The 57,671-nt window shown below is 69.0% G+C and carries 41 protein-coding genes (1 of these 41 running past the window's edge); 24 read left to right on the top strand and 17 right to left on the bottom strand.

Annotated elements, in window-relative coordinates; genetic code table 11:
* The 4 genes in view from KBX46_RS20875 to KBX46_RS20860 are tightly spaced (at most 2 nt apart) and all read left to right on the top strand, a layout consistent with a single transcriptional unit that may run on beyond the window.
* Positions 1 to 537, top strand: partial view of a hydantoinase/oxoprolinase family protein gene (locus tag KBX46_RS20875; protein WP_247667900.1) — the end only. It extends 1,539 nt beyond the left edge of the window; the window shows 537 of its 2,076 coding nt (coding positions 1,540-2,076); its start codon lies beyond the left edge, outside the window; it ends in the stop codon at positions 535 to 537.
* A gap of 2 nt (positions 538 to 539) precedes the next feature.
* Entirely contained in the window at positions 540 to 2,411 is a 1,872-nt protein-coding gene (locus tag KBX46_RS20870; RefSeq protein ID WP_210793745.1) for a hydantoinase B/oxoprolinase family protein, read from the top strand.
* Entirely contained in the window at positions 2,408 to 3,034 is a 627-nt protein-coding gene (locus KBX46_RS20865) for an isochorismatase family protein (protein WP_210793744.1), read from the top strand. Before KBX46_RS20870 ends, KBX46_RS20865 begins: the two co-directional genes overlap by 4 nt.
* Positions 3,031 to 3,930 carry a hydroxymethylglutaryl-CoA lyase gene (locus KBX46_RS20860; RefSeq protein ID WP_088949055.1) on the top strand — a complete coding sequence of 300 codons (900 nt, stop codon included), beginning with the start codon at positions 3,031 to 3,033 and terminating at the stop codon, positions 3,928 to 3,930. The genes KBX46_RS20865 and KBX46_RS20860 overlap by 4 nt, the downstream gene beginning before the upstream one ends.
* A 79-nt stretch (positions 3,931 to 4,009) precedes the next feature.
* Here KBX46_RS20860 and KBX46_RS20855 read toward each other — a convergent pair whose 3' ends face one another.
* The gene (locus KBX46_RS20855; RefSeq protein ID WP_210793743.1) at positions 4,010 to 5,371 is read right to left on the bottom strand and encodes a hypothetical protein; all 1,362 of its coding nucleotides are present in this window, start codon (positions 5,369 to 5,371) and stop codon (positions 4,010 to 4,012) included.
* 361 nt (positions 5,372 to 5,732) lie between these two features.
* Between KBX46_RS20855 and KBX46_RS20850 the strand changes: the two genes are divergently transcribed.
* From KBX46_RS20850 to KBX46_RS20815, 8 genes are read left to right on the top strand one after another with little or no spacing between them, the layout of a single operon-like run.
* Entirely contained in the window at positions 5,733 to 6,779 is a 1,047-nt protein-coding gene (locus KBX46_RS20850) for a LacI family DNA-binding transcriptional regulator (RefSeq protein ID WP_210793742.1), read from the top strand.
* A gap of 39 nt (positions 6,780 to 6,818) precedes the next feature.
* A complete protein-coding gene (locus KBX46_RS20845; RefSeq protein ID WP_210793741.1) occupies positions 6,819 to 8,414 on the top strand; it encodes an FAD-dependent oxidoreductase in 1,596 nt (531 codons plus the stop codon).
* Between the two features lie 24 nt (positions 8,415 to 8,438).
* Positions 8,439 to 9,722, top strand: coding sequence for a sugar ABC transporter substrate-binding protein (locus tag KBX46_RS20840; protein ID WP_308159643.1), 1,284 nt, complete (start codon positions 8,439 to 8,441; stop codon positions 9,720 to 9,722).
* A gap of 11 nt (positions 9,723 to 9,733) precedes the next feature.
* Positions 9,734 to 10,681, top strand: a complete 948-nt coding sequence (locus KBX46_RS20835) for a carbohydrate ABC transporter permease (protein ID WP_088949059.1) — start codon at positions 9,734 to 9,736, stop codon at positions 10,679 to 10,681.
* Entirely contained in the window at positions 10,671 to 11,513 is an 843-nt protein-coding gene (locus tag KBX46_RS20830; protein WP_088949060.1) for a carbohydrate ABC transporter permease, read from the top strand. The genes KBX46_RS20835 and KBX46_RS20830 overlap by 11 nt, the downstream gene beginning before the upstream one ends.
* Entirely contained in the window at positions 11,510 to 12,397 is an 888-nt protein-coding gene (locus tag KBX46_RS20825; protein WP_210793740.1) for an ROK family protein, read from the top strand. The genes KBX46_RS20830 and KBX46_RS20825 overlap by 4 nt, the downstream gene beginning before the upstream one ends.
* Positions 12,398 to 12,420: 23 nt before the next feature.
* A complete protein-coding gene (locus tag KBX46_RS20820; protein WP_210793739.1) occupies positions 12,421 to 13,119 on the top strand; it encodes an N-acetylmannosamine-6-phosphate 2-epimerase in 699 nt (232 codons plus the stop codon).
* Between the two features lie 10 nt (positions 13,120 to 13,129).
* Entirely contained in the window at positions 13,130 to 14,770 is a 1,641-nt protein-coding gene (locus KBX46_RS20815; protein WP_210793738.1) for a DUF4127 family protein, read from the top strand.
* Between the two features lie 38 nt (positions 14,771 to 14,808).
* On the opposite strand, the gene KBX46_RS32920 is transcribed toward KBX46_RS20815, so the two are convergent.
* Complete coding sequence (locus tag KBX46_RS32920; protein ID WP_255508959.1) at positions 14,809 to 14,934, bottom strand: hypothetical protein; 126 nt, start codon at positions 14,932 to 14,934, stop codon at positions 14,809 to 14,811.
* A 169-nt stretch (positions 14,935 to 15,103) separates the two neighbouring features.
* On the opposite strand from KBX46_RS32920, the gene KBX46_RS20810 reads away from it, so the two are divergent.
* Together KBX46_RS20810 and KBX46_RS20805 are read left to right on the top strand one after the other, a co-directional pair.
* A complete protein-coding gene (locus KBX46_RS20810) occupies positions 15,104 to 15,697 on the top strand; it encodes a hypothetical protein (protein WP_210793737.1) in 594 nt (197 codons plus the stop codon).
* On the top strand, positions 15,681 to 16,295 hold the full coding sequence (locus KBX46_RS20805; protein WP_157744032.1) for an OmpA family protein: 615 nt from the start codon (positions 15,681 to 15,683) through the stop codon (positions 16,293 to 16,295). Before KBX46_RS20810 ends, KBX46_RS20805 begins: the two co-directional genes overlap by 17 nt.
* An 85-nt stretch (positions 16,296 to 16,380) precedes the next feature.
* Here KBX46_RS20805 and KBX46_RS20800 read toward each other — a convergent pair whose 3' ends face one another.
* The 5 genes from KBX46_RS20800 to KBX46_RS20780 all read right to left on the bottom strand — a co-directional run bounded on the left by KBX46_RS20800 (position 16,381) and on the right by KBX46_RS20780 (position 22,005).
* The gene (locus KBX46_RS20800; RefSeq protein WP_099855170.1) at positions 16,381 to 17,523 is read right to left on the bottom strand and encodes an ABC transporter ATP-binding protein; all 1,143 of its coding nucleotides are present in this window, start codon (positions 17,521 to 17,523) and stop codon (positions 16,381 to 16,383) included.
* Positions 17,520 to 19,274 carry an iron ABC transporter permease gene (locus KBX46_RS20795; RefSeq protein ID WP_210793736.1) on the bottom strand — a complete coding sequence of 585 codons (1,755 nt, stop codon included), beginning with the start codon at positions 19,272 to 19,274 and terminating at the stop codon, positions 17,520 to 17,522. The genes KBX46_RS20800 and KBX46_RS20795 overlap by 4 nt, the downstream gene beginning before the upstream one ends.
* On the bottom strand, positions 19,271 to 20,338 hold the full coding sequence (locus KBX46_RS20790; protein WP_210793735.1) for an ABC transporter substrate-binding protein: 1,068 nt from the start codon (positions 20,336 to 20,338) through the stop codon (positions 19,271 to 19,273). Before KBX46_RS20790 ends, KBX46_RS20795 begins: the two co-directional genes overlap by 4 nt.
* A gap of 114 nt (positions 20,339 to 20,452) precedes the next feature.
* Positions 20,453 to 21,202 (bottom strand): response regulator transcription factor, encoded by a 750-nt coding sequence (locus tag KBX46_RS20785; protein WP_199177160.1) that lies wholly within the window; start codon positions 21,200 to 21,202, stop codon positions 20,453 to 20,455.
* The gene (locus tag KBX46_RS20780) at positions 21,199 to 22,005 is read right to left on the bottom strand and encodes a sensor histidine kinase KdpD (RefSeq protein WP_185755338.1); all 807 of its coding nucleotides are present in this window, start codon (positions 22,003 to 22,005) and stop codon (positions 21,199 to 21,201) included. Before KBX46_RS20780 ends, KBX46_RS20785 begins: the two co-directional genes overlap by 4 nt.
* 467 nt (positions 22,006 to 22,472) lie before the next feature.
* Here KBX46_RS20780 and KBX46_RS20775 point away from each other — a divergent pair, with 467 nt between their 5' ends.
* The 6 genes from KBX46_RS20775 to KBX46_RS20750 all read left to right on the top strand — a co-directional run bounded on the left by KBX46_RS20775 (position 22,473) and on the right by KBX46_RS20750 (position 29,991).
* The gene (locus tag KBX46_RS20775; RefSeq protein WP_141910134.1) at positions 22,473 to 23,066 is read left to right on the top strand and encodes a sigma-70 family RNA polymerase sigma factor; all 594 of its coding nucleotides are present in this window, start codon (positions 22,473 to 22,475) and stop codon (positions 23,064 to 23,066) included.
* Positions 23,067 to 23,135: 69 nt separating this feature from the next.
* Positions 23,136 to 24,791 carry an RICIN domain-containing protein gene (locus KBX46_RS20770; protein ID WP_210793734.1) on the top strand — a complete coding sequence of 552 codons (1,656 nt, stop codon included), beginning with the start codon at positions 23,136 to 23,138 and terminating at the stop codon, positions 24,789 to 24,791.
* A gap of 37 nt (positions 24,792 to 24,828) precedes the next feature.
* Positions 24,829 to 25,578: a zf-HC2 domain-containing protein gene (locus KBX46_RS20765; protein ID WP_210793733.1), complete on the top strand. Its 750-nt coding sequence runs from the start codon at positions 24,829 to 24,831 to the stop codon at positions 25,576 to 25,578.
* A 155-nt stretch (positions 25,579 to 25,733) separates the two neighbouring features.
* Entirely contained in the window at positions 25,734 to 27,539 is a 1,806-nt protein-coding gene (locus KBX46_RS20760) for a S8 family serine peptidase (protein WP_210793732.1), read from the top strand.
* Between the two features lie 181 nt (positions 27,540 to 27,720).
* A complete protein-coding gene (locus KBX46_RS20755) occupies positions 27,721 to 28,914 on the top strand; it encodes a zf-HC2 domain-containing protein (protein WP_210793731.1) in 1,194 nt (397 codons plus the stop codon).
* 48 nt (positions 28,915 to 28,962) lie between these two features.
* Positions 28,963 to 29,991: a CE1758 family FMN-dependent luciferase-like monooxygenase gene (locus KBX46_RS20750; protein WP_210793730.1), complete on the top strand. Its 1,029-nt coding sequence runs from the start codon at positions 28,963 to 28,965 to the stop codon at positions 29,989 to 29,991.
* 50 nt (positions 29,992 to 30,041) lie between these two features.
* On the opposite strand, the gene KBX46_RS20745 is transcribed toward KBX46_RS20750, so the two are convergent.
* Together KBX46_RS20745 and KBX46_RS20740 are read right to left on the bottom strand one after the other, a co-directional pair.
* Complete coding sequence (locus KBX46_RS20745) at positions 30,042 to 39,044, bottom strand: hypothetical protein (RefSeq protein ID WP_210793729.1); 9,003 nt, start codon at positions 39,042 to 39,044, stop codon at positions 30,042 to 30,044.
* Entirely contained in the window at positions 39,044 to 41,314 is a 2,271-nt protein-coding gene (locus KBX46_RS20740; RefSeq protein WP_210793728.1) for a hypothetical protein, read from the bottom strand. The genes KBX46_RS20745 and KBX46_RS20740 overlap by 1 nt, the downstream gene beginning before the upstream one ends.
* A gap of 139 nt (positions 41,315 to 41,453) precedes the next feature.
* Here KBX46_RS20740 and KBX46_RS20735 point away from each other — a divergent pair, with 139 nt between their 5' ends.
* Positions 41,454 to 41,768 (top strand): sigma factor-like helix-turn-helix DNA-binding protein, encoded by a 315-nt coding sequence (locus KBX46_RS20735; RefSeq protein ID WP_210793727.1) that lies wholly within the window; start codon positions 41,454 to 41,456, stop codon positions 41,766 to 41,768.
* 168 nt (positions 41,769 to 41,936) lie between these two features.
* On the opposite strand, the gene KBX46_RS20730 is transcribed toward KBX46_RS20735, so the two are convergent.
* Positions 41,937 to 42,563 (bottom strand): response regulator transcription factor, encoded by a 627-nt coding sequence (locus tag KBX46_RS20730; protein ID WP_210793726.1) that lies wholly within the window; start codon positions 42,561 to 42,563, stop codon positions 41,937 to 41,939.
* 270 nt (positions 42,564 to 42,833) lie between these two features.
* Here KBX46_RS20730 and KBX46_RS33025 point away from each other — a divergent pair, with 270 nt between their 5' ends.
* Positions 42,834 to 44,084, top strand: coding sequence for a zf-HC2 domain-containing protein (locus KBX46_RS33025; protein ID WP_210793725.1), 1,251 nt, complete (start codon positions 42,834 to 42,836; stop codon positions 44,082 to 44,084).
* A 3-nt stretch (positions 44,085 to 44,087) separates the two neighbouring features.
* Here the strand turns inward: KBX46_RS33025 and KBX46_RS20720 are convergent, their stop codons facing one another.
* A complete protein-coding gene (locus KBX46_RS20720; protein ID WP_210793724.1) occupies positions 44,088 to 44,732 on the bottom strand; it encodes a hypothetical protein in 645 nt (214 codons plus the stop codon).
* Between the two features lie 181 nt (positions 44,733 to 44,913).
* A complete protein-coding gene (locus KBX46_RS20715; protein WP_210793723.1) occupies positions 44,914 to 45,564 on the bottom strand; it encodes a hypothetical protein in 651 nt (216 codons plus the stop codon).
* A 142-nt stretch (positions 45,565 to 45,706) separates the two neighbouring features.
* On the opposite strand from KBX46_RS20715, the gene KBX46_RS20710 reads away from it, so the two are divergent.
* A complete protein-coding gene (locus KBX46_RS20710; protein WP_210793722.1) occupies positions 45,707 to 46,195 on the top strand; it encodes a hypothetical protein in 489 nt (162 codons plus the stop codon).
* A gap of 9 nt (positions 46,196 to 46,204) precedes the next feature.
* Entirely contained in the window at positions 46,205 to 53,941 is a 7,737-nt protein-coding gene (locus tag KBX46_RS20705; protein WP_210793721.1) for a hypothetical protein, read from the top strand.
* 392 nt (positions 53,942 to 54,333) lie between these two features.
* On the opposite strand, the gene KBX46_RS20700 is transcribed toward KBX46_RS20705, so the two are convergent.
* From KBX46_RS20700 to KBX46_RS20680, 5 genes are all read right to left on the bottom strand, one after another.
* Positions 54,334 to 54,513 carry a hypothetical protein gene (locus KBX46_RS20700; protein ID WP_099855201.1) on the bottom strand — a complete coding sequence of 60 codons (180 nt, stop codon included), beginning with the start codon at positions 54,511 to 54,513 and terminating at the stop codon, positions 54,334 to 54,336.
* A gap of 370 nt (positions 54,514 to 54,883) precedes the next feature.
* Positions 54,884 to 55,192, bottom strand: coding sequence for a YbaB/EbfC family nucleoid-associated protein (locus KBX46_RS20695; RefSeq protein ID WP_158240942.1), 309 nt, complete (start codon positions 55,190 to 55,192; stop codon positions 54,884 to 54,886).
* Positions 55,193 to 55,203: 11 nt separating this feature from the next.
* Positions 55,204 to 55,518, bottom strand: a complete 315-nt coding sequence (locus KBX46_RS20690) for a WXG100 family type VII secretion target (RefSeq protein WP_210793720.1) — start codon at positions 55,516 to 55,518, stop codon at positions 55,204 to 55,206.
* Positions 55,519 to 55,545: 27 nt separating this feature from the next.
* Positions 55,546 to 55,866 carry a WXG100 family type VII secretion target gene (locus tag KBX46_RS20685; protein WP_099855207.1) on the bottom strand — a complete coding sequence of 107 codons (321 nt, stop codon included), beginning with the start codon at positions 55,864 to 55,866 and terminating at the stop codon, positions 55,546 to 55,548.
* Between the two features lie 113 nt (positions 55,867 to 55,979).
* A partial coding sequence (locus KBX46_RS20680; protein ID WP_210793719.1) for a hypothetical protein occupies positions 55,980 to 57,671 on the bottom strand: 1,692 nt, incomplete at its 5' end.

Genomic DNA, 57,671 nt, shown 5'->3' with positions numbered 1-57,671 from the left:
GCCGAACTCGCGGACAAGGCGTGCTCCACGCTCAGCGATCAGGGCGTACCCGAGGATGAGCAGCACGTCGTCTACTCCGCCGACCTGCGCTACCACGGACAGGGTTTCGAGATCCCGGTGGCAGTCGACATCGACGCCTTCGACGGGGCCGGCGGTGGGCTGGCCGCCCTGCGGTCGGCGTTCGACGCCGATCACCAGCGGCTGTTCTCCTTCGTTCTCGATGCCGAACACGAGCTGGTGACCGTCCGGGCCACCGCTCACGGTCCCCGGCCCCAGGTCGCCGCGCCCGAGCTGGAGCATGGTGACGCGGACCCGAGCCCCGCGATGCGGGCCCACCACCGCATCTGGGTCGAGGGCGCGGAAGTGGAAGCCGGCATCTACGACCGGGCCCTGCTGCGAGCGGGCAACGTCGTACCTGGTCCGGCGATCATCACCGAGATGGACTCCACCACCCTCGTGCTGCCCGGGCACACGGCTGCGGTGCACCCGAGCGGCAGCCTCCTCATCCGCCCCGCCGACACCCACCGGGAGAACTGACCATGGCACGCCTCATCGAGACCGCTACCGGACCGCTTCGCTCCGTGGATGTCGACCTGGTCACCATCGACCTGATCGAGAACGGGCTGCGCAACGCCCGCTACGAGATGGACGAGGTGCTCTTCCGGACCGCGCTGTCGCCGGGGATCCGTGAACAGCACGACGAGTTTCCGCTGATCGCCAACCCGGACGGCAAAATGATGGTGGGACAGTTCGGGCTGTCCATCCCCGACTTCCTGGAAAACTTCGACGGCGACATCGAGGAGGGCGACGTCCTGCTGACGTCCGACCCCTACTCCTGTGGTGCGGCGATCAGCCACGCGAACGACTGGCTCGTGGTGCTGCCCATCTTCTTCGAGGGCCGCATCGTGGGTTGGGCGGCGATGTTCGGGCACATGTCCGACGTCGGCGGCAAGACGCCGGCGTCGATGCCGACCGATGCCCGCACAATCTTCGAGGAGGGCGTGGTCATCCCGCCCTTCAAGCTGTACCGCAAGGGCGTGCTCGCCGAGGACCCCCTGCGGATCATCCTCAACCAGGTGCGGAAGCCCGACTGGAACCGCGCCGACCTCAACGGCATCGTCGCGGCGTGCCGGACCGCTTCCCGTCGGGTCCAGGAGATGTGCGCCCGGTTCGGGGTCGACACCTACAACTCCGCGCTCGACCAGCTCCTGGACCGCAACTACCGGGCGATGAAGGTCCTGCTCGGAGCGGTCTTCAAGGAGGGCGAGACGCTGTCGTTCACCGACTACATCTGCGACGACGGCCTCGGCTACGGCCCCTACGAGCTCAAGCTCAGCCTGACCCGCACCGGTGACAAGGTGCTGCTGGACTTCACCGGCAGCAGCCCGCAGGCGCAGGGTCCGATCAACTACTACATCAACGAGAACCTCGTCCGGATGTTCTTCGGCATCTACATGATCACCGTCGCCGACCCGCAGATCCTCTGGAACGACGGCTTCTACCCGCTGGTCGACGTCACGATCCCCGACGATTCGTTCTGGAAGCCCAAGTATCCTGCCGCCCTCAACGCGCGTAACCACGGGATCGGTCGCGTCTTCGACCTGTTCGGCGGCCTGCTCGGTCAGACGAACCCCGGGCTGCTCAACGCGGCCGGCTTCTCGTCATCGCCGCACTTCATGTATTCGGGCACCTATGGGCCGGGTGAGCGCAAGGGCGAGTGGTTCCAGCTGTACTCGATCGGATTCGGCGGGGTTCCCGGCCGGCCGGTGGGCGACGGCCCGGACGGCCACTCGCTGTGGCCGTCGTTCGTCAACATCCCGTGCGAATACCTGGAGTCCTACTATCCGCTGCGGATCGAACGCTGGGAGACCATCGCGGACACCGGTGGCGCCGGGCTCCATCGCGGCGGGAACGGCGTCGACGTGGCCTACCGGTTCCTGGAGGCCGGCACGATCGCGATCCACGACGACCGCTGGCTCACCTATCCGTGGGGAGTCAACGGTGGCGAGCCCGGTGCGCGCGGCCGCAAGTGGCTCGAACGCGCCGACGGCGGCACCGAGATCCTGGGCAGCAAGGTGCACGACGTGCCCGTAGCTCCCGGGGACGTGCTGCACTTCGTCACCTGGGGTGGCGGCGGGTGGGGCGACCCGCTCGCCCGCGACCCGGAACTCGTCGGCCTCGAGGTCCGCCGGGGCCTGGTCAGCCCCACGGGGGCCCGCCGCTTCGGCGTGGTCTGCGACGAGGCCGGCACCGTCGACGTCGCGGCCACCGAGGAGGTACGGGCCGAGCTGCGCCAGGGACGTCCGGACCCACTGCCCACGTTCGACATGGGACCGCCGATGGAGACCATCCTGGACCGGTGCCTGGAGGAGACCGGTCTTCCTGCTCCTCGGCCACCTGTCGCCCGATGAGCCCCGTGCCGGACAGCAGCGACGACGGATTCGGGGGCGCGCTCCTGCCCGGCGCCCGTCCCGCGGTGCTCGTCATCGACCTGATGCGGGCCTACTTCGACCCGGCCAGCCCACTGTGCCTGCCGTCCGCGGACTGCCTGCAGTCGGCTGGCCGGGTCATCGCCGCAGCCCGCGACCACTGGGTTCCCGTGCTGCACACCCGCGTCGCGTACGGGCCCGGCGGTGTCGACGGAGGCCTGTTCGTCCGGAAGGTCACCGCCCTTCAGCAGCTCTTCTCCGGCGGTGGCGCGATGGGTGAGCTGATGCCGCAGGTCTCCCCCGCCGAGGATGAACTGGTGCTGGTCAAGCAGTACGCCAGCGCCTTCTTCGGCACGTCGCTGGCCTCCACCCTGCGGGCGGAGCGCATCGACACCGTCGTGCTGGTCGGCGTGAGCACGAGCGGTTGTGTCCGTGCCACGGCGGTGGACGCGATCCAGCACGGCCTCGTCCCGCTGGTGGTCTCCGAAGCGGTGGCGGACCGCGCCCCCGGCCCGCACGAGGCGAGCCTGTACGACCTGCAAGCCAAGTACGCCGAGGTGATCAGCGAGGCCAGGGCCGTCGCGTACCTGTCGGAGGAGCGATGACAGTCATGGTCGACATCGTCGAGGTCTCGCCCCGTGACGGCCTGCAGAACGAGGCGACGCTACTCACCACCGCCGACAAGGTGGAACTCACCGAGCGGGCGGTACGCGCGGGAGCCCGGCGAGTGGAGGTGACCAGCTTCGTCAACCCCGCCCGCGTTCCGCAGATGGCGGACGCGGACGAGCTGATGGCCGCGCTCCCCCGCCACGACGGCGTCCGATACGCGGGCCTGGTGATGAACCGCCGCGGCCTGGACCGAGCTCTGGCCGCGGGGGTCGACGAGATCAACGTCGTCGTCGTGGCCACGGACACCTTCTGCGGCCGCAACCAGGGCATGACCACCGCCCAGGCCTGTGACACGGCCGCGGTGCTGGTGCAGGCGGCTCGCGAGGCAGGGGTGTTCACGACGGTGACGGTGGGTGCCTCGTTCGGATGCCCGTTCGAAGGCGAGGTCCCGCCGAACCGGCTGCGGGAGGTGCTCGCCCGGGTGCGGGACGTGGGTCCGGACGAACTGGCCCTCGCCGACACCATCGGAGTGGCCGTACCCTCCGACGTCACCGAACGGCTGACGCTCGCCCGGGAGATCACGCAGTCCCGCACACCGCTGCGGCTGCACCTGCACGACACCCGGCACACCGGCGTGGCCAACGCGGTCGCGGCAGTCCAGGCGGGCGTCACCACCCTCGACGCCAGCATCGGCGGAACAGGCGGGTGCCCGTTCGCACCTGCGGCGACCGGAAACGTCGCCACCGAGGATCTCGTCTACCTCTTCGACCGGATGGGGCGGCCCACCGGCCTGAATCTGGAGGAACTCACCTCGGCCGTCTCCTGGCTGCAACGGAGGCTCGGGAAGCAGCTCCCCGGCGCTCTGCTCCGGGCGGGCGGTTTTCCCGCCTGAGCCCGGCCCGGACGCTGGACAGCTGTCGCACGCCCGGCAGTGCGCCCCACCAGGTGGTGGGGCGCACTGCGGCGACGACCTACCGGTTGCCGCCCTGGTCGTGTGGGACGGTGACGGTGACGGTGCAGCCGACCGGCCGTCCGATCTCGTCATGGCCGGTGTACGTGAGGTGGTACACCCGGTCCCCCGCGTCGCCGGCTCGTTCGGCCCGTAGCCTGCCGCTCGTGTCCGGCGTGCCAATGGCGAATCCGCTGACGTCCGCGGCGTCACCCCCGGTCACGCTGGCCAGGGTGAACGCGTTCGGGCCGAGCACCCCGTCGTGCAGGTCCACGGTGACGTTGACGTCGACCAGCTTGTGGTTCGGCGGCCACAGGACCGGTCGGTCCGGCACACAATCGAGCTGCCGTACGGGTAGTGGGTTCGCCAGGGTTGCGGTGGCGTGTCCGATGGTCGCGGTGAGCCGGCCGCCGGCTTCGTAGTACATGTGCGCGGTACGCCCGTCGAAATAGAACGTCGGCGCGGCCGAGCGGCCGAGGTCGGGCGCGGCGGACATCGAGTCGTGCACGACGCCGAGGTGGATCTCCTGGTCGAAGTCCTGCCCGACGTCCACCGCGTGCATGTTGCCGTCGGCGGCGTGGTAGATCACCAGGTTGCGGTCGTCCCAGCGCAGGAAGAACGGTCCAGAGGCGTTCGGGCCTTCGATGCCCTGCGGAGTCACGATCGGTCCCGGCTGCATGGCCCAGGTCCGCGCGTCGTTGGAGACCGCCCAGCGGATCCGCCGCGACACTGGCCCGGTCGGTCCCGGCAGCGCAGCGGTCGGGTTGTCCATGAAGAGCATCAGGTACCGGGTGCCCAGGCGGGGCACGGACTGCTCGAACACCCGGGCGTACGAGGTCTCGCCGCCGGTCGTGTCGTCCCGGCTGACCGCCGTACCGCCGTAGCTGAAGTGGATGCCGTCGTCGGAGGTCGCGTACCGGGTGATGGAGTTCTCGCCGTGGAAGTAGAGGAAGAGCTTGCCCTCGCCCTCGATCCACACCGCGTGCGGCGAGGAGATGTGGCTGACCGTCGGGTAGTACGGCAGCCAGGTGTTGCCGATCAGGGGGTTGGCGACGTATTCGGTCCACGGACCGTTGATCGAGTCGGAGTACGCGAGGGCGATCCCACCGGGACGCTCGTGCGGTGCGTAGTACAGGTAGTAGGTGCCGAGCGGGTTGGGAAAGTAGTCGGCAGCCCGGATGACGCTCGGGAAGATGAACTCGTTCGTCGGGTTGTAGGCGAGGGTGCCCTTGTCGAACGCGGTGCCCTGGTAGGTGAACTGGGGGAAGTCGAGCGCGGCGTCGGCGGCTGCTGGCCGGGCGCCGGCCACGGCGGCGACGAGCAGGCCGGCACTGGCGGCCGCCAGGACAGCACGTCGGGACGACGGGGCGGATGGTCTCGTCATGCGGCTTCCTCTTTGGTCGGTCAGCTCGTCGGCACGAGTGGTGCGGCGTGACGCTGAGTAAGAACACAGGGGACACCGCTCGGTGGACACCTCTGGCATCACCGAGCTAATACGTATTAGCATCTATGTTTCTTGAATGCTGCGCGCTCGACCGCGTTTCTGTCAAGAGCCGGCTCGCCGCCCGCCCGGTCCGCCCGCGCCACCGCCAGCCGATCGGGAGCCCGGTCGCTAATGCGCATTAGTCCAGGGGGTTCATCTCCACGAAATGTTGCGGACACCCCTTGACACGTGCCGGCCCACCCACCAAGCTCCTTCCCAACGCCGAGGCTAATACGCATTAGCCCCACCGGAAGGACCCGACGTGACCGCTCCCCCTCGACGCGTCACCCAGCGTGACATCGCGCGGATGGCCGGTGTCAGTCAGGCGACCGTGTCGCTGGTGCTCAACAATCGGACCGACGCCGAGGTCCGCATCGCACCGGAGACCCGGGACCGGGTCTTGCGGGTCATCGCCGAGACCGGGTACGCCGCCGACCCCGTGGCCCGCCGCCTCGCCTCGCGGTACAACCGGATCATCGGCGTCTTCACGTACGAGCCCGCGTTCCCCAGCGGCAGCCGGGACTTCTTCCACCCGTTCCTGCTCGGCATCGAGGACTACGCCGAACGGTTCGGCTGCGACCTGCTGCTGTTCACCAGCGCGCCGGTGGTGGACGGCCGGCGACGAATCTTCCACCAGGACAACCGGCTACGTCTGGCCGACGGGTGCATCCTGCTCGGACGCGAGATCGACGGCGCGGAGCTGCACCGGCTCAACCGCGATGGATATCCGTACGTCGCCGTCGGGCGCCGGGACGACGCCGGCGGACCGGTCCCCTACGTCGGCGCCGACTACGCCTCGGCGGTGTCCCAACTCGTCGAGATCGCGCTGCGGCACGGTCACCGCCGCCTGACGTACGTGAGCGCGGGCACCACCGCGGAATCCTCCGAAGACCGGCGCCGCGGATTTCATGCCACCGCGGCGACCGCGGAGAGCGCGGGGCAGATGTCGGCGCTGGCCAGCGAGGCCGACGCCACCATCGACACCCTGCTGGCCGACGGGACCACCGTCGTCTTCGTCGAGGACTTCGCCACGGCGGTCGCGCTGCAGTCGGCAGCCCGTCGGCGCGGCCTGACCGTGCCCGGCGACCTGTCGATCGTGACCCTCGGCGACCCGACGGTCGCGGTCCCCACCGACATCACGTTCACCGGATTCCGCATCCCCCGCGAGGAGATGGGCCGGCAGTCGGTCGAGGTGCTGACGGGCGTCATCGACGGCAGCGCGGACGGCGTCCAGCAGCGACTTCTCCCCTGCGAACTCGTCGAGGGCATCACCCTCGGCACCCCTGATCCGGCGGTTGACCGGCGCTGAGCGGTCGATCGCGCAACTGGAAGGAAAAACGTGGTACTCATGCGTACGGACGTCCTCGTCGTCGGGGGCGGACTGGGCGGCGTCGCCGCGGCGCTCGCCGCGGCCCGGGCCGGCCGGTCCGTCATCCTGACCGAGGAGTTCGACTGGCTCGGCGGGCAGCTCACCAGCCAGGCCGTCCCCCCGGACGAGCACTCCTGGATCGAGCAGTTCGGCGCCACCGCCAGCTACCGGGAACTGCGTAACGGCATTCGCGACTACTACCGTCGTCACTACCCGTTGACCGAACGGTCCCGGGCCTGGACCGACCTCAACCCGGGTGCGGGTTGGGTGAGCCGGCTCTGCCACGAGCCGCGGGTGGCCGTCGCCGTCCTCGAACAGATGCTCGCGCCGCACCTCGGTTCGGGCCGTATTCGGGTGCTCCAGCCGTACCGGCCGGTGGCCGCGGAGACCGACGGGGACCGGGTGACCGGCGTTACCCTCGCGCACCGCGACCGGGACGAGCGGATCGACGTGGTCGCGCCGTACGTCCTGGACGCCACCGAGACCGGCGAGTTGCTGCCACTGACGGGCACCGAGTACGTCACCGGGTTCGAGTCGCAGGCGGAAACCGGTGAGCCGAGCGCCCCGGCCGAGGCTCAGCCGTTGAACATGCAGGCGGTGTCCGTCTGCTTCGCCCTGGACCACGTCGACGGCGACCACACCATCGACCGTCCCGCGGGGTACGACTTCTGGCGCGACTACAAGCCCGACTTCTGGGGTGACCGGCTGCTGTCCTGGAAGTCACCGCACCCGCGCACGCTGGAGATCGTCGAGCGCAGCTTCACCCCCAACCCGGACGACGACCCGTTGAGCGTCAACGCCGACCAACGCCTCAACCCCGGCGATGGCAACCTGTGGACGTTCCGCCGGATCGCCGCGCGGCGCAACTTCACCGACGGCGCGTACGGCAGCGACATCACCCTGGTCAACTGGCCGATGATCGACTACTTCGAGGGACCGGTCATCGACGTCCCGAACGCGTCGTGGCACCTGTCCAAGGCCCGCGAGCTGTCATACGCGGTGCTCTACTGGATGCAGACGGAGGCGCCCCGGCCCGACGGCGGCACCGGCTTCCCGGGCCTGCGGCTACGCGGCGACGTGACCGGCAGCGCGGACGGCCTGGCCCAGGCCCCGTACATCCGCGAGTCCCGCCGGATCCGCGCCGAGTACACAGTGGCCGAGCAGGACCTGTCCCTGGCGGTCCGGGGCGACCGCGGCGCGGTCAGCTACCCCGACGCGGTGGGCGTGGGCATGTACCGGATCGACCTGCACCCGTCGACCGGCGGGGACAACTACATCGACGTCGGCTCGTGCCCGTTCGAGATCCCGCTCGGTGCGCTGATCCCGCAGCGGATGGAGAACCTGCTGCCGGCCGGCAAGAACATCGGCACTACCCACATCACCAACGGCAGCTATCGGCTGCACCCCGTCGAGTGGAACGTCGGCGAGGTCGCCGGCCTGCTCGCCGACTTCTGTCTGGCGCAGGGCGAGTCCCCGCGTGCGGTCCGCAACACCCCCCGTCTGCTGGCTGACTTCCAGGACCGCCTCACCGCGGCCGGCGTGGAACAGCGCTGGCCACAGATCGCGGGCTACTGAACACACCCCCGTAAGGAGAACATTGTGAAAGCAGGAAAGGCCCTGCGCGGCGTCGCCGTCGCACTGGCCGGCACGCTCGCCCTGACCGCCTGCGGTGGCGGTGACGACGCCGACGACAGCGGCCCGGCGACACTGCGGATGACCGTCTGGTCGGCCAACGAGGCGCACCTCAAGTTGTTCAACGAGATCGCCGACGAGTACCGCAAGAGCCACCCGGACGTGACCGAGATCAAGTTCGATCCGCTGCCGTTCGACACGTACACCACGACCCTGACCACGCAGATCGCGGGCGGGAACGCACCGGACCTCGCGTGGGTGTTCGAGAATTCCGCCCCCGACTTCGTCACCTCGGGCGCGCTGCTGCCCCTGGACGACACCCTCAAGAAGGCCGAGGGCTACGAGTACGAGGACATCTCCCCCGCCACGCTCAAGCTCTGGCAGGACGACGGCAAGCTGTACGCGTACCCCTTCTCCACCTCGCCGTTCGGGGTGTTCGTCAACAACGACATGGTCAAGAAGGCCGGGCAGAAGACCCCGGCCGAGCTGATCGCGGCCGGCCAGTGGAACTGGGACAACGCCCTGGCAACCGCCGCGGCGGCGGCGGCGGACTCCGGCAAGGCCGGCATGGTCATCCGGGACTTCGACTACAAGGGCTGGGACAACCTGTCCACCTTCTGGACCGGATGGGGCGCCCAGGCGTGGAGCGAGGACGGCAAGTCCTGCGGCTTCAACAGCCCGGAGATGGTCGACGCGATGACCACCCTGCACAAGGCCACCTTCACCCAGAAGGCGCTGCCCGGTCCGGGCACGACCGCCGACTTCTTCGCCGGTGACTCGGCCATGACGGTCACCCAGATCTCTCGCGCCTCGCTGCTGAAGGACGGCGGATTCGGGTGGGACCTGGTGCCGCTGCCGGCCGGCCCGAAGGGGAACTACGCGGTGGTCGGCCAGGCGGGTGTCGGTGTCATGAAGAAGAGCCCGCACGCCAAGCAGGCGGCCGACTTTCTGGCCTTCTTCACCAACCCCACCAACTCGGCGAAGCTCGCCCAGTTCTTCCCGGCGCCCCGGCAGTCGCAGCTGACCGCCGAGACCCTCGCCAAGACGAACCCGAAGCTCAAGCCGGAGCAGCTGCAGAAGGTCGTCATCGACGGCATCACCAACGGCGTGGTCAAGCCCAGTCACTCCGGCCAGGCCGAGCTGAGCCAGCAGGTCCGCGCCGGGCTCGACCCGCTGTGGCAGCCGAACGCGGACGTCAAGGCCGTACTCGACGGCGTCTGCACCAAGATCCAGCCACTGCTGGCGAAGTAAGGCAAACGATCATGACCCAGACGGACACCAGGGTGGGCTCGGCTGCTGCCGGGCCCGCCCCGGGCCCGGCCCGGCCGTTCTGGACCAGCCGCCGCCGGGACCAGCTCGCCGGTTACGTGTTCATCGCCCCGCAAATGCTCGGCAGCATCGTCTTCGTGATCCTGCCGCTGATCCTCGTGCTCTGGTACAGCCTGCACGAGTGGAACGTGCTCGCCGGAACCTTCGACTTCGTCGGCACCGACAACTACAAGGCTCTCGCCGATGATCCCAACCTCGGCGAGGTGCTGCGCGCCACCGGGCTGTTCTCCGTCGGGCTGGTGGTGCTCAACCTCGGCCTGGCCCTGCTTCTGGCAGTCCTGCTGAACCAGAAGCTGCGGGGCACGATCGTGTTCCGCACGCTGTTCTTCTCCCCCGTGGTGGTCTCACTGGTGGCCTGGACCATCGTCTGGGGCTTCCTGCTTCAGGACAACGGCGGGATCAACGGCCTGCTCGACACCATTGGCGTGGACGGGCCGAACTGGCTGCGCGGCGAGGGCACCGCGATGGTGTCCGTGATCGTCGTGCAGGTGTTCAAGAACGTCGGCCTGAACATGGTGCTGTTCCTGGCCGCCCTTCAGGGTGTGCCGGGCGAGCTGTACGAGGCCGCCGAGGTGGACGGGGCGAGCCGGATGCGCCAGTTCTGGCGGATCACCGTACCGCTGATCAGCCCCACGATCCTGTTGACGTCGATCATCACCGTGGTCGGGTCGTTGCAGGTCTTCGCGCAGATCTCGGTGCTCACCCAGGGCGGCCCGGGCGCATCGACGACGGTCCTCGTCTACTACCTGTACCAGCAGGCCTTCCAATTCCATCACTTCGGCTACGGCGCCACGCTGTCGATCGTCCTGTTCGCCATCGTGCTCGCCCTCACCGTGCTGCAGTGGCAGATGCGCAAGAGGTGGGTCTTCCATGAGTCGTGACCTGTCCCGCCGGACCAAGCTGGTGCTCTACGGGGTGCTGCTGGTCCTGGCGATCCCGTTCGTCTTCCCGACCTGGTGGATGGTCACCTCGTCGCTGAAGCCGGTGGCGGACATCTTCGCCTTCCCGCCGAAGCTCCTGCCGACCAATCCCCGATTCGACGCCTATGAGCGGGTGTTCGAGTTGCAGCCCTTCGGGCAGCAGTACCTGAACAGCCTCTACATCGCGCTGGTTGTCACGGTCGGCACCATGGCCGTGGCGGCACTGGCCGGGTATGCCTTTGCGCGCATCCGGTTCCGGGGCCAGAACGTGTTGTTCCTGGTCGTCCTCGCGGGCCTGCTCATTCCGAGCGAGGTGACGATCGTGCCGCTGTTCCAGATGTTCTTCAAACTCGGCCTGGTCAACACCCACTGGCCGCTGATCCTGGTGCCGATCTTCGGCGCGCCGAGCGTCCTGGCGACGTTCATCATGCGGCAGTTCTTCATCAGCCTGCCTGGTGAGCTGGAGGAGGCGGCCCGGGTCGACGGGCTGGGCCGATTCGCCACCTTCTGGCGGATCGCCCTGCCGCTGTCGCGGCCGGCACTGGGCGCGGTGGCCATCTTCACCTTCCTGCACAGCTGGAACCTCTATCTGGAACCGATCGTGTTCCTCTCCTCTCCGGAGAAGTTCACCCTGCCCCAGGCGCTCACCCAGTTCGTCGACGCCTACGGCGGCCCCATGTGGGACGTCCAGATGGCCGCGGCGTCGATGACCGCCCTGCCCGTCCTGGTGGTGTTCGTCATCGCGCAGAAGCAGTTCGTCGAGGGCCTCGCGCACACCGGCCTCAAGGGATGACGACACCGGTTGTCGGTATCGACATCGGTGGCACCAAAACGGCAGTCGCGCTCGTCGACCGGGCCGGACGGGTGCTGGAGCGCCGCGAGGCGCCCACGCCCGCCCGGTCCGGGCCCGAGGCGGTGCTGGACGTCGCCGCCCGGCTGGCCACCGACCTGCTCGGCGCGACCGCCGGACCGGTGGGCGTGGGCACCGCCGGCACTGTCGACCCGGCGACCGGCAGCATCCGGTACGCCACCGACAGCCTGCCGGGCTGGACGGGCACCCCGGTCGCCGACGCGCTGGCCACCCGGCTGGGTCGAGGAGTGCGGGTCGTCAACGACGTGCACGCCGCCGCGCTCGGCGAAAGCTGGGCAGGCGCCGGACGGGACCGCGCTCATGTGCTGCTGGTGGCCGTCGGCACCGGGCTGGGCGGGGCGATCATCCGCAACGGCCGGGTCGAGGCCGGCGCCCGCGGGGCAGCCGGCGAGGTCGGGCACCTGCCCGCCCCGGGCGCCGAACGACTGCGGTGCGGGTGCGGCCGCCACGGGCACCTGGAGGCGATCGCCTCCGGCAGCGGGCTGGCCGCCGCGTACGCCATCGAGACCGGCACCCACGTCACCGGGCGGACAGTGGCCGAGCGCGCCGCGACCGGCGACGGGGCCGCCCAGCGGGTCGTGGAGCGGGCCGGAGCCGTCCTCGGCGCGACCCTCGCGGGGTTGGTGGCGCTGCTCGATCCGGACGCTGTCCTGGTCGCTGGCGGGGCCGTCGGCTCCCTGCTGCCCGCCGCGTCCGCCGCCTACTCGGCCGAGGTGCCCGCCGGCTGGGCCGACGTTCCACTGCTGCCCGCCACGCTGGGCGTCGACGCGGTCCTGGTCGGCGCCGCCCGACTGGCCATCGACTGACCCCACATCGAAGGGACCAACAGGTGAACGTGCTCGACGACCTGGCCGGCGGGCTGGTGGTGTCCTGCCAACCGCTGCCCGACGACCCGGACGATCCGATGCGGGATCCGTACGTCCAGGCCAGGGTGGCGGCCGCGGTGGTACGCGGCGGCGCCGTGGCGGTCCGGGTCAACGGGCCGGACGACATCCGGGCCGTACGGGCTGCCGTCGACGTCCCGGTGATCGGGCTGTACAAGCACGGCACCGCTGACGTCTTCATCACCCCGACCGCTGCCCACGCGCTCGAGGTGGCGCTGGCCGGAGCGGAGATCGTCGCGATCGACGCCACCGACCGCCCGCGACCGGACGGCCGCGCCTTCGCCGACACGGTCCGCGTGCTCCGCGAACGGACCGACGCACTGATCCTGGCAGACGTCTCCACCGCCGCCGAGGGCGTCGCAGCCGTCGAGGCCGGCGCGGACGCCGTCGCCACCACGCTGTCCGGCTACACACCGGCCAGCCCACCAACCGACGGGCCCGACCTCGGGCTCGTGGAGCGACTCGTCGCACTGCTGCCCGTGCCGGTGATCGCCGAAGGGCGGTACCGCAACACGGAACAGATCGGCCAGGCCTTCGAGGCAGGTGCCCACGCGGTGGTGATGGGCAACGCCGTCACCTCACCGCTCTGGATCACCCGCCGGCTCGTGCCGGCCACCCCCCTCGCGGCGAGCGCACCGAAATAGAGGAGTGAACATGAGAAGACGCACCCTTCTAGCCACCGGCATGGCCGGGCTGACCACCCTGACCGTGGGCCGGCCCGCATTCGCCGGGCCCGCCAAGCGGCAGCTGACCGTGGCGCTGGTCCCGTTGGACGACCGGCCCGTCAACACGTACGCGGCGCAGATGACCGCGGCCAGCGCCGGCGCCCAGGTGCAGCTGCCGCCACGGGAGTCGCTGGGCCGCTTCTTCACCCCCGGCGACGGCGCCGCCATCGCCCGCTGGCTCGGCACCACCAACGGCGTCGACGGGTACGTGATCTCGGTCAGCATGCTCGCGTACGGCGGCCTCATCGCCTCCCGCACCGCAGCCCCGACGCTGGCCGCCGCCCTGGCGAACCTGGCTGCGATTCGCACCCTGCGCTTCACCCGGCCGGAGGCGGTGATCGAGGTGCACGACACCATCCAGCGCCTCGCCATCACCAGCACGGGCACCGAGCTGGATCGGTACCGCGACCTGCTCGTCTCCTGGGCCAAGCTCTACGACCAGGTGACGAACCTCGGGCAGGAGGAGCTGCGAGCGCAACTCGACGCCGTCCGGGCACAGATCCCCGACCAGGTCGTCGAGGACTATCTCGCCGCGCGGGCCCGCAACCACCAGGTCAACCGGCTCATGGTCGAGTGGGTCGCCGACGGCACCATCAACCACCTCGTGCTCTCTGAGGACGACACCGCGCCGGTCGGCCTGGCCCGTGCCGAGCGGGTGGAACTGGAGGCGCTCGTCGACCAACTCGGCGTCGGCGACCGGGTGGAAATCTTCCCCGGTGCCGACGAGGTCAACGCGCTGCTGGTCGCGCGGGTGATCGCGGCCGGCACCGGCCCCACCTACCGCGTGGAGTACGCCGGCGTCTCCGGTGAGGCCTGGACCGCACAACTGGAGGGCATCCCGTTCGCGGAGAACATCCGGCGGCACGTCACCTCGGTTGGAGGACGGGTCGTCAGCGGCGACGCGGGCATCGTGCTCGCCGTGAACACCCCCTCATCGGCACCCGGGCAACGGGCCGCTGACCTGGACGCCTTCGTCGGGCGGATCGGCAAGCTGCTGGCCGCCGGCACTTCGGTCATCGTGGTCGACCCGCTCATCGTGAACAAGGCCGACCACGACCTGGTCGCGCGGATGGAGAACCACCTGGATCTCGCGGCGCTGCTGTCGTACTCGGGGTGGAACACCGGCGGCAACGCACTCGGCCTGGCGCTCAGCCACGGCACCGCCCGGTGGGCGTACCTCCGCGCCTCCGGCAGCGGGTTCGGCGTGCCCGACCTGCGCGCGCCGGGCCAGGCCCACGCCGAGTACCTGCTCTACCGGTTCGTCAAGGACGACCCGTGGAAGAACATCGTGCAGGTCGAGGCGTACGCGCACGCACGGGCGCAGGGCTGGGACCCGCTCGCTCTCACTCCCGAGCAGAAGACCTACTTCGACGGTTGGGTCAGGGAGCGGCTGGTACCCGTGACCGAGCGGTACTTCGCCGACCACTTCGCGGGGCACCGCATCGTGCTGGGACGGCGAGGCGCGAAGACGTTCACGGCGACGCTGGCTAGCTTCGAGTCAGCGCGTGTCGAGCTGCCGTGGGACCGGCTCTTCGAGGTGGTCCTCGAACCTCGGCTGCGACTGTCCTGACCGGTGACCGTCTGATGCTCCGATAGGACCGTGGAGCATCAGACGGTCAGGTCGGCGCGTACGAGCGCCTTCGCGACAGCGGTTCGCAGAATGTCGTTCGTGCCCTCGGCGACCTGGACGCCGTCGCGGCGAGCCGGAGTGCTCGACTGCGGGCTCGCACTCACTCCCGGACATCGCTGAATATCTTGCTTTCTCGCCTGGTCGCGTCCGTACTGATCGCTAAGAAACCCCACGACGACGAGTTCTCCGCCCCACCCTCGCCCAGTGGATGCCATCGACTACCGTGCCGGGAGTTGATCGCGCCCGCTCCGACCAGCCCACTAGGGAGTATTCGTGCGTCTGCGCACCACAGTCGCCGCTGGTTCGCTCGCACTGGTGATGGCCCTGGCCGTCAGCGGTTGCGACAGTCTCGGCGGCACCGACGACTCCGGCGGTGCCGCGAAGGGGACCACCGGCTCCGCGCCCGGTCAGCCCGACGAGATGGGCACGGTGATCGCGAGCCGGGACATCCAGATCAGCGAGAGCGGCAGTCTGTTCCGGGTGAAGGTGGAGCTGTACCAGCTGCGACGGGACAAGGGGTTCGTCAACCTCAACGTTCGGATGACCCGTACGGATCCGGCGGGCAGCCCGGGACGCTGGCAGATCGCCAGCGCCTTTCAAGGTGAGACCGTCTCGTTGGCCTTCTCCGGCGTGACGTTGGTCGACCGGAAGAACCGCAAGCGGCACCTGGTAGCCCGGGCCGGCGACTCGGATGCGAAACCCGGTCAGGTGACGTACCTCGCTTCGTCGGGCCTCGCCTCAGTCTTCGTCACTCCCGGTCAGTCAGTGGACCTGTACGCCATGTTCGGCGCCCCGCCGGACGACGTCACCGCCGTGGATGTCGTCATCCCTCGTGTCCCGGTGTTCGAGAATGTTCCGCTCGGTTAGCGGGCGTACGGCCCTGGCCGCGACCGCGTTGACCCTCCTGCTGGTCAGCGAACCGGTCGCCGCCTGGGCGGCGCCGACGCCGACACCCACCTCCGGGACCGCGGTCGTGCCCGGGCCCACGCTGGCGGCCGGCGCGCGGGTCGACGCCCCGATCATCGACATCCTGGCACCGACAGACGACATCTACCTGCGTACCGAGGATCTCGACGGCAACAGTCTGGAAGCCGAGTCCGGCGGACGAATCGAGCTGATCCTGGCGGCGGACGTGCTCTTCGCGTTCGGCAAGGCCGACCTCTCGCCGGCAGCCCGCACTCGGCTGGCCGAGATCGCGAGACGACTACGCGCCGAGGCCACCGGCACGGTGCAGATCTTCGGGCACACCGACGCGGTGGGCGACGACGCGCAGAACCTGGCGTTGTCCCTCCGGCGAGCCGAGGCGGTCCGAGCGGTGCTGTCCGCGGAAGGTGGCAGCCAGGTCACCTATGAGATCAAGGGCTTCGGAGAGACCCGGCCCGTCGCGCCGAACACCCTCGGCGGCAAGGACAACCCCAAGGGCCGGGCCAGCAACCGGCGCGTCGAGATCCGGTTCGACAAGTAAGACCGACGGGACCTCTTATACAGATGTTGTCGAGCGGTGGCGGCCCGCCGACACTGCGGGGGAGGCCGGCAGGGCCGCCACAGGCTCATTCCCGGTTCAGCAGGTAAGCCCGGTCCGCGTCGATGGCCACGTCCACGTTGGTTCCCTCGGCCACCGCATCCCGTGGGTCCTTGCCCGACTCGGTCACCGTGACGGTGCCGCCGGTCGTCTCCACCTCGTAGTCGATGCTCGGCCCGTGGAACGTCGACCGCAGCACCACGCCCAGGCCGGTCCCACCGTCGGTGACCGGCGACAACGTCACCGTCTCGGGACGGACCATGAGGTACGCGTCCCCCGATCCGGCCACCACCGTCGAGTGGGCGGGCACAGTCAGCCGCCGGCCGAGCACCGTCACCGTCGCCTTACCGTCGGCGATGCTCTCCGGCACCGTCTCGATGAAGTTGGCCCGACCGATGAAGTCCGCCACGAAGACACTGGCCGGGCGGGCGTAGATCTCGCCGGGCGTCGCCACCTGCTCGACCTTGCCCTTGTTCATCACCACGACCCGGTCGGACATGCTCATCGCTTCGTCCTGGTCGTGGGTGACGTAGATGCTGGTGATCCCGAACATCTTCTGGATGCGACGGATCTCGGTCCGCATGGCGTCGCGCAGCTTCGCGTCCAGGTTCGACAGCGGCTCGTCGAACAGGAGCACCTTCGGCTGCACCACCAGTGCCCGGGCCAACGCGACCCGCTGCTGCTGGCCGCCGGAGAGCTCGTGCGGGCTACGGTCCTCCAGGCCGACGAGGTTCATGCTGGTCACCGCCATCCGCATGCCCTCGGCGATGTCGGCCTTGGTGCGCCGCTGCAGCTTCAGCCCGTACGCGATGTTCTGCGCGACGGTCATGTGCGGGAACAGGGCGTAGCTCTGGAACACCATCGCCATCGGTCGGCGCTGCGGTGGCATGTCGTCGATGGCCTTGCCGTCGAGCAGGATGCTGCCGCTCGTGGCGTCCTCGAAACCCGCCACCATGCGCAGCGTGGTGGTCTTGCCGCAGCCCGACGGGCCCAGCAGGGTGATGAACTCCCCCGGCAGGACGTCGAGCGAAACGCTGTCGACCGCGGTGACGTCCTCGGGACGGCTCCGGAAACGCTTGGTCAGGGCCTCGAGTTGCAGGCGTCCGGTGCTGGCCTCACCACGTCCGGCGGGTGCGAGCGCAGCGGCCTCGGTGGGCGCGGCGACGGTCATCGTTTCGGCCTTTCAGACTTGGCGGTGCGGTGCAGTGCGGCGCCCCCGCCGACGAGCAGTCGGATGATCGCGAAGGCGACCAGGACGAGCACGGTCAGCACCGTGCAGTAGGCGAATGCCACCCCGTACCGGCCGGTGCTCGCGGCGCTGAGCACCTGCGATGTGATGATCTTCGTCTCCGGCGTGACCAGCAGGACAATGGTCGACACGGAGGTCATGCTGCGGGCGAAGCTGTAGCTCAACCCGGTGAGCAGGGCCGGCTTGATCAACGGCAGGGTCACCCAACGGAACGTCTGCAGCGAGTTGGCCCCAAGGTCGGTCGACGCCTGCTCGATCTGCGGATGCAACTGGGTCAGCGCACCGACCGCAGTCCGTTGCCCCGCCGGCACGCTACGGATCACGAACGCCAAGACGATGGCCATCGCGCCGGCGAAGACCGCGCTACCACCCACCAGGCTGGGGAACACCAGGTAGTCGCCGATGTACCGCTCGGGCCGGTAGGCGAGGACGAAGCCGATGCCCAGCACGGTGCCCGGCACGGCGACACCCAGCGTGCCGCCCAGGTCGAGCAGCCAGGCCGTACGTCGCAGGTGGCGAACCACCAGCCAGGCGATGAGCAGGCCGAGGAGGGCGGCGATCGGAGTGGCGATGACCGCGAACGTCAACGTGTCGAGGACGGCCTCCACTCCCACCCCGAGCAGTACCTCCTTGAGGTAATCGAGGGTGAAGGTGTTGTCCACGCCGAACACCTTGGTCACCGAGCCGAGGATGACAGTGCTGTAGATGCTCACGATGATCGCGGCGGCGAACAGCGCCAGGGCGTACACCGGCCACCGGCTCCAGCCGGTGATCAGGTGCACGGAGCCGGACGGTCGGCCGGTGATGGTGGTGCGCACCTTGCGGTTGAGCCACCACCGCTGGCCGAAGTACATCGCCAGGGACGGCACCAGCAGGATCACGCAGTAAACGGCGGCGCTGGTGGTGTCGTACTCACCGGTGACCGCCAGGTAGGCGCGGCTGGCCAGCACCGTGTAGTCGCCACCGAGCACCAGCGGGTTGGCCAGGTCGGCGATCGCCTCCACGAACAGCAGCAGGAACGGGGCGACGAGCCCGGGGGCCAGCAGCGGCAGGATCACGCGGCGCATGATCTGCCAGCGGCTGGCACCCATGTTCATCGCCGCCTCCTCCAGTGCCGGATCCAGGCCCCGCATCATGCCGAGCAGGCCCAGGTACGCCACCGGGAACAGCGACAGCGACAGCACGAACACCAGGCCGTCGAGGCCGTAGATGTCGTACTCCAGCCCGAACAAGCCGTTGCTGATCACGCCGCGCCGGCCGTAGAGCACCACCGTGGCGGTGGCCACCGCGAACGGCGGGCTGACGATCGGCATGAGGGCGATGAGGTGCAGGATCTTCTTGCCCGGCACGTCCAGTCGGGCCTGGACGAACGCGAACAGGAACCCCAGGGCGGTGCCGCACAACCCGACCAGCGCCCCGAGCACCAACGTGTTCCGCAGGATGCCGAGATCGACGGAGGAGCTGAAGAACTCGACGTACCGGGGCAGCGCGTCCGGAGCGAAGGCGGTGGCCAGCACCGCCACGAGCGGGATCGCCGCACCGATCACCACCACCGCCGCGCAGACCCCGACCAGGACCCGCAGCCCCGCGCCGAGGCGGCGGCGCCGCCGCGGCGCGACCGCCTCGGGTGGGGTTGGGGTGATCACCCCGGGATCGGACAACAACGTGGTCATGACTTCGGCGCCTGCGCGACCTCGGTGTCGAACCGCTTGTTGAGCGCCGACTTCGCCTTACCTGCCGCCACCGCGTCGTACTCCACCATCTTGATGCCGGAGAGCGGGACGACCTTGTCCGACACCTTCGCGTCCGGGTTCGTCGGGAACTGGTACGCCTTGACGCTCGGGCCGACCTCCTGCGCCTCGGTGGTGAGGGCCCAGTCGACGAACTTGCGGGCGCTGGTCGGGTTCTTGGCGTTCTTCACCAGGGCGACACCGCCGGTCTCGTAACCGGTGCCTTCCGCCGGGAAACTCAGCCTCAGGTCGGGGAAGCCGGCCTCCATGGTGGCCACGCAGTCGTGCGCGAAGATGACCCCTACCGCGACCTCACCGCGGGCGGTCATCTGGGCGGGCGCCGAGCCGGACTTGGTGTACTGCAGGACGTTCGGGTGCAGCTTGCGCATGTAGTCCAGCGCCTTGCCCTCGTCGCCGCCGGCCAGCTGTACCTGGGTCCAGAGGGTCGTGTACGCGGTGCCCGAGGTCGACGGGTGCGCGATGCCGATGTCCTTGGCGAGCTTCTGGTTGAGCAGGGCCGTCCACGAGTCGGGGAGCCCGATTCCCCGCTCCGTCAGCAGCTTGCTGTTGCTGCAGAAGCCCAGGGCGCCGACGTAGACGCCGGTCCAGGTGCCCTGCGGGTCCTTGTACTTGGCCGGGATGACACCCGCGTTCGGCGAGGTGTAGGCCTCCAGGAGCCCCTCGTCGCCGGCGGAGGCGTACCCGTCGGCGGGCCCCCCGTACCAGACGTCGAACTCCGCGTTGCCCTTGCCGGCCTTGATACGCGCCAGCGCCTCGCCGCTGGAGAGCCGCACGAAGTCGGCCTTCACCCCCGTGGACTCGGTGAACTTCTTCGTGGTCGCCGCGCACCAGTCCTCGGTGGCGCCGCACACCACGTGCACCACACCGCTGTCCTTGCTGGCCTCGGCGCCACCCTCGCGGGCGCAGCCAGCCCCACCGAGCAGCAGCGAGGCCGCCATCGCTGTCGCCAGCAGTGTGCGGTTGCCCCGTATCTTGTTCGTCGCCATGACGTGGTCTCCCCTACTAAGCCGCCCGAATCAATGCGAGTGGTGTGACGGCCACGTTAAAGGCGTGTGAACGGTGCCCCGGTGACGGCGGTGTAAGTAATGGTGACGCCGCCGTCACCTGGCCGCCGGGGAGGCGTCCCCGTCCTCGGCGGTCCCGGCGGCCATCTCGGGCATCAGGTAGCCGACCCCGCGCAGCGTGCGCACGTACGCCGATCCGTTCGGTGTCCCGGCGAGCCGGGAGCGCAGCCGGTACACCGCGGACTTCACCACGTCTCGTCCGCCGATCAGGTCCGTGGTGCCCCAGACCTCCCGCAGCAGGTCCTGCCACGACTGCGGCACGCCGCGGCGCACCGCCAGGTGGTGCAGCAGCTTGAACTCCGTGAACGGCAGGTCGAGCCGGTGCTGCGCCAACGTCGCGGTTTGCGTTGCCGGCTCGATGACCAGCTCACCGACCTGGACCGTGGTGCCCGACCCCCGGCGGCGACGCACCAGCGCCTGCGCCCGCAGCGCCACCTCCCGCGGGTGGAACGGCTTGGTGACGTAGTCGTCGGCACCGTGCTCCAGCCCAGCGATGATGTCGTCACGCTGGGCCAACGCGGTGAGGAACATGATGGGCGCCTCCGAGCGCGCGCGAATCCGCTGACACAGGGCCAGCCCGTCCATCGTGGGCATCATGACGTCCAGCACCACGAGGTCCACCGAATGCGTCCGCAGCAGGTGCAGGGCGGTAGCCCCGTCGTGGGCGGTGAGGACGGTGAAGCCCTGGGTCTGCAGAGCGAACTCCACGATGATCGTCATCTGCGGCTCGTCGTCGACCACCAGCGCGGTAGGCCCACTCCCGGGCTGCTCGCCGGCGCGCGTCACGGCCGGTCCGGCAGGGTCAGGAGGATGGTGGTCCCCCGGGTCGACGCAGTGTGCACCATGATTTCGCCTCCGTGCAGCTCCACGATCGTCTTCGTGATCACCAAGCCGAGGCCGGTGCCGTCGGCCAGCGGCCGACCCGTGGCGAAGCGGTGGAACAGGCGTTGCCGCTCCGCCTGACTCATGCCCGCACCGTCGTCGGATACGTACACCGCCACGCCAGTGTCGATCAGCATGACCCGCACGTCGAGATTCCCGCCGGTCGTGGTGAACCGGCTCGCGTTCGACAGCAGGTTGGTCAGCGCCTGGGTCAGCAGCATCGGGTCGGCCCGGATGCGCGGCATCACCTGGGGCATGTCGAGGCTGATGCGCTGCTGCCGCTGCGCACACAACGGTCGCATCGCGGTCACCACCTCGCGCACCACCACCGACACGTCCACCCTCTCCAGGTGTGGCGTGAACAACCCAGCCTCGATCTTGGCTTGGATCAGCAGGCTCTCGCACAGCCCGATGACCTGCGTACACTGCTGATCCAGGACCTGCAGGAAGCGGGCCTGCGCAGCGGTGAGCGGCCCCGGAGTGCCCTCCCGCAACAGATCGACCGCCCCCTTGATCATGCTCAGCGGGGTCCGCAGCTCATGGCTCAACGCGGTCACCTGCTCCGCCCGCCGCTCCACCAACTGTTCGAGGTGTGCCAGCTCGTTGCTCCTTGCGGCGGCCGTGCGACGCATGCTCAGCGCCATGATCGAAGCGCCGACGACACCGCCGACCACGGAGGCCACCGCCACCACCCAAGCGGTGTCCATGCTCGGCCCTCCTCCCATCGGTGGCCCGCCGAAACGGTCGCGGCCCGGCAGGGACGCGGCGGATGTCGGGACCGTGTTTACAGCCGAGTGAACAGTCGACGTTACCGCCGAGTGAACAGTGGACGTAGGTTAGCTTGCCCCAGGCAACGGCTTGCCGGGCGCGTGCCCCGGCACAGTTCACGCTGGTCAAATGCCGTCTCGGCCGTCTGCCGATCAACCGAACGCCCCGACATGGTCGTCACGCTCCGTGAATGATCGGCGGGCCGACGCCGCGCCACCGGACACCTCACCGCGATCGATGAACAGCCCAGACAGCAACCGGCCAGACTGTCACCGTCAGTGTCACTGAGTAGACAATCCGCAATCCCGGTGCAAGTCTTTGCCGCGTGCGACCCTCCCCAGAAGTCAGCGGCGCCAGCGGCACGGCAGCTGGCGCCCAGTCCCCAGCGGACGGTCCGGGTCAGGGCATGGACAGCCCCGAAGATGTAGCAGCCCTGCGGCATCTGCAGCAGGTCCACGCGCCCGTGCTGCTGAGCTTCCTGACCCGCCTGACCAGGGGTGACGTTCACCGAGCCGAAGACATCGTGCAGGAGACGGTGCTGCGGGCCTGGCGGAATCCAGAGGCGCGTAACGCCGAGGGAAACTGGAACCGAGCCTGGCTGTTCACCGTGGCCAAACGCATCCTGATCGACCAGATGCGCTCCGCCGACGTCCGTCCGGCGGAGCTGCCGGTCGACTATATCGACGATCATGCGCAGCCGGACGACGCCATCGAGCGCCTCCTCGACGCGCGTGAGGTCCGGGCCGCGCTCGACTCCCTGCCCGAGCGGCTACGCATCACGCTGGTCGAGATCTTCTTCCGGGAACGGTCGGTGTCCGAGGCCGCCGACGCGCTCGACGTCCCGGCCGGCACCGTCAAGTCACGCACCTTCTATGCACTGCGGGCCATGCGGGAGGCCCTCGTCAGCCGGGGCTTCGATTTCGGAACCGCAGGCGAGAGACGGCCGACCGGCAACGGCGATGCGGGCGAGGCACGCCCAAGAAAATCCGATCAGCTGTGAACCGGGGTAGCTGCCCGGCCGTCATGTGCACGACACGTGCCCACACCCACTGAGCGTAAGAGTGAGTCGATGAAAGCAACCGCAAGTGGCCAGCGCCGCCCGTGGCGACGGCTCATCTCGTCGACGCGTAAGCGCGTCGAGATCGTCGCCCTGGTCGGCGTCATCCTGGCGTCCGGGGCCGTCGGTTTCGAACTGGCCGCCACTGCGGACCCGGACAAGCTGGTCGGCGAGCCGGTTCCGGACGGTGACGTGCCCGCCATCGTGGAGGCAGCCCTGTCCTGCCCCGCCCTCAATCCGCCGAAGCTCGCCGCGCAGATCATGGCGGCGTCCGGCTTCAAGAGCAGCCCCGACATGATCGCCGGTCTCGACCAGGCGGCGTGGGAGAAGTGGCGGCCCTCGTCCGATGCCAGTCGCGCCGACCGGCGGGCAAACATCATCGCGCTGGGTCACCGGACCTGCGAGAACGTGGGCCATCTGCGCTCCGCCGACATCGATGGAGACCTCTGGCCGGCCGCCCTCGCCGCGGAGCAGACCGGAGTCAAGGCGGTGCTCGACGCCCGCGGCGTCCCGAAAGACGCCAAGCCCTACGTCGACAAGGTGAAGGCGTACGCGGCCTGGTACGCCGAGCAGCCGCAGTTCTCCGAGAAGGCGGTAACCCAGTCGGCCGCTTCCGGGACGGCCGGCGAGGTCAAGGTGCCCGACGCTCTGGTCCAACCGATCCAGGTCGCCGGAAAGGTCTGCCCGCAGATCACGCCGGCCCGGATCGCGGCACAGTTGCGGACACTGTCCGACTTCGACGTGAACAAGCGCACGTCGGACCGTCAGGGTGTCGCCCAGTTCACGCCCACGATGTGGGAGCAGTACCAGCCGGGCGAGGGAACGTCGGTGTGGCGGCCCGCGGACGCGATCCCCGCACTCGGTATCGCCATGTGCGACATGGCGCAGCAACTGTCCGAGCTCAACGGCGAGGACCCGTATCGACTGGCGCTGAGCGCGTACCAGTGGGGAATCGACCCGGTGCGGCGGGCGGCCGGCCTGCCCCGCGTCAACGTCACCCAGTTGGCCGACCAGGTTCCGGCGCACGTCGCCGAGTACGAGAAGGACAACCGGCTTTCCGTCCCCGTGACGAAGCCGAGCCCCACCGTGAAGCCGAGCCCCACGCCGTCGGCGAGCCGGACCGTCCAGGCCTCGCCGAGCACCAGGCCGTCCGCGAAGCCCAGTGAGAAGCCCCAGGGCCCGAAGCTGTTCGCGTACGAGGCGGGTGCCACGTACCGCCTGGACAGCCCGTGGGCCCAGTCGATCGTGGAGCTCCCTGGCATCAACCAGAACACGCAGCCCGGTAGCCGGGTCCAGCTGTGGAAGGACGAGGGGTACAAGGACCAGCGCTGGAAGCTCTACCCGGCGCCGGACAGGCGGCACGTCATCATCACGAGCGAGTGGAACAACATGGCCCTGTCCGTGCAGGACCGTTCCCTGCAGAAGGGGTCGAAGATGGCGGTGTACGAACGTGACGACAACGACGAGAATCAGCAGTGGCTGCTGGAGGACGTCGGCGCCGGGAACGTGGTCATGACCAACCGCCGCTCGGGCTTTGTGATGGAGCTGCTGGGCGTGGACATCGGGCCGACGAGGGACAACGGCACCACCTGGAACGGATACTGGATCCAACAGTTTGACCGTCAGGACACCCAGAGAGACCAGAAGTGGCGATTTGTAAAGCAGTGACGCCGGCCGGGCACGGCGAGCCGGGAAGCTGAGCGGCGTGCCGGACCTACCCGCCCTGGGCGACCATGTGACGGACCTGCTGGGTCCGCACTACATGGGTGTCCTCGATCGCGCCGACAGCGACGCCGTCGACCGGCACCTGCGCGACTGCGCGCAGTGTCGGGTGACGGCCCGCGAGGTGTGCGAAGTCGTCGCCGCCCTCGCGCTGCTCAGCGACGACGTGGCTGTCGAGGAGGCGTCGCCGGTCACCCGACCGGCGGCGCCCGCTGCCCGCCGTGGCGGCTCGGGCTCGGTTCGTCCGGCCGGCGGGCGTCCGATGTCCGTCGGGCCCGGGCGGCAGCCGCGCCCCCGGCGGCAGCGGCTCGCGCTGGTGCGGGCCGGTCTTGCGCTAGCGGTGGTGCTGTTCGTCGGCTTCGGCGCCCTCTTCGTTCTGGATCAGGTGAGTGACGAGGCCGGGCCGGAGGTGGTGACGGTCGCGGCGAGCGGGAGTGAGCCCCGCACCGGCGCGGCGGCCTCGGTGTTCGCGTCGGAGACCGACAGCGGAGTGCACGTGCGGGTCACGGTCACCGGCCTGCGCGCCGGCACCGGCTACCAGCTGTACGCGGTGACGCTCGACGGCCAGACGCGCGAAATCGCGTCATGGACCAGCACCGACACGGTGCAGGAGGTCTCCGGTGACCTGCCGGTGGCGCTGGGCGACCTGGTCTTCGTGACGATCAGCGTGGCGAACGGCGCGCCGTCGGTCACGGTGCACCTTCCCCGAGCCACGTCCACGACACCGCGCTGAGGCACGCCGCCTTCGCACCTGTTGAGCGCCGGAGGGCGGCGTGGCACGAAGGGATCGCGATGCCGCCGCAGATTGCCTCCGGCCGTGAACCACGATGCCGTCTCGGCCGTCGTGTGTGCAGATCCGCCCTGGGCGACGACAAAGGGAAGTAGAGAATGTTCTGGATCACCCGGTCGGCACGTGGTGCCTGCCTCGCGGTGTTCGTCATGGTGGCTCTGATCGTCGGAGCCGTGAGCCCGGCTTCGGCCGCCGACGAATACGTCAAGTTCTACGCCGTCACGTCGTCGTACCAGGGAGAACCGGAGAACCTCACCAGCATCGCCGCCCGGTTCCTCGGCGACGGGGCGCGGTCCGTCGAGATCCGCAACCTCAACACCGGCCGCCGGCAACCTGACGGCGCCACCCTCAAGGAACCGGGCCAGTTGCGAGCCGGGTGGCTGCTGGTGCTGCCCTGGGACGCCGTCGGCGAGGGCGTCAAGTACGGAGTGCTGCCCGACAAGGCGCCGGCCGCGCCGGTCAAACCGCTGCCCGGCAAGGCCAAGGCCACGCCCACCGCCAAGGCGCGGCCCACCATCCCGCCGGAGCGGGTCTCCGGCGCGGCTGCGGTCCCGAGCAAGGCACCGACGCAGCCCCGCGCGAAGGCGGGGCAGTGTGCGACCACGGCGGCGTCGAGCAGTCGCTCCGACTGGGCGAGCTTGCGCCTGGCCGCCGACCAGGCCTGGCCGCAGAGCCGCGGCAAGGGGCAGCTCGTGGCGATCGTCGACTCCGGTGTGGACGGCAGCCTGCCGACGCTCAGTGGTCACGTGGCCGTCGGCATGGACATCACCAGCGGCAGCGGCCGCGGCGACACGGACTGCCTCGGCTCGGGCACCGCGATGGCCGGTCTGGTGGTTGGGCAGTCCACCAACGGCAGTGACGTCAAGGGCGTCGCCCCCGACGCCACGGTGATGCCGGTCCGGGTCGTGGGCAACGACGCCAAGGCCCAGCCGGCCGACTCTGCTGCGGCCATCGAGGCCACCGTCGAGGCGGGCGCGACAGTCATCGCGCTGGGCAACTTCGTCGACACGAGCAAGCCCGAGGTGGCCAAGGCGATCATGGAGGCGGTGGCCCGGGACGTCGTCGTGGTGATCGGCGCTGCACGTGCTTCGGTACCGGTCAACCCGGGCGCGGAGATCGGCCCCGGTGTGCTGCGCGTGGGTGGTGTGGCAGTCGACGGCCAGCGAGCCGCCGACTATCGCGGTGGCGGCATCGACGTGGTCGCCCCGGGCGTCAACGTGAGCAGTGTCGGGATCACCGGGGTCGGCGCCGTCGCGGGTAGCGGCACCCAGTACGCGGTGGCCTTTGTCGCCGGCGCCGTCGCGCTGGTCCGGGCCGCGTACCCGGACCTGAGCCCGGAGCAGGTCGCCCATCGTCTCCAGGTGACGTCGGACAAGATGGGCGACGGCGCACAGCCCGACGGCCGGTACGGCTGGGGCATGATCAATGCCGCCGCTGCGGTCACGAAGGTGCTGCCCGAGGAGGCCGAGGTGGCCTCACCGGGGCGGGAATCGGGCGGACGGCTCACCTCCGGCAGCTCCGGCGGACGGTCGGCGTTGCTGGCCATCGTGGCGCTGGTCGCGCTCGCGGCAGCGGTGCTGCTCGTGTTCCGGATCCGCCGGCTGCTGCGCGACGACACTGAGAACGACGGTGACGACGACGGCCCCGGGCCGGTGACCGCCGCGCCGCCGGTTCGCGGCGGCGCTCTTCCTCCGGCCTCCACGCCACGGGCGCCGTCGGTCTCCCGGCGAACGGTCGGCGACCCACCGCCCTCGGACGGCGGGAAGCTGAACCCGGACGAAGAACAAGCCGACAGCACGGCGTCAGTGGCCAGCGACGGGCCGGGAACCCGGGCCGAGACCGTGGCACTGCCGAAGGCATCGATCGGAGCCAGGTCGCCCCGGCAGCGTCCAGACGCACCGTGACGACACCCGCTCGGGGCCGCCGGCGGGGGTGATGCTGCCGCGCGACCCCCGGCACCCCGTCCGCCAAGCTGACCCAGCGCAACGAGTGGTGCTGCTGGGTTTGTCGCGGCCGACGTGAACCGCGCGTCGCCAGGGCACGTTTCAAGCATTACTGGTGGAAAGTCGGTGAACCGAGGGTCTGATGCAGGTGGAAGAAGTCTCCGGTACGGAAGCCCATGTGGCGGACCTGCTGGCTCTCTACCACCTCGACGCGCTCGACCGGCGTAGTGCGGAGCAGGTCGGCCACCATCTCCAGTCGTGCCAGCAGTGCCGGGCTGCGGCGACCGAGGTGTGCGAGACGCTCGCCGCGCTGGCCCTGCTCAGCGACGACAGGGATCACCTGCTCAACCGCTACGGGGCGCTGGGGGCGGCGGTGCCGGCGGCCTTTCCGGCGCGGTTCGCGCCGCAGGAGCCGGCCGGCCAGCCGGGCAGAGAGGCCCAGGAGACCGACCGACGCCGGTTCCGACTGCGGCGCGGCGGTACGGGTGCCGAGACGGCCACCGGGGAGGCGTCTGCCCCCGCTGGGCCGGACCTCGGGCGCAGGGAGCCACCGCAGCAGCGGGTGGCACCGGCACCGGTCACACCCCCACCCGTCGCACCGCCACGGACCGCACCCCCAGCCGTCGCGCTGCCACGGGTCGCACCCCCAGCCGTCGCACCCCCAGCCGTCGCGCTGCCACGGGTCGCACCCCCGGCCGCACCCCCGCCGGCCACGCTGGTTGAAAAGCCCTCGCCCGTTCAGGAGCAGACCACGCCGACGGCCGTACCCTTGCCGACGCGGACCGCCCGACGGCCCGTCACGCATCCCGCCCAACGCGGCTTCGACCGAGCGCCGGGCATCGCGCATCCGGACGACGGTCAGCGTGTCCGACGGAAGCGCCTCCTGTCCCGGCGTGCCGTTACTTTCGCGGGCCTGGGCGCCCTGCTCATGGCCGCCCTCACGGTGGCCGGAATCTCCGCGAGGGCGCTACTCGCCCCGCCGGCCCCGGGAGTGCAGACGAACATCGTCCGTACCGCCGTCGCCTCGGCGACGGACCGGGACTCTGGCGCTAACCTGTCCGTCTTCCTGACCGAAGAACGCGACCGGGTCACCGTGCGGGCCACCCTGAGCGGCCTGACCGAGGGCACCGGCTACCGGCTCTACGGCTACACCTTCGACGGCCGGCAGCGACCAGTGGTCAACTGGACCGGCCGCGCCGGCGTGCAGGAGCTTGACGGTGAACTACCCGTCGGCATCGCTGATCTCTCCCACTTCGCCGTCACCCGCGGCACCCGGATCGTCGTCACGGCATACCTGCCCCGCGACGCCGGTGCGCCGGCCACCCCCGGCGGATGAGCCGGGCCACGATCTGAACCGGTCACCGGCCCCGTTCGTCTGGGGGGTATGCAGATCGGTGTCTACAGTCTCGGCGACCGCACCCCCGACCCGGTGACGGGCCGAGCGCCAACGGTTCACGAGCGGCTACTCAGCACGGCACGGATCGCCGAACACGCCGAGGCAGCCGGGTTCGACGTCTTCGCCGTCGGCGAGCACCACACCCCGACGTACGCCGTGTCGGCGCCGGCTGTGCTGCTGGGCTACCTGGCCGCACGGACGAGCCGGATACTGCTCTCCACGGCAACGGCTCTGATCACCACGAACGATCCGGTCCGGCTGGCCGAGGATTACGCGACGGTGCAGCATCTGTGCGGCGGCCGGCTGGACCTCATGCTCGGCCGGGGCATCTTCGGTCCGGTGTATTCGTGGTTCGGCCGCGACCCCGACGACAGTCGCCGGCTGGCGACCGAGAACTACCGGCTGCTGCGCCGGCTGTGGGACGAGGACACCGTCGACTGGTCCGGCGAGTTCCGTACGCCGCTGCGGGGTTTCACGGCGGTGCCGCGGCCGCTCGCGGGCCATCCGCCGTTCGTCTGGCACGCGTCGGTGTCCAGCGAGGAGACCGCGGAGCTGGCAGCCGCCCACGGCGATGGCTTCTTCGCCAACCACATCATGTGGCCCTGGCAGCACACGGCCCGACTGGTGCAGACCTTTCGCGAGCGGTACGCCGCGCACGGCCACGGCACCGCCGAGCAGGCGGTCGTCGGACTCGGCGGGCATGTCTTCGTCCGGCCGAGGTCACAGGATGCGGTCCGGGAGTTCCGGCCGTACTTCGACAACGCGCCCCTCTACGGCCACGGGCCCTCCCTGGAGGAGCACATGAACACCACACCGATGACGGTGGGGAGCCCGCAGCAGGTCATCGACGCGGTTCTCGGTTACCGCGAGTACGTCGGTGACTATCACCGTCAGCTCTTCCTGATCGACCACGCCGGGTTGCCGGTGAGCACGGTGCTGGAGCAACTGGACATCCTCGGTGCCGAGGTGCTGCCCGTGCTGCGGCGCGAACTCGCGGGCGGCCCTCGCCCGCGGTGATCCGCCGCTCGTAGGGCGCCCCGCCGCCACGCCGGCCGCGGGGCGCCCGCTCAGCACTCGTATACCGCCGCAAGCACCTTCTGGAGGCGGGCGCCTTCCGCAGCATCCATAGAGCCCTTGAGTTCCGCGAGCGCGTCGACCCAGATGTTCTTTTGGCCCGGTTCCAGCCGTCCGCGGTTGGCGGTGATGAAATCGGTCGCGTCGTTGAAGTTGCCCGCCTTGATCTGGCCGATGGTCCTGAGCAGAGAAACGGTGAAGTCGAACTGTTTGTGCTCCACCTCATTCGCGCCCAGACGGACCGCCTGGACCAGATCGACGAAGTCGCCGGTGGCCCCGGCGGAGCCCTGCGGGCCCTTCAGCTTGCCCGCTTCGTCCAGTCGAGCGACCGCCTGCAGCAGCGCATACGGCCGCACTTCCGGCGCGGCCTCCGTGAACTGGACCACCACATCCTCGTCCGGGCCGAAGCTCAGCAGGGGTTTGACCAGTGCGACGTTCATGCTGGCCGGGACCCGCTCGGCCATCTCGGCGGCCAGTTCTCTGTGCGCCGCGTTCGCCAGGTCCGGGCGCGACCGCAGCAGGTCGAACCGCTCGCGTACGCCCTGCGCACCCCACACCAGCGCGCCGAACTCCTCGGGTACGCGCTCGACGGCCGGTTGGGTCAGGCCGCGCGCGGCTTCGACCAACGTCGAATCGATATCCGACCAGGTGGCCCCCGCCCTCTCGGCGGTCACCGCTGCGGAGTTGGCTCCGCGGACCTTCCAGCTGTTGTCGAAGCTCGCCCCAGAGAGCCCGCCGGAAGTCTGTGGCACCTGGTGCACGAGAGCGACGCCGTACGTGCTGAGCAGCTTTGTCAGGCTGAGCTTCCCGACACTCTTCGAGCTGCCGGACACATCGGCGGTGGCGCCCCCACCACTGGTCACCACGATGGGTGTCTTGCCGGCTTGGGCGAGTTGTTCCAACCGCTCGTTCAGCCACTCGAACACGGGTCGGTCCACCAGCCCGTCACGCGCCGTGCCGAGCCATACGAAGTACTGGTTTGAGTTCGAGTCCAGGCCCGCGATGGCCCGGAGGGCCTTCGGCGGAGGCACCGCCCGGGCACCGGGCGCCGAACTGTCACTGAGCAGGTTCGGTATGTCCGCGTACGGCCGCATGATCGGGGCGAGAGACGCTTGCAGCCACTCCGGTGCCGGGCTGAGGTCGCCGTCGCCCGCACGGAGGCCGTGTAGTGCGGCCCCGGGAACATCGCGCCACGGCCACATTGGCTCCAGGATGTCCATGATCTGCTGGAGGTCCGCAGGACGGACCTTCATCTGCGCGCCCGCCGGCTCCTTGCCGTTCGGGGGTTGATGGTCGGCCGCGCCGATGGAACGCAGCACCTCGTGCGCGTAGAACGCCGGGGATTGACCCCATGCCCAGCCCTCGTCCACTTCAGCCGTCGGTGAAACCACCGGCCTTATCAGGTGCGCCTGCCCGGCATCGACGAACTGCACCTCGACCCGAAGTTGACGGTCGGCCATCGGCAGTTGGTGTCCGGGCTCGTTGAGGTGAGACTGCACCCCCTTCGTCGTCAGCTTCTTGACCTCCGACACGGCGACTGGGTCTCCGGTCAGGTGCACCCGCAGGACGAAGACCAACTCCTTGTCGCTGCGCACGAGTTCGTACCACACGACGGGGGGACCAGATGCGGGCCTCTTGCCCTTCGGGTCGGCGTGGGCGCCGTCCGCCACCAAGGGTCTGTTGGTGATGTCCACCCGGCTCACGTCGGCGGGAGGACGGATCGCGTGCAGGCCCGCCTCCGCCTGCCGGAGCGAGCGGTGGAGCCGACCGGCGGTTGAGAGAGAAGCTGCGGACGGATTGTCAGGATGTGCAGCGCTGCCTCCCGCATAGTCGGGAAATTCCTTGGCCCGGTTCTTTGCCGGTATCACGGCCGCCAGTGCCTTGTCCGGAATTCCCAGAGCCCGAGCATCCGCCTTCGACACGACGATGTCGGTGTACCCGATCGCCGGAATCTTGTGCACATCGCGCTTCCCAGGCCACTCGACCTCGTACTGCAACCGGGCGTGCACGACGAACAGGGCCGTGCTCGTACGCAGCCACGCCCGGTGTTCGTTCGAACGCGTCTGATCGGTACCGCGGGTCGCGCCTCGCTGCTTACCGCCGGACACGGTGCCTCCGACCCAGTTAACGGGATCCGTCGGGGCGGCGACTGTGAGCGCCACGGTGAAATTGGACCGCCGGTTGTCGGTGGCGCCGTGGCTGACGATATCGGTGCCGTGGTTGTACTTCTCGATCTCTGCCTTCTCCACCCAGTAAAGGTCTTCAACCTCGGCGAAGCGGGCCTTCACAATGAAGCCTCTGGGTCCAGGGTCAAGGTCCGCAATCGCTGTCGACAGCGATCGGAACCGGGCGCCCTCATCCGTGAGCATCGCCCCCAGATTCTTGGGCAACGTCTCGTAGTTGAGTTGATTACTGGTGTCCTTCAACGTCCCGCGCCGGCCGAGGCCGGCCGACGAGATTGCCGTGTGCATCGCACCGAGCCCGCGTATGGAGACGACCTGCGCGGTCTGCGGGAGTGTCTGGCTCAGACCGAATTCAGGACGGGGCCGATCTGCTCCCAGGGTGGTGGAGCCGCCAGTGGGTTCGCTGACGATGAGCTCAACGGTGACATCGAAGGGCTGGGGTTCCAGACTCGCGCCGAAAATGTTCTTCAGTGTTGCCGTCGTGCTGTGTGTGGTCTCCTTGATCGAGCCAAAGAACTTCACTTTCTGGGAGTAACCGGTCAGGTTGTTGGCGCGCACACCTGCCATGGTCAGCAGGTTCGAGCCGTGAGTGTCACTGCGGCCGGCGCCCCGGCTGACTCCGCCCTGTACGGAACCAGCCACAAACCCAAAGTCGAACCCCTCCGCCGTGTCGCCCTCTTCGGGCTGAGACGGCTGGCCCAGCCCGCCCAAACTGCCGACCAGAGCGTTCGCGCTGGTGAAGCGGCGGGTTTCGTTGAGTGCGTCGTTTCCACGGGTGTAGGACTTGGTGCCGCTACCGCTGTCATGACTGCCCGTGGCCTGGCCCACCTGTTCAGCACTCAACGTTATCTGGAACGTTCGTTGATCGTCATCGACGTAGGACTGGGACATGCCACCGTCGAGTGCCTTCCCCATAAAGGGATTCACGATGGCAGGCACCGAGGTGACGTAGTTGGCGAGCCCGTTGGATTTGAACGGCTCCGCCGCCTTCGCCAACGCCGTGACGAGCGGACCAACGCCTGTCTGCTCGTTGCTACCACTGAGCAGCATCTGCCACACCGTCACCCCGTGGGACCAGTGCCTTTGACCACTGGACGACCTCACCGCAGTCGTCAGGGTGGCCGGCGGCGGCGCGGTCGATTTCGCTTCTGCTATCTGGTCGGCAATAACGTGGGCGTTGGTGAAGAGACTGGCGTACGGGATCACGTCTGTCGTCTTCATGTTCAACAGCACCTCGCCCGCCACCCATTTCACGGTTTTGCCCACCTGGACCCGGTGGACTACCGCAGAACGGACGATCACACCCGAGGCGTCCTGGAACAGGCCCGAATACTTACCCACCGTGTTCGACTTGACGGCTACCTTTCCCCTCCCCTTCACCCGGGCACCGGCGCCGGTTCCGACTACCAACTCACTGTTTCCAGCGTCGCTCTTCGGGGCGTCTTCGGAAACGGGTTTCAAGCCGCTCTTTCCGATGAATCCACCGACCCCGAACCCTGCCTGCCACAGGTTATCCGCACCGGCCTCCTTGCCATCCTGGGCTTCGGTGACCTGCTGCGAGTAGGGCTTCCACACTTTCACGATCTCTGGAGTCCCCACCAGTGCGGCGGTCAGACCCGCCGCCTCGTCGCCGACCGGTATCGCCACGCTCGCCCCCGTCAACGCCCTGAGCAGGAAGCCCTTGTAGGCCTGCCGGCTCATCGCATTCGACAGAAACGAATCCAACTGCTGCGCCTGTGCCTCCGGATCTGGCCCCAGTTTTTCCTGAGCCCGAGCGACCCGCCCGCGCACCCCGTCCGAAAATATCCGCCTGCGCTCGTCCGTGATCGCCTGCGCCATCGCGTCCTGCAGCTTCTCCGCAGCAAAGGTTCCGAGTACGGTGTAGGCGGTGGCGTTCATTCTGGTTATCGGAGACTGGGCATTCGGATCTTTCATGGCGCGCTCCATGAATGCAACCGACAGGTTCTCGGTGGTCATCGGCGGAACGCTTCCTGAGCCGGGTTCGATGACGAGCCTGTCTAAGCCTTTGGTGTCTCCGGTGTCGTTGAGTTTGTCCGGCTGCAGGATGAGGACCTTTGCGTCAACTGTGTCGGATTCCACTTGGTCGGCGGCATTACCCGCGGGTTTGACCGCCCAGTGCCACCGAATTTTCACCTCGAAACTCCGGCTTTTCATCTTTTGGCCGTCGGTGTCGGAGAGCACCGAGCTGGACTGCGTCCGTCCGACGTTCTCGGACTCTCTGGAGCTATACTGGGCGTTTAGTGTGCCCTGCATCGAAGCGCCACCCTTGCTCCCGCCCGCGCCGGCGGAAATTCCACCTTCCCGGGCCGAGACCTTGGCGTCCTTGATGGTGGTCGTCTCCGTATTCATATGACCGTACTGCAGCTCGTAATCGGTCTGCCCCTTGTAAGAGGAGCGGAGGGTTTCGGCCGTCAGGGCAACGGTGAGGGCATTTTCCATGCGGACCGGCGAATCGGGATGCCTGAAGATCCAGACGAGACCACGGCCGTTCAGCCTGGAGTCCATCACATCGTCCGCCCTGGACAAGAGATTGTCCTCCGACAGCTCACGAATGAGCGTCTGCCAGTTCCGATAGTCCAGGCCGGGATTATTTTCCAGCTCGCCGGTTACCGGCAGCTTCTGCAAGATGTCCCACGGCTCCGTGGCTCCGTCACGTGCGGTGTTCGCCACCTTGGGAAGGTGCCCTCCGTTGACCAAAGGCGGAACGATCGCGTTATAGAGACCTTCAACGCCTTCCAGACGCTCGACGACGTCCATCGTCAGGCCCCAGCCGGCGCCAGGGTTCCACCAGCTGGGGGCAGGGGAGCTCGTCGCCTTCTCCGACTTACCCGCGGCAGCAGCGGTCTCGTCGGGCTTGGGCTTACTGGATGAAGGCGTGACGGCGCTTGGGGTGCTTACCTTCGCGAACTTGTCCTTGTGCACCAGGACGTGCGCGAAGCCCGACACATTCTCGTGGTCCTCGTAGGGGACGTGCCTAGGGCGACCGGCCATCAGGTCCTTGTCGCGGTGATGGTGAATTCTCAGCTCTAGGTCGAAGTCGATCGCCGCCACCTGCAGGTTGTTCACGACCCGAACGGCACGGGTGGTGAAAGTCCGCCTCTGCTGGCTGAACTGGCCGACTCTGTTGCCGAAGGGCTTCTGGATGCGCCCGCCGAGCCGAGCCACCCGAGAGCTCCAGAGCCGCACCAACTCGTTCGCCGTGGCACGGTGCGCGGAGTCGTTGTTCAGAGTGACCTGGGTCCTGAGCACGGAGGCCACCACCCGGTCGATCCGGGTCTCCCCGCTTTTGCTCACCTGACTGATCTTGGTGAGGCTCGTGATTGGCTTGTTGTCCTTGGCACCGAGGCTCAAGCTGAGGCGACGACCGTTGCTCTCGAGTAGCACTCGGAACGTCTGCTGGTAGCCGCGTTCGTCCTTGGGGCGCAGAAGATTCTGGAAGTGCAGGGCAAGCTCATCGTTGGACAGGTATCGCTCAAGGTGGGTTTTCCAGAACGCGTAATCCGCGGGCTTCAGAATATTCCGGACGGAGGCGATCACCTGGTCCGCGAGTTGGATCCGGGTGACGGCATGATCCATGCTCCACACCTCGAAATCGCTCGGATCACTGATCGGGATCTTTCTCCCGTAATCAGCGTCAGTCTTCGCCTTCAGCTCATCGCTTTCGCTCTGCTCTTTCGAATAGGGCAGACTAAACTCCGGCACCGCGTATCGAATCTTATTCGTGACCGGTCTCCCCTCGCTGTCCGTGAAGATGCGCTGGATCCACCGACCGCCCTCTTCGTCCTTGGTGAGGGTGCCCTCCCGAACAGCATTGACTACGGTCGGCACGCCCACGAACTCGGACGCGGCGTCGCGCTTGCGGTGGTATGTCCTGCGCTCCTGAACGCGCAGCGCCCAGTTCACATCAAGGGTCACCCATCCCAGTTTCTCCTTGATTCGGACTTGCTGGTACTTGGCCTTGGTGGTGCTGCTGAGAGCCCGCTTCCCAGAACCGCTGGTGTGACCATAGGTCACCGTCGTGTCGGCCCGGACGCCTAACAGGTATCGATGGGCTGGACCGCCGTCGAAGTACGTCGACCGCGTCTGCATCTCCGAGTTTGCCGATTCGAGAAAGCTGTAGGTGCGGCCTTCCAGCGCGCCCTCGAACAGGCCGCTCTTGCCGGGAAGGCTTTCGGGCTCAACCTCCGGGTCCCGGATCGGAATCGCCCAGAGCCGGATATCGTAGATCCTGCCATCGACGGTAATCTCCAGTGGTGTGCCGTCATCGAGCGTCTGACCAAAAAGAGACGTGATCTTACGTTTGACGACATCCTCGGTGATCTGATTACCGCTGAACGGCACAGACTGGTTGATCCAAGCGGTCAAATCGGACACGAACGGGCCCAATTCGATAGTGTGGAAAGCGGTCACCATCCGGCTGTAATCCCGACCGCCGTCCCCCAGGACTGGTCTGGGGCCGGGCTTCTCCGTGCCGGGCCGCCACTTCTTGAGCGCCTTGTTGGCGAGATCCTGCCGGATCTGTCGATGATTGAATGGTTGGTCGACGCCGCCGATGCGCAAGCGGGACTCGGGGCGCGACAGGTCGGCGAGGTCCCGCAGCACGTCCGGGGTCACCTCGTCATGGCCCAGCAGCTCCCGTGCCATCTGCTGGTAGTGGAACAGGCCCATGGGGGTGTAGCGGCGATCCCACGATTTGGTGTAGAGCCGGCGCCGGATCGCGACCAGTCGTTCGAGGTCCGCGTCAAAGATGCTCACCGGGGGGCTTGCCGCCTCCAGCCGGGCGCGAAGTGCCTTCACCTCCCGGTTGCGCTCTTGCGCCGAGTCACCGTTTTCCAGTTTTCCCGTGATCCGTTTCGTATGCCTGGCGGAGACAGGTTGCGTTACCTTGCCAAATCCTGGCGAACTCCCGGCCAGGGAGATCAGCCGCTTCGGCAAGAGAGGTTTTTCCTCCCACCAGGCCCGCCGAGCGTTCCTCTCCTCGGCGATGCGCCCCACGTCCCGCAAATTCAAGGAGGCTTCGCCACCCAGCTTGCCATGAATCAACTTCTCCAACATATCCAGCGGCAGGGGGCCGGGCGGAACGTTGTCTAAATGCGTCTTGGAGTAACGAGGCTGGGCCCAGTCGAGGAAGACGTCCAAATTCTTGATTGCTGTTTCGTACTGCGCCCCGGTGAGGTTCGGTACATTGACGAGCAGGTGCAGAGCGAGCCTCAGCAGCTCGTGCCTTCGATCATCGGTCGCCTCGGGTTTTACCCCATTGATATATCTCGCCACTTTACGCTCGATGCTGCCTCTCTCGCCCGTCCGCTTCCGCGCCCCTGCGAGGTCTTGCTTGAGAATGGCGTATCCGTGCCGTCGGCGCAGTGAGTCCAGCCCTACAGGTTCGCCCTCGGTGCGATTTTCGTACGCCTCCTTGGCGTACGACGTCAGAGTCGCGATATGCTCTTCGGTGACCTGAGCCGCCGATGGCTCGAGAATCGCCCGGACCATCGGGATAAACTGGTGGCGCGCGGCAGCGGTCGATGGCGTGGAGTGCATCCGGGTCAGTGGTATGGATTCACCGTGGCCCGCCTCGACAGGATGGATGTCCTGCTCGACGCTCGGTCGACTACTGTCTGTTCCCTGCCGAGCAGCCTCCAGCGCCTGGATCTCGACCCAAAAATCACGGTGCAAAACGCTGCGGAGGAAGTATTCGGCTCGTCTCTCCGGGTCAGCCGTGCCGCTCGCCTTATTCTCGAACGACCGGGCCGCGTTTTCACCTTCCTGCTGCCACTTCTGCAGGGTGCTGTGATCCGCCTCGAAGATGACATCAGTGACAGGTTTGTTCGGCAACTCCCGGGCTTTTCGGGCGTCGGCGAACTCCTCACGTAGACCTTCGATTAAGCTGTCCACCGCCTTGAAGCCATTGTCGTCAGGCGACACGTTCGCGCCGGCGAGCTTCTCTCTGATGGCCACGGCCACGCCATCGAGCCAGGCTAGTTCCCGCTCCGACAGCGCAGGGTCCGGAAGTGATACCGAGATGGAGTCCGGACGCCTAGGCAGCGGCGCCGATGCCTCCAATCCCCACGGGTGCATCCTCACGGACACTTCGTGCGTGCGCCCGGAAGCGATGGCGGTGACCTTCGCCTGCTGCCACTTTGCGAGCCCATCAAGATGCGACATCAACTCGGCGTAGGTTTTGACGGCCATCGGCGCGCCGAGCGCGGACGGCGGGTCCGCAGCCCATGGCGGCAGCGCGACGGCCACCGCACGCGGTGCGCCGATCTCGACGGTGTCGGCCGCCAGTCGCAATTGACCGCGCATCGGCTCATAGGCGCTGGCTGCCTGACTATCCACAGCTGCGGTGAGGTCTGCCAGCAGATGCGCCTGAGGTATCAGCCGGACACCGGTCGCGGAAGCCGAACTGGTGACGCTGCGCTGGGTGTTGATGGGTAGAAACCGGTCGTCGGCCGGATCGACCAGATCGGACCGTTCCGGCAGATCGAGGTACACGCCGAAATGGTCGACGGCGGACAACGCCGCCTCGCGGCTGATGGTTCTACTGAATTCCGGGGGAAGGCTCACCGATAGGCGAGCGACAGCCGACGGCCCCTGGAGCCGTAATGCCGCTCGCACGCTCTGCGCGCCCAGTGCGTCCTGGTGCATGTGTGCCTGCACCAAGCCGGCGATTGGCTGCACACCTCGAACGTGGGGAGGCACGTCCGTGAGGGTGCGTTCGAGCCTGAGGTAGATGCCGGAAGCGACCGGTGTGAAACCGTTGAAGCAGATTGGCGGAGTGAAGGTGCCAGGCATCAGACACCAGCCTTATCGTGACATGCGGCCATGAATTCCCGTATGCTCCTCAGCTCCGCTTTGCCCTCCGGAAACATCGGCACAAAGACATTACTGATCATGAAGTGCCAGAAGACGCGATCAGTGCCCGTGAGACAGTCAGTGGCCTTGAGTCGCTCGCGCCAACCGGCCGGGGCTCTGCCTACACGTTCGAAATCGGCGATCACCGCCACCATGGCGGCGTGCGCGCGGAAGATCTCGGGCTGGCCCGGACGGCGGGCCGCCCGCTCCCCCTCAAGTTCCCCCTTGGCTCTCACCACCGCCAGCACGTCAGCGAGGTGAACCTTCGTTACTTCGGGATTTCTCGTGGCCTGCAGCAATTCCCGCAACCACAGGAGGCCCGTCACATAGTCGCCGACCGGTTGGCCGAGGCGGGCCGCGTCCAGGGGGCGCGAGGTGAGATAACCGAGGAACAAACTGGGGTCGGCCGTCTGGGTGTGCGGTTCAATCGCATCCATGAGCGAGGCGTGCTGCGGTTCCAACGGACGCTCACCGCCAAGTTCCGGGTCTTCCTTCGCCCGCAACCCCTGCTCGATCAAGGCCCGGTGCGCCTCCAGGGTCAGATTCGGCCGATAGAAGGGATGGTCTTTGACCTGCCCGACGCCAAACCGGGACGGCCGCTCGCCATTGGCCGCGCTCACTGAGACCAGATGAGTCAACTCCCGCAGGACCTCACGCGTGAGCAGCTCGGACGAGTGCTGCTCCAGGTATGACTCGACGCCTTTCCACGTCGGCTGGTTGATGAGACCTGCCACCAGATCCGAGGGACCAGCTTTTGGCTTGTCGGCAAGCGCCACGGCTCGCGCCAACGCACCTCCGGTGAGGCTCTGGTATTGCTCCGGGTAGCTCGACCGGGGCCCCTCCACAGCCCAGAACCTCTCGAAGCCAAGCATCGTCGGTTGCACCGATGACCGGCCGTGCTGGTTGACAACGATCGATTTCAGTTGGTCGTTGTCCTCCGTGGCGACGACCACGCTGATGGCGGGGTTCTTCTCCAAGACGTGATGCAGGCTGTTGGCGGTGAGTTCGTCCAGGGTGGACCCGTGCTTGGACCGTACGCCGCGGCGGACGTTGACCAGGACGACCGGGCCGTCATGGCTGGCGAGTTTCGCCATGATCTCCTTGGTCGCGGCGTACGGCCCGTCCGGGCCGAGCAGAATCGTGTCGCCCCTTCGTCGGGCGTTGGCCGACAGCCGCGGCGTCCACGTCGGCTCGGGCGGCAGTTCCGGCCCGTACGGCAATCCCTCCGGCCCGACGAGCACGAATTCGCTGTGTGGGTCCTCCAGGCTGGCTGCCCTCTCGTCGACAGCCCCGTCCAAGACCACCGAAGCGACCGGCTGTGTTCCGTTCGCCCACCCCAGCCTCCCGGCGTGGTCCATCACCATCCAGAGCGACCCCGCCGTACGACTCTCGGAAGAGGCGTGAACCAGTGCGGCGGACGCCCGACCCGACTTGAACTCCCGCAGCACGTTCGCCAGAGGCATGGGCCGCGGCTCCCAGCCGAGGGCGGCGTTCAGGCCCGTTCGGGACAGCGGGCTCGTGGAGGCGAGCAGTTCCGCGAGGGGCAGCTGTGGCAGGTCGCCGAAGGTCGCGTAGTACACGCCGGCCAGAGGCGTGAGATCGCCCGCTACGAAGCCGTCGCCGCCGGCTGTCGGGCTCCCACCGGTCGCGGAATAGCTGGCCAACTTGGCCACGGACGGTGGTTGGGTCCCCGTGGTCAACTCCCCAAGCTTTTGGCGGTTCGCCACCAGCGCGTCGGGCAGCAGGCGGTAGGCGGTAGCTGACCTACCGGTCGTACCAAGCTTTTCTGCCGATTCGATCGGCACGAGACGGCCCTCCGGGACCGTCGGCGCGCCCTCGCCGACGGCACTTCCCGGCACGCCCATCACGATGCCCAAGCGGTCCTGCAGCCTGACGGCGCCGGTCAGATCCAGGAGCCCGAAGGTCCTGGACGAGAACGGGACCACCACCAGCTGACCATCGGCGGCTACCAGACCGTGTAGATAGGCACGAAGGCTTTCGGAGGGTTGGTCGGGAATGATCAACGCGACACCAGCCGGGGGCCGGGTCTGCCTGGCCAGGTCGTACACCTGACTGTCGATCACCCTCGAGCCCGAGTTGTTCCCGTCCAAGACTGTGCCGGAGGGCGACCGTACCGGCTCATTTTGGTACACGAACACGCCGAGCCCGGCCAGGGTGAACCATTCAGGGCAGTCCGCCAGCACTTCCACGCCGCACCTCTTCCACTCCGCCGGTCATGGTCGACGGTCGTCCTGTCACAGGGACACCAGCAAGTCCTCTCTTCACGCGACACCCACCACGGCCGGCCCGATCTCCGGGTCGTCGTCCAGGAGCCGGGCGGACGAGGCCGTGCTGCGCCACCTTCAGCAGGTCCACGGTCCGGTGCTGCTCAGCTTCCTGACCAGGTTGACCCGGGGCGACGTACGCCGGGCCGAGGACATCGTCCAAGAGACGCTGCTACGTGCCTGGCGTTATCCGGAGGCTCGCAACGCTGACGGCCGGTGGAGTCGGGCGTCGGTGGCCGAGGTCGCCGAGGTCCTGCACGTGCCGCCGGGAACGGTGAAGTCACGCACCTCCTACGCTCTGCGGGCATTGCGCGAGGCACTGGCCGGACGCGAACTTCGACATTCGGGAACCGCCGGTGGAACGCGGCCCCCCGCGTAGGGCATGACACTCTGCTCTGCGGAACGCAGTAGATGAGCGAACAGATGACTGATCGCAAGCCGCCACGACGATCATGGCGGCGGGCGCCCGGGACGGAGCCGGAAGCGGGTCCGATCCTTGGCGGCACGTGCCGCGTCGTTGGTCTGGTCCCCCACGCCCAGCGCGCGCTCAGGCCGCGGTGCGGCTCAGCCGGCGAGGGTGGCTGAAGTGGCCCAGTTCGATCGCCATCCGGGTCAGCTCCGCCTTGTTGCTGACGTTCAGTTTCGCGCGGATCCGCTTCGCGTACGTATTGACCGTCGCCTGCGAGAGGCCCATGCGGGTCGCGATCTGCGCGTGCGTGAAGCCGGAGGCGATGAGCCGCAGCGTCTCGACCTCCCGCGGCGCCAGGCCGTTCTGCTCCTCGCCCCCGCCGCGGGCGAGCTCGCCCTGAAACTGATCGACCAGCCGCGGGCAGATGTAGAAGCCACCGCGGATGATCACCCGCACCGCCTCCCGCACGTCACGCTGTTCGCTGAGGCTGCTGAAACAACCCCGCGCCCCGGCCCGGACGGCGGCCAGCAGGCTCGGTGACCGGTGCCACGCCGCGCTCACCAGCGGCCTGCCCACCGTTGCCGCCCTCGCGATGTTGTCCGTCCCGCCTGACGGCAACTCCAGCACCACCGCGTCGAACGTCTGACCACCGGCCAGCAGTTCGTCCACGTTCGCCACGGTGGCCGCGACGCGCAGACCGCCGTCGTCGGATGCCAGCTTTTCCAGGCCAGCCCGGGAGATGGGCTGATCGGAGACGATGGCCACTGTCAACACCGGGGCTCCTCCAAGCTGTCGGGCCCGTGTTCCACGGGCGCCACTGAGACGGATCCCGGCCCCGTCCGGTTCACGAACCGCGGAAATCCGCCAGCGTCCCGGTCGGTTGCGGTGGCGATGCCCCCCGATGAGGGACTTTCCGTTTCCCGTACGGATCGAGCATGCTCGCCTGGTGTCTCGCGGCGCCCCGGCGTTCGGCGAGGATGGGCAGGGAGCCCGGTGAGGGCTCGGACCAGCGAAGCGGACCGGGGATTGATATCTGTGGCGGACGGCACCGAGCACGTCGAGGAGTTGCTCGGGCTCTACTACCTCGACGAGCTCGACGTGGCCTCGGCCCACCGGGTGCGCGCCCACCTCGACGCGTGCGGAACCTGCCGCGACGAGGCGGCGAAGGTGTGCGAGGCGCTCGCGGCGATGGCCCTGCTCCTCGACGACCGGGAAGGGCTGGCCAGCATGTACGGCGCGCTCGGCACGTCGGTGCCACCGGCGTTCCCGGCCCGGTTCGCCCCGATCGAGGAGCGCGAGGAGCCCCGGTCCCGAATCGGCTGGCCGCCTCGATCACGCCGGTCCGGCCGCAGCCGCCCCACGGAGTCCGCAGCCCTGACTGATGCGCCGGCGCCCGAACCGCCGCCGCCCGCTCCGACGACGCGCACCGCCGTCGCGCCGGCCAAGGAAACCTCCGCTCCCACGGTGCCGCCCGCCGTGCCGAACGCCGCGCCCACCGTGCCGCCCGCTGGGCCCACGGTGCCGCCCGCCGCGCCGCCCGCCAAGCCCGCCGCGCCCGCTGGGCGTGCTGTGCCGGCTGCTGCACCCGCCGCGCCGGCTGCCGCACCTGCCCTGCCGGCCGTATCGCTCACGGCACCGACCGTCGCGCCCATGGTGTCGACCGTCGCGCCTGTGGTTGCCGCCGCCGATCCGGCTGCCACGCCGGTGCTACCGACGATCGCGCCGGGCGTACGCACCAAGCCCGTGAAGCGGCCGGCGCCGTCGACCGTGCCTGCTCCGATGCCCCTGACCACGCAACCGGCCGGGCAGACGCGACCGGTCCGGCATACCGGGTCGCTGATCGTTTCGATCGGGTTGCTGGCCGCGACCGTCACGCTCGGCGGAACCACCGCGACAATGCTCCTGCGCGAGCACGACGGCGAGCCCAGCACACCGACGGCCCGCGCCGCCGTGAGCGCGGCGGCCTCGACGACCGACGTGGACAGCGGGGTTCGCATGACGGTGACGCTGACCGCCAAGGACGGGTCGACCGAGGTGCGCGCGAAGCTGACCGGTCTGACCAGGGGGACCGGCTACCGGCTGTACGGCTACGGCCCGGACGACAACCGATGGGCGGTCGTCAACTGGACCGGCGGGGCGGGCAAGGAGCAGGAGGTGTCCGGCACAGTGCCCGCCGCGATCGCCGGCATCTCGCACGTGACGGTGCTGCGCAGCGACCGCAAGACCGTGGTGACCGTGTACTTCTCGCACGACACCGAAGCTGAGATCGGCCCCAACGGCGGCTGAGGCTCAGGCGGTGCTGGTGCCGTCCGGGACTGTGGAGTTGATGTCCGCGCCGGCGTAGATCTGGGCTGCGTTGTTGAGCCTCCCGACAAACTCGCCGACCAACGCGAGCACGCCGGCGCAGCCCTGCAGCAGTTGGAACTGGCTGTACTGGATCTCCGCGGTCTGGTCCGGGTGGGGATCCTTGAACGGGGCGTACGAGCCGCTGCCGTCGTCGTAGGGGCCGATCCACTTGACGTTGTTGTTGAGCGGAACCCCCTCGTGGTAGACGGCGACCGTGTCCGACTCCTTTGTGGCCCAGAAGATCCAGCTCGACTTGGCGATCGCGGCGTCGCGGAAGCGCTCGAAGTCGGCGATCTGGCCCGTCGTCGCCTGGAGGATCGTTGTCTCGGCGTCGTACATCTGGCCGGGGCTGACATCGTAGGTGCGCAGGTCCGGTTCGGCCGGGTCACCCGTGGGCGCGTTCGGGTCGGGCAGCAGGTTGCCGTGCTCATCGACGGGCTTACCGTCGGTGTTCGTGTAGCCTCCCTGGCCGTCCGAGGTGGGCGCCTCGAAGCCGACGAGGTCCTCGTTCTTCCCGCTGACGTGGCGGCCGGTCGGCCATTCCTGGGTCAGATCGGCCGGGACGACAGAGGTGTTGGGATCGCTCATACCTCAACCTTGCGCGCGCGTTGGGGTGGCGGCAACGTCCCTCTTGGTACGACCCACCGGTGCCGGGGACAGCCGGCAGCGAGTCGGTCGAACCGCGGGAGGCGCGCAAGCGGATCAGGCTGTTGGAGCAGGACAAAGGTCCTGCGCCAAGCCGCCGAGGGGACCGGTCACCGCTGTAGGCTCAGGCGGTGCTGGTGCCGTCCGGGACTGTGGAGTTGATGTCCGCGCCGGCGTAGATCTGGGCGGCGTTGTTGAGCCTGCCGACGAACTCACCGACCAACGCGAGCACGCCGGCGCAGCCCTGCAGCAGTTGGAACTGGCTGTACTGAATCTCCGCGGTCTGTTCCTGTTGCGGTTGCGGGTCCACGTACTCGGCGTACACGCCATGGTCGGTGGTGGTGCGGCCGCCCCCGTTGTATAAATTGCCGTATTGAATCCCCCCATTCAAGGCGGCGGCCGTGTTCGACTTCATGCCGGCCGAGAAGATCCAGCTCGACCTGGCGATCGCGGTGTCGCGGAATTGCTCGAACTCGGCGATCTGGCCCGTCATCGCCTGAAGGATCGTCGTTTCGGCGTCGTAGATCTGGCCGGGGCTGACGTCGTAGCTGCGCAGGTCCGGTTCGCCCGGATCGCCCGTGGGCGCGTTCGGGTCGGGCAGCAGGTTGCCGTGCTCGTCGACCGGCTTACCCTCGGTGTTGGTGTAGCCTCCCTGGCCGTCCGAAGTGGGCGCCTCGAAGCCGACGAGGTCCTCGTTCTTCCCGCTGACGTGACGGCCGGTCGGCCATTCCTGGGTCAGATCGACCGGCACGACAGAGGTCTTGGGATCGCTCATGCCTACACCATGCGCGCGCGTTGGGGTGCCGGCAACGTCCCTCTTGGTACGACCCGCCGACGCCGCAACGGGGTCTGGGACGCTGCCCTGCCACGTGGCTACGGTCGGGCTGGGAGGGTGAAGTCTAACCTACGGAGCGTGCATGGTGAGTGACGGTGCGACCAACTATGACGCCTCTGCCGTGCGGATCAACGTGGATATGTACTACATGCACCGGTCCGCGAGCGTCTACCTGGCTTCGCTGATCACCAGCCTGCAGGACGACTGGAGGGAGATCGGCAACACCTGGGACCAGCTCAAGATCGGTTGGGTCGGTGAGAGTTCCGAGGCGGCCGACTCGTTCAACGAACGCCTCCAGGACGTGCAGAACCGCCTGTTCGGCACCCCCGACCCGGCCGACACCACCAAGGTGGAGACCCCGGGCATCCTCGACCGGGTCCGCTACGGCGCCGTGGTGGCGGCGGCGAACTACAACGCCGCCGAGCACGCCGTGACAGACATGTTCGACGCTTTCGTCCACGCCATCGCCGACGAGGGCGACGGCGAGGGGGGACCGCAGGACAGCACGATGCCGCCGATCACCGTGGACTACAACACCAACCCGTACCCCACGCCGAAGACCGACAGCTGACGACGCGCCGTGGCGAAGCAGACGAACGGGCACGCGAGCCCTGCGGAGCTGCGCGCGCTCGCTGCCGACTGGCGTGCACAGGCCGATCGACTGGAGTCGCTCGGTGGCACGGTGATGTCGGCCTACAACAGCATCAAGTGGTCTGGGTTCGCATACTTTTCGGCGACTGCCGCGGCGAACGCGGTGAACGTCAAACTGGGCAAGATGGCCGACGCGGCGCGGGATTTCGCGAACTTCCTCGACGAGTACGCCAGCAAGGTCGAGGAGCAGATCAAGCGGGAGAAGGCGGCCACGATCGTCCAGATCGTGCTGGCCATCTTCGGTGTGCTCACGATCGGCCTCGCATTCGTGCTGGCACCCGCCCTCGCCGCCCTGTCGAGCCTGCTCGCCAGCCTGCTGCCGGCCATGAACGCAGTAGCCGGCCGGATCGCCACCATGCTGATCGACGTCGCGCTGGGCTTCCTGACGTTCGGTTCCATGCAGGTCGCGATGGAGTTCGGCATGCGGGGAATCGTCTACGGGGCGATGGACCTGCCGGTGGAGCTGCACAGCTGGGAGCTGTTGCTGAACATCCTGCTCGCGGGCGGGCTGGGCGGTCTGTTCTCGATCCGGGCCGTCAACTCGGTGCCGCGGCTGGGTTCCCGCGGTGCCACTCCCCCGCCGGTCCCGAAGACGCAGGCGTCGCCGAAGGTGTCGCCGGCCACCGGGACGGACGGCAACACCGTGCGGCTCAACAGCCCGGCGCCGGTCAAGGGCGCGGACATCGCCAACACACCCCGCGTCAACGACACCACGCCTGCGGTGAGCGCCAGCGACATCACGGCCGCGCCGGTGGTGCCGGCCGGCAGCCACGCCGCACCGACCGTGTCGGCCTCGTCCGCCGGCGACGTAAGCCGTCTGGCGGTCGGCGCGCCGGGCGGCACCAAGTCGCTGAGCGCGTCCACCCAGCAGGGCAACGGTCACGTCAACCAGCCGCTCGGCGCACCGCGCACCACCACGACGACGACGGCCGCACCACAGGCCGGCACGCACGGCGACGGGCTGCGGATGGCGAACCTCGACCGCACCGTTTCCCCCACCGGCGCGCGCGGCGACTTTTCCCCGCAGGTCAACACCCCGGCGTCGAACGTCGTCCGCCAGCCGCCCCAGCCCACCGTGACCGAGCGGGGCCTGGTCGGGATGGCCGAGGGTCGTGCCACCCCTCGCGAGTCGTCGGCCACCGGACCGACGATCCACGCCACCCCGCCGACCGGCCCGGCCACCGTGCCGCACGGGACGTCGCTCCCCCCCGCCATGCGCCCCGGCGGCCTGCCCGAGACGTCGGTGCTGAACAGCGGCAACCACCTGATGCCGCCGACCGGTCGGCCCGGCGTCACCGACTACGTGCCAGCCACCACCACCTCGCACACCGTCGCGCCGCACGCGCCCGGGCGCGTGTTCAACGAAACCGCCACCAGCCCCGCGCACCCGACCTCCCACCAACTGCGCGACCACAACGTCAAGTTCTCCGAAGAGATACGCGGCACCACCGCCGGCCCCGTCGCCCCTCGCCATACCCCCGACTTCTCGAAGCTCATCGCCGGGCGCGTACTCGACGAAGCCGCCATCGGCGCCACACACCCGACCCCCCAACAACTACGCGAAAACCACGTCAAGGCCTTCGAAGGAATTGGCGGCACCAAAGCCGACCTTCCCCCCGACTGGTCGAAGCACGGCCCCGGGCGCGTACTCGACGAAACCGCCACCACCGCCGCGCATCCGACCTCCCAACAACTGCGCGACCAACACGCCAATGCCTACGAAGGAAAACAACGCGCCACCACAGCCGACCTTCCCCCCGACCGGTCGAAGCACGGCCCCGGGCGCGTACTCGACGAAACCGCCACCACCGCCACACACCCGACCCCCCAACAACTACGCGCCCACCACGAAACGTTCCTCGACAAGGTGCGCGGCACCACCGGGGCCGACGCTCCGGGGCCTGCGAGCACCCCGACCCCCGGGCGTCAGCTGCTCCAGACCGGCCCCGACGGGCGTGCCGATCTTGTGCGGGTTTCGGCGGAGTCGCGGTTCACGGCCGAGGGGCGACAGCCCGGCGGCGATGCGCGCCCGACCCTCGAGGGACCCGCCACCGGCCCGGACAGGTCCTTGTCCTATGTCGAGCTGCGCGCCGACGGCACGATGGGCCCGACCACGCTGCGCCCGGGCGAGAACGTCCTGCACTCGCAGCCGTTGAACGGCAAGCCGCAGGAGCAGCTCCTCAGCTACTCCCCCGACGGCAGGTCGTGGGACGTCAACTCGGTCACACCGGCGGTTCGTACGGCCGGGGCTGCCCAGCCCCGGCCCACGCAGATGCTCCGGCAGAACCCGGATGGCACCGTGGACCTTCTGACGTTCCACAAGCCGCCGGCGCTCGCGTCGGGGCCGCCGGTGAAACCGCGGCCCGGCGAGCCGAGCTTCCACGACCTGAACGGGCCCGGGGTGCGCCAAGGCTGGCAGTCGCGCTCGTTCAGCCCGGATGAGGGATTCAAGGTCGACCAGATCAGCAGGCCGCAGTTGACCGGGCAAAGGGTCGACGGTAAGGAGCTGTTCTTCCAGCGTGAGCCCACGTCGATGCTGGTCAAGGACCCAGTGAGCCACCAGTGGAGGCCGCTGGGCACGACCGAGGGCGTGGCGACGCTCCCGAAGGGCTGGGGCCGGGCCCCCGACGCGCCGCCCGTCACGGTTGGCAAGCCGGCCGACAACCCGTCGTTCAGCAGGGGGGGCACTGGACAGGGCACGCCGCCGGACAGCGCCCACTACCGCTGGAGCATGGAGAACGGCAAGGTAGAGCCGGTGAAGGTGCGGGCCACGTCGCTCGAGGTGGTCGAAATCGGCACGCAGACCCGGTCGGTTTCCATCGGCCGGCAGATGGCCACCGGCGGCACGGGCGGCGGCAACGGGCTCGACTCGCTGCGCATGCTGCCGGACGGCACTCTCGCTCCGGCGAACCCTCGAGCGATCAGCGACCAGATCAGACTCGATCCCAAGTCCGGCGCGATCACCGTGGACGGTGTCCGGCTTACCGGTGGCCACTCGTTCGGCGGAGGCGGCGGCCTGTCCAGCCACGGCCCGTCTCACGGATCGGCGACGCAGCGGCCGGGCGAGGTGGACACGGCGGTGGCCGGGCATTCCGACCGATCGGCCGTGACGCGCGCCGACTCGCGCCTGCAGAACGCGTCGGCTCCACCCGCACCGGCACGGGCGGACGCGGGATCCACTCGGATCGAGCATGGCGCCGTGCCGGTGCGACCGGACCAGGCGGCCACCCGGGCCGACGCTCCGGGGCCTGCCACGCCCCGGGCCAGCACCCCCACCCCCGGGCGTCAGCTGCTGCAGACCGGCCCCGACGGGCGTGCCGATCTTGTGCGGGTTTCGGCGGAGTCGCGGTTCCCGGCCGAGGTGCGACGCCCCGGCGGCGATGCGCGCCCGACCCCCGAGGGACCCGCCACCGGCCCGGACACGTCCTTGTCCTACATCGAGCTGCGCGCCGACGGCACGATGGGCCCGACCACGCTGCGCCGGGGCGAGACTGTCCTGGACTCGCAGCCGTTGAGCGGCAAGATCATCAGCTACTCCCCCGACGGCAGGTCCTGGGACGTCAACTCGGCCACACCGGCGGCTCGTCCGGCCGGGGCTGCCCAGCCCCAGCCCAAGAGGCTCACGCAGATGCTCCGGCAGAACCCGGATGGCACCGTGGACCTTTTGACGTTCCCAACGCCGCCGGGACTCGCGTCGGGGCCGTCGGTGAAACCGCGGCCCGGCGAGACGAGCTTCCACGACCTGGACGGGCCGGGGGTGCAAAACGGCTGGCACTCACGCTCGATCGACCATTTGAGATACTGGGGCGAGCCGGTCAGCAGGCCGCCGGCCGGGCGACGGGTCGACGGCGGGGATCTGTTCTTCCATCGTGAGCCCAGGTCGTTGCTGGTCAAGGACCAAGCGAGCCACCAGTGGAGGCCGCTGGGCACGACCGAGGGCGTGGGCCCCGGCGCCCCGCCCATCACGGTTGGCAAGCCGGCCGGCAACCCGTCGTTCGGCAGGGAGGGCACGCCGCCGGACGTCCACTACCGCTGGAGCATGGAGAACGGCAGGGTAGAGCCGGTGAAGGTGCGGGCCACGTCGCTCGAGGTGGTCGAGATCGGCACGCAGAGCCGGTCGGTTTCCATCGACCGGTGGATGGCCGGCGGCGGCAACGGGCTCGACTCGCTGCGCATGCTGCCGGACGGCACCTTCGTTCCGGCGAACCCACGAACGATCACTCCCGACCAGATCAGACTCGACCCCGAGTCCGGCGCGATCACCATGGACGGTGCCGGACCCACCGGTGGCCACTCGTTCGGCGGGGGCGGCGGCGCCCCGGGTTCGGGGGGAGGCGGTGCTCCGGGTTCGAGGGGAGGCGGCCTGTCCGGCCGCGGCCCGTCTCACGGATCGGCGGGGCAGGCCGACGACGGCGCGCTGACCTTCGTCAAGCCGCGCAGCACCGCGGAGAGCAGTGCCGCCGCGATGGCACGGGATGCCCGCACCCACGCCGACGCGGCGGGCGAGCGGTCCGATCCGGGCCGCACGCTGGGCAGTGGCAAGCCCGCGACGCGTGCCGGTGCCGGGGTCGGCGGTCCAGAGGAGGCGAACGCCGCCCGCATCGTCACCAGGGGCGATGACGGTACGTACGTGCTTGGGGCTCCCGCCGAGGCGCCGCACAACGTGCTTCGCAAGCCACAGCCCGATCAGACGCCCGCCGCGGAGGCGAGAGCCGCCCGCATCATCACCAGGGGCCATGACGGTAAGTACGTGCTCGGGAACCCCGCCGAGGCGCCGCACAACGTGCTTCGCAAGCCACGGCCCGAACAACCGCCCGGCACCGAGGTGCGGACTCCCGACCCGGCGCCCGGTGAGCACCCGGCGGGAACCATGCCGGCTGCCCTGGCCACGCCAGCTGTCCCGGCGCACGAAGCGGCCCCGGGTACGCCGGTGGACGCCGTGGCGACACCGCAGGTAGTGGCGAAACCGCAGGCACCGCCGGTCGTGCTGGACCCGACGCCGCCCCCGGCACCGACCGTACCGATGCGCCCACCGCTCGCCCACGAAGCGCCCTACGTCACCGCGATGCCTCATGGCCTCTCGCTGACCGGACAGGGCAACGTCGTACACCTCCACACAGGGATGGAACCCACCCGACTGGTGCTACGCCCCGGCCCGGACCTGACCATCGTCGTCGACAGCTCAGTGACTAACCTGCCGGACATCAGGGCAACGCTGACCAGGCTGCACCCGTCGCAGCCCCCCGTATCAACCGTCGAATTCGTCGGCGCCCGCCAGCCGATCACGCCGGAACGCGCCCAGCAGATCGCGGACCGACTGCTCGCCGGCCTACCCGGCAACCCGCAGATCAGCCTGCTCGCGGCCGCCCTCACCGACGCCCCGACCGGGGCACCAGCCGCGAAGTCGTACCGGTTCGGCGCCAGCAACGGCGCTCCGACAAACCCGCCCGGAGAGTACGACCTCCCAGCCGCCCCGGCGCACGACCTGGCCCCCCGCACGCCGGCCGGCGCAGTGGCGAAACCGGAGGCGCCGCCGGTGATGGTGGAGCCGACGCCGGCACCCGCCGTGCCGATGCGCGCGCCGCTTACCCACGAGGCGCCGTACGGCACAGCGATGCCCTACGGCCTCTCGATGACCATGCAGGACAACGTGGTACACCTCCACGCCGGGGCGGGGCCCACCAGGCTGGTGCTGCGCCCCGGCCCGGGCCTGACCGTCGTCGTCGACGCCTCGGTGACCAGCCTGCCGGCCATCCGCGCGGCGCTGGCCGAGCTGCACCCGTCGCAGCCACCCGTGTCAACCGTCGAGTTCGTCGGCACCCGCCAGCCGGTCACACCAGAGCGGGCACAGCAGATCGCAGACCGGCTGCTCACAGGCCTACCCGGCAGCCCGCAGATCAGCCTGCTCGCCTCTGCCCTCACCAGCGCCCCGACCGGGGCGCCGGCCGCAGAGTCGTACCGGTTCGGCGCCAGCAACGGCGCTCCGACAAACCCGACCGGGAACTCCACCCTGGACCAGGCAGCGCGGACGCAGCAGTGGACGGCGCGGCAGGACGCGCTGCGCACCGACTACGCCGCCCGGATCGGCACCGCCCGGCGCGTCGAGGAGTTCCGGCCCGACCTTGTCGGCGCCTTCGGCAACGCGGTGGCCGACGCGGCCGCCCGGACCGAGCGGAGCCCGCAACCAGCGTCGCTCGACCGGCTGCCCGCCGAGGTGGCCGACCGGTTCCGGACGGAATTCGTCGCCGCCGGGCGTCACCTGTTCGACCGGGTGTGGGCGCCGGTGATCGCCGCGGGCACCCGCAGCGACGACCCGGCATTCCAGGCGACCGAGCACGAGTGGCAGGTGCGCTACGAGCAGCTGCTGACCGCCGTACGCGGCAGCACGTTCAGCTATCTGCAGGCGCACCGCCACGAGGCAGCCGTGCAGGCCGCCGTACTCGAGGCGCGCGACGCGGGCCGGCACGTGTCGGAGACGGCCGTGCAGGCTTTCTACAACGACGCCCGGACCAGGCTACGCACGGCTTTCGACGAGTCGGCGGATCCGGCGGGGGCGCAGCAGTGGGAGGCGCTCGCCACCACCATCGAGGCCAGCATCCCCGGGTACTTCAGCGAGGAGGCGCTGCGCCGGCACGCGAACGCGAACACCCCCGCCGAGGGCGACGACACCACGCGGCTGCTGGAGGCGACGCCAACGGCGTACGAGAGCGCCGCGCGCCCCGTCGTCGACCAGGCCCGCGCGGACATCCACGAGGCCCTGAACCGTCCCGACCCGGACATCGACGCCGCCACCCAGCAATGGATCACCCATCTACTCGACGGCGATATCCGGGAGGCCACCACCTACGCCCAGACCTGGGCCGAACGTGGCGGCGACACTCCGGCGGTGGTAGCCGCCGCAGTGGACGGACTGCGGGACATACTCAGCGACCTGGTGCGTTCGATACCCCTCCTGCTGCTGCACCACGCCCTGCTCGGCGAGCAGGTGCGCGCCGCCGGTTCCGCCTTCGACGACCTGCCCACCATCGACCTGCCGGCACCGGTCAGCGAGGCGCTGGGCCAGTCGTTCACGCTGGACTGGCTGACCGCGTACGACGAGCTGTTCCGCGGCGACGCGGTGGCGACCACCGAGTTGCACGAGCTCCCGGGGACCGTCCAGCTGGCCACGGCCGGACTGGAGCCGCTCGGCCGGGTACCCGGGCTGCCGGGTGAGCAGGTCCAGGCGCTCCCGATCAGCGACTCCGAGCTGACCGGTCCGGCGCCCGATACGCGGACGGCAGCGGACGAGGCGGCCGACACCCTGGCCGCGACCGGGCACGCTGACATCCGCGACGCCTTCCTCACCGAGGCCGACCCGGTCCGCCGGAACACGCTGCTCGCCGGGCTGCTCGGCGAGAGCGACGCGGTGCTGAGCGCCCTGCCCGCGTTGCACACCGGCCTGCCGGTTGTGACGGCCTCGGACGCGGCAATGGCGCGGTTGCTGGGATACGCCCACGGCACCACCCGGGGTGAGCCGCTGCCGACAGCCGAGGTGCACGCCGCGGCCCGGGATCTACACCTCGAGACGAAGCTGACGCTGATGGACGGTCTGAGGCTGCTGGCCGTCGCCAATCCGGCACGACGGCCGGTGCTGGACACCCTCGGTGCGCTGATCCTGGACTGTTGAGCGGGCGAGAGGAACCGACCGGCCACCACTGCCGACTGCCCGCCCAGCACCCTGCTCTCCGCCACCGTCCATCACCGAGGGCCTGGCCCGGCTCACCACCTAAGTGCAGCGCAGCGCGGACGAGCAGGTGCTCTGGCTGGCGTCCGACGAGTACGGCACCCCTCGTATGCCACGACCCCAGGACCACCGGCACGCCCACGCTCAAGGTCGACGGCAGCCAGGACCTAGGCACCGCGGTGCTGGAGCGCGACGACGCGCGCGTTGCTGCTGGACGCGACGCGCCTCGGTCCGACGACGTCTGCCATGAGCTTGGAGACTCCAGGACGCCGGCTCCCGCGTCGAGATAGAGCAGCAGCGGGCCGCTGGTGGGCGGGCGTCGCGGTAACCGGTACTTACATCTCGACCAGCGGGACCGGCAGGTCCGAGCCGGTCAGAGCGCGCATGGGCGTGGCGATAGCGCCGGCCAGCTCGGTCACCGGTGCGTCGAGCCCCAGCACGTACGCCCACACGCCGTCGGGCCGCCACGCCCGCCAGCGAACCGCGCAGGCCGGCGGTGACGCCCGGGGCGGCATCGTCGGCGGTCGCGGTGCGCAGCGGCTCGGGCGCGGCCGTCAGATCGAGCGCCGGTGGCAGGTGCGCCACCCACTCCGAGCGCAGGTCCGCGCGCGTGAACCTCCGGCGAGGGGTCGGCTCGCGGGCCGTTCGGCAGGCCACCGGGTAGGTATGCCTGGAGCGGCCGCCGAGCGTTCGCGTCCCAGTCGAGCCCGGTGCCGGGGACTGCGGCCGCCGCCCGGCCGCGTCCCCGCCCGCCAGGGCAATCCGGGCTTGCGCGAGCATCGTCGGGCACGCCGCTGGCGGCACGCGGCAGCAGTCGGTGCAGCGACGTCTCCGGCGGGTCGGCGAATTACGTCGGCGTGCTGTCGCCTTTCTCTTGTTACCCGGCTACTGCTGGATCGACTGGAAGATCTCGTTGAGCGAGCCCATCCGGCGCTCGGTCATGTCGCGCAACTGTGCACCGGCGTCCTGAAGGGCGGCGAGCATCAGCTCCTCCATCTCCTCCGGGTCGATGTCGGTGAACAGGTTCGGATTCAGGTGTACGGCGGTGAAGGTGCCAGCCGCGGTCATCGAGACCCGCACCGCACCGTTGGCGGCCGTGCCGGTGACCTCGGTGGCCGACAGCCGGTCGCGCATGGCGGCCATCTGCTCCTGCACCGCCTGCGCCTGCTCCAACATCCGGTCCAAGTCCGACATGGGATCCTCCCTCAGCGCCCTGACCAGGTACGCACGTTGGCCCATTCGCCCTCGGCGTAGTTGTTCCACGACAGGTTCATCGCCGACGCGATCCTGCCGAGCACACCGGTCGGGCCGAAGAGGCCGTCTGCGGCGATGTTCCACTCCTGCTGCAGACCTTGGTAATAGGACTGGGCCGGGCCCTGCCACTGGTCCTGCAGGGGCATCAACTTGTTGATCAGCGCCCCGAGTTGCTCTTCGATTTCGGCGGCTTTGGCGTTGAGCGTCTGCCCGGCCATCTCCAGTTCCGCCGGGACGCGCAGGTTACTGGTGGTGGGATCTGGCATGGATCTGTCCTGTCTCGTGGCGGAGGGCTAGAGGTTCGCGCCGGGGATGTCCTGGTTGACGGCGACGAGGCTGTTGATGTTGGCCTGCTCGGCATCGACGTAGTTGTGGAAGTTGCCGCGCAGGCCACTGCCGATGTCGGTCAGCGCGTTGTGCAGCATCCGGCCGAACACGTCGAAGTCGTGCATGAGGATCTCGAACTGCCCGGCCGCGACGCCGTGCCAGATCGCCTGCATCTGCACCACAGTCGTCCGCAGGTTGGCCAGTTCACCGTCGATATCCGTCGCGGTCACGTCACAGCTGGCCGCGGCGTCCATGATCATTTCCGGTGTTACGAGAATGTGGTCCATCGCAACTTCTTCCTTCCGCTGCCGTCGACAGCTGTTATGCCTTCATCAGGATGGTGGTGCCCGCGCGGACAGCGCGAGTGACCTCTTTGCGGGACACCGCGACAGTCCCCGGTTCAGCGCTGCGTCATCCTGGTCTCGGCGGTCATGCTCTTGAGGTTCGCTCCCTCGGCCGCGACGTAGGTTTCGTACGACTTCTGCATCGCCATGAGGGCGTCATCGAGCAGGCCGCGGGTGTCGGTGGTGAGCTTCTTCAGGTCGGTGGTGAGGGCCTCGTACTTGTCCCCCGCCGGGCTGTTCCACGATTCGCAGATCGACTGCAGGTGGATCGCCATCGCATTGAGGCTGCTCTCGACCGAGTCACGCTGCTTACGCAGACTGCCGATCGACTCCCCGAGCAGCGGGATCTGCACGGCGTACTCGTAACGCTTGCCGTCCACGATCACGGCGACCGGCTTGCCGTTGCCGTCGGTGACCACCCCGTTCTTCGGGTCGTACATGAGGGTGGTGAGCCCGTCGGCCCCGTACGAGATGGTGATGCTCTTGCCGTCCTTGCTCCCGTGCAACGGGCGGCCCTGACCGTCGAACACGTCGTAGATCCACCCGTCGGCCTGCATCAGCACGACGTCCCCGTCGGGGTTACGGCTGACGACTGTCCCGTCCCGGTACGTCCACACACTCGAACCGTCGGCGGCGTACTCGATGTCCACGGCGTTGTTCTTGCCGTCCTCGGTGGCGTGTGTGGGCCGTCCCTGGCCGTCGAACGTGTCGAACGTCCACCCGCCGGCCTGCATCCCCGTCACGACTCCCGCCGGGTTCCGCTGGATCGTCGTGCCGTCGCCGTACTTCCAAGTGCTCGACCCGTCCGGGGCGTACGTGATGGTGATCTGCTGGGCCGGCTGCCCGTTCGTGCTCGGCGCGGTGCCGTGCGTGGGGTTGCCCTTCGCGTCGAACTGGTCGAAGGTCGTGCCGTCCTTCAGCACCTGCCGGGTGGTGTCACCCTCGGCGTTGCGGTAGACCTTGGTGCCGTCGCCCTGGTAACTCCAGACACTCGACCCGTCGGCGCCGTACGTGATGTCGACCTGCTGCCCGGGTCGCCCGTCCTGCCCCGGCACGGTTCCGTGGGTGGGCCTGCCGTCGCCGTTGAACCGGTCGAAGACGCTGCCGTCCTTCAGCTCCTGCCGGGTCACCGTCCCGTCCGCGGCACTGAAGACCTTCGAGCCGTCGCCCTGGTAACTCCAGACACTCGACCCGTCGGCGCCGTACGTGATGTCGACCTGCTGCCCGGGTCCCCCGTCCTGCCCCGGCACGGTTCCGTGGGTGGGCCTGCCGTCGCCGTCGAACCGGTCGAAGACGGTGCCCTCGGAGGTGGTCTGCCGAATCACCGCGCCGTCAGGGTTGCGGTCGACCTTGGCGCCATCGGCATACGTCCACGTGCTGCTGCCGTCACCGCCGTAAGCGATGTCCACCGCCTGCGCCGGCTGCCCATCCGACCCCGGCACCGTGCCATGCGTCGGCTTACCGTCGCCGTCGAACCGGTCGAAGACGGTGCCCTCGGAGGTGGTCTGCCGAACCACCACGCCGTCAGGGTTGCGCTCGACCTTGGCGCCGTCGGCATACGTCCACGTGCTGCTGCCGTCACCGCCGTAAGCGATGTCCACCGCCTGCGCCGGCTGCCCATCCGACCCCGGCACCGTGCCATGCGTCGGCTTGCCCTCGGGGGTGAACCGGTCGAACGTCGCACCATCCGCGCTCACCTCACGCGTGACGTCACCAGCGGCACTACGGTCCACCGTCGTGCCGTCCGC

The organism is Micromonospora sp. C81, from assembly GCF_018070425.1.
GTDB classification, from domain to species: domain Bacteria; phylum Actinomycetota; class Actinomycetes; order Mycobacteriales; family Micromonosporaceae; genus Micromonospora; species Micromonospora zamorensis.
Note: the sequence above shows the minus strand (reverse complement) of the source record. Positions and strands in the feature narration are given on the sequence as shown.

Coding starts and splice junctions, on each gene's coding strand:
- KBX46_RS20715 (WP_210793723.1), bottom strand. CDS start 45,564: ATGAGCGATCCCAAGACCTCTGTCGTGCCGGTCGATCTGACCCAGGAA.
- KBX46_RS20830 (WP_088949060.1), top strand. CDS start 10,671: ATGAGTCGTGACCTGTCCCGCCGGACCAAGCTGGTGCTCTACGGGGTG.
- KBX46_RS20685 (WP_099855207.1), bottom strand. CDS start 55,866: ATGGACCACATTCTCGTAACACCGGAAATGATCATGGACGCCGCGGCC.
- KBX46_RS20825 (WP_210793740.1), top strand. CDS start 11,510: ATGACGACACCGGTTGTCGGTATCGACATCGGTGGCACCAAAACGGCA.
- KBX46_RS20775 (WP_141910134.1), top strand. CDS start 22,473: ATGGACAGCCCCGAAGATGTAGCAGCCCTGCGGCATCTGCAGCAGGTC.
- KBX46_RS20770 (WP_210793734.1), top strand. CDS start 23,136: ATGAAAGCAACCGCAAGTGGCCAGCGCCGCCCGTGGCGACGGCTCATC.
- KBX46_RS20690 (WP_210793720.1), bottom strand. CDS start 55,518: ATGCCAGATCCCACCACCAGTAACCTGCGCGTCCCGGCGGAACTGGAG.
- KBX46_RS20755 (WP_210793731.1), top strand. CDS start 27,721: ATGCAGGTGGAAGAAGTCTCCGGTACGGAAGCCCATGTGGCGGACCTG.
- KBX46_RS20835 (WP_088949059.1), top strand. CDS start 9,734: ATGACCCAGACGGACACCAGGGTGGGCTCGGCTGCTGCCGGGCCCGCC.
- KBX46_RS20845 (WP_210793741.1), top strand. CDS start 6,819: ATGCGTACGGACGTCCTCGTCGTCGGGGGCGGACTGGGCGGCGTCGCC.
- KBX46_RS20800 (WP_099855170.1), bottom strand. CDS start 17,523: ATGACCGTCGCCGCGCCCACCGAGGCCGCTGCGCTCGCACCCGCCGGA.
- KBX46_RS20870 (WP_210793745.1), top strand. CDS start 540: ATGGCACGCCTCATCGAGACCGCTACCGGACCGCTTCGCTCCGTGGAT.
- KBX46_RS20745 (WP_210793729.1), bottom strand. CDS start 39,044: ATGCCTGGCACCTTCACTCCGCCAATCTGCTTCAACGGTTTCACACCG.
- KBX46_RS20700 (WP_099855201.1), bottom strand. CDS start 54,513: ATGCCGCCCCGGGCGTCACCGCCGGCCTGCGCGGTTCGCTGGCGGGCG.
- KBX46_RS20860 (WP_088949055.1), top strand. CDS start 3,031: ATGACAGTCATGGTCGACATCGTCGAGGTCTCGCCCCGTGACGGCCTG.
- KBX46_RS20790 (WP_210793735.1), bottom strand. CDS start 20,338: ATGGCGACGAACAAGATACGGGGCAACCGCACACTGCTGGCGACAGCG.
- KBX46_RS20760 (WP_210793732.1), top strand. CDS start 25,734: ATGTTCTGGATCACCCGGTCGGCACGTGGTGCCTGCCTCGCGGTGTTC.
- KBX46_RS20720 (WP_210793724.1), bottom strand. CDS start 44,732: ATGAGCGATCCCAACACCTCTGTCGTCCCGGCCGATCTGACCCAGGAA.
- KBX46_RS20805 (WP_157744032.1), top strand. CDS start 15,681: ATGTTCCGCTCGGTTAGCGGGCGTACGGCCCTGGCCGCGACCGCGTTG.
- KBX46_RS20855 (WP_210793743.1), bottom strand. CDS start 5,371: ATGACGAGACCATCCGCCCCGTCGTCCCGACGTGCTGTCCTGGCGGCC.
- KBX46_RS20695 (WP_158240942.1), bottom strand. CDS start 55,192: ATGTCGGACTTGGACCGGATGTTGGAGCAGGCGCAGGCGGTGCAGGAG.
- KBX46_RS20815 (WP_210793738.1), top strand. CDS start 13,130: ATGAGAAGACGCACCCTTCTAGCCACCGGCATGGCCGGGCTGACCACC.
- KBX46_RS20780 (WP_185755338.1), bottom strand. CDS start 22,005: ATGGACACCGCTTGGGTGGTGGCGGTGGCCTCCGTGGTCGGCGGTGTC.
- KBX46_RS20795 (WP_210793736.1), bottom strand. CDS start 19,274: ATGACCACGTTGTTGTCCGATCCCGGGGTGATCACCCCAACCCCACCC.
- KBX46_RS20750 (WP_210793730.1), top strand. CDS start 28,963: ATGCAGATCGGTGTCTACAGTCTCGGCGACCGCACCCCCGACCCGGTG.
- KBX46_RS20865 (WP_210793744.1), top strand. CDS start 2,408: ATGAGCCCCGTGCCGGACAGCAGCGACGACGGATTCGGGGGCGCGCTC.
- KBX46_RS20710 (WP_210793722.1), top strand. CDS start 45,707: ATGGTGAGTGACGGTGCGACCAACTATGACGCCTCTGCCGTGCGGATC.